This window comes from Brachybacterium nesterenkovii (genome assembly GCF_900163655.1).
In the GTDB taxonomy this organism is placed as follows: domain Bacteria; phylum Actinomycetota; class Actinomycetes; order Actinomycetales; family Dermabacteraceae; genus Brachybacterium; species Brachybacterium nesterenkovii.
The window spans coordinates 1-57,671 of sequence record NZ_FWFG01000099.1 but is presented as its reverse complement, the minus strand read 5'-3'; the positions used below and the strand labels follow the sequence as shown (position 1 = coordinate 57,671).

General features: G+C 72.5%; 47 protein-coding genes and 1 tRNA gene (1 of these 48 running past the window's edge). 12 read left to right on the top strand and 36 right to left on the bottom strand.

Annotation, left to right across the window (positions count from 1 at the left end):
- On the bottom strand, positions 1-424 hold the 5' end (the start) of the coding sequence (locus FM110_RS11305; protein WP_087104862.1) for a site-specific tyrosine recombinase XerD. It extends 539 nt beyond the left edge of the window; only the first 424 of its 963 coding nucleotides appear in the window; the start codon lies at positions 422-424; its stop codon lies beyond the left edge, outside the window.
- A 36-nt stretch (positions 425-460) separates the two neighbouring features.
- On the bottom strand, positions 461-1,420 hold the full coding sequence (locus FM110_RS11300) for a heme o synthase (protein WP_200810229.1): 960 nt from the start codon (positions 1,418-1,420) through the stop codon (positions 461-463).
- A 294-nt stretch (positions 1,421-1,714) separates the two neighbouring features.
- Between FM110_RS11300 and tkt the strand changes: the two genes are divergently transcribed.
- From tkt to pgl, 4 genes are all read left to right on the top strand, one after another.
- On the top strand, positions 1,715-3,811 hold the full coding sequence (gene tkt, locus FM110_RS11295; RefSeq protein ID WP_087104860.1) for a transketolase: 2,097 nt from the start codon (positions 1,715-1,717) through the stop codon (positions 3,809-3,811).
- Positions 3,812-3,920: 109 nt separating this feature from the next.
- Positions 3,921-5,033, top strand: coding sequence for a transaldolase (tal, locus tag FM110_RS11290; protein ID WP_087104859.1), 1,113 nt, complete (start codon positions 3,921-3,923; stop codon positions 5,031-5,033).
- A gap of 137 nt (positions 5,034-5,170) precedes the next feature.
- Entirely contained in the window at positions 5,171-6,775 is a 1,605-nt protein-coding gene (zwf, locus tag FM110_RS11285) for a glucose-6-phosphate dehydrogenase (protein ID WP_087104858.1), read from the top strand.
- Positions 6,772-8,466, top strand: a complete 1,695-nt coding sequence (pgl, locus tag FM110_RS11280) for a 6-phosphogluconolactonase (RefSeq protein ID WP_087104857.1) — start codon at positions 6,772-6,774, stop codon at positions 8,464-8,466. The genes zwf and pgl overlap by 4 nt, the downstream gene beginning before the upstream one ends.
- A 135-nt stretch (positions 8,467-8,601) precedes the next feature.
- Here pgl and secG read toward each other — a convergent pair whose 3' ends face one another.
- From secG to uvrA, 9 genes are all read right to left on the bottom strand, one after another.
- On the bottom strand, positions 8,602-8,862 hold the full coding sequence (gene secG / locus FM110_RS11275) for a preprotein translocase subunit SecG (protein WP_087104856.1): 261 nt from the start codon (positions 8,860-8,862) through the stop codon (positions 8,602-8,604).
- A gap of 119 nt (positions 8,863-8,981) precedes the next feature.
- The gene (gene tpiA, locus FM110_RS11270; protein ID WP_087104855.1) at positions 8,982-9,758 is read right to left on the bottom strand and encodes a triose-phosphate isomerase; all 777 of its coding nucleotides are present in this window, start codon (positions 9,756-9,758) and stop codon (positions 8,982-8,984) included.
- On the bottom strand, positions 9,755-10,954 hold the full coding sequence (locus FM110_RS11265) for a phosphoglycerate kinase (protein WP_159458072.1): 1,200 nt from the start codon (positions 10,952-10,954) through the stop codon (positions 9,755-9,757). Before FM110_RS11265 ends, tpiA begins: the two co-directional genes overlap by 4 nt.
- 129 nt (positions 10,955-11,083) lie before the next feature.
- The gene (gene gap / locus FM110_RS11260; protein ID WP_087104853.1) at positions 11,084-12,088 is read right to left on the bottom strand and encodes a type I glyceraldehyde-3-phosphate dehydrogenase; all 1,005 of its coding nucleotides are present in this window, start codon (positions 12,086-12,088) and stop codon (positions 11,084-11,086) included.
- Positions 12,089-12,383: 295 nt separating this feature from the next.
- Entirely contained in the window at positions 12,384-13,358 is a 975-nt protein-coding gene (gene whiA / locus FM110_RS11255; RefSeq protein ID WP_087104852.1) for a DNA-binding protein WhiA, read from the bottom strand.
- Positions 13,342-14,484 carry a gluconeogenesis factor YvcK family protein gene (locus FM110_RS11250; RefSeq protein WP_087104851.1) on the bottom strand — a complete coding sequence of 381 codons (1,143 nt, stop codon included), beginning with the start codon at positions 14,482-14,484 and terminating at the stop codon, positions 13,342-13,344. Before FM110_RS11250 ends, whiA begins: the two co-directional genes overlap by 17 nt.
- A complete protein-coding gene (rapZ, locus tag FM110_RS11245; protein WP_087104850.1) occupies positions 14,481-15,365 on the bottom strand; it encodes an RNase adapter RapZ in 885 nt (294 codons plus the stop codon). Before rapZ ends, FM110_RS11250 begins: the two co-directional genes overlap by 4 nt.
- A gap of 45 nt (positions 15,366-15,410) precedes the next feature.
- Positions 15,411-17,339, bottom strand: coding sequence for an excinuclease ABC subunit UvrC (gene uvrC / locus FM110_RS11240; protein ID WP_087104849.1), 1,929 nt, complete (start codon positions 17,337-17,339; stop codon positions 15,411-15,413).
- A 2-nt stretch (positions 17,340-17,341) separates the two neighbouring features.
- On the bottom strand, positions 17,342-20,281 hold the full coding sequence (uvrA, locus tag FM110_RS11235) for an excinuclease ABC subunit UvrA (RefSeq protein ID WP_087104848.1): 2,940 nt from the start codon (positions 20,279-20,281) through the stop codon (positions 17,342-17,344).
- Between the two features lie 102 nt (positions 20,282-20,383).
- Here uvrA and FM110_RS11230 point away from each other — a divergent pair, with 102 nt between their 5' ends.
- The 4 genes from FM110_RS11230 (at position 20,384) to FM110_RS11215 (ending at position 24,332) form a co-directional block, all read left to right on the top strand.
- Positions 20,384-21,079, top strand: coding sequence for an MBL fold metallo-hydrolase (locus tag FM110_RS11230; RefSeq protein ID WP_087104847.1), 696 nt, complete (start codon positions 20,384-20,386; stop codon positions 21,077-21,079).
- Positions 21,080-21,125: 46 nt separating this feature from the next.
- A complete protein-coding gene (locus tag FM110_RS11225; protein ID WP_234992332.1) occupies positions 21,126-21,737 on the top strand; it encodes a hypothetical protein in 612 nt (203 codons plus the stop codon).
- Between the two features lie 119 nt (positions 21,738-21,856).
- On the top strand, positions 21,857-22,585 hold the full coding sequence (locus FM110_RS11220; protein ID WP_234992385.1) for a nucleotidyl transferase AbiEii/AbiGii toxin family protein: 729 nt from the start codon (positions 21,857-21,859) through the stop codon (positions 22,583-22,585).
- A gap of 1 nt (position 22,586) precedes the next feature.
- Positions 22,587-24,332: a bifunctional 3'-5' exonuclease/DNA polymerase gene (locus FM110_RS11215; RefSeq protein WP_087104844.1), complete on the top strand. Its 1,746-nt coding sequence runs from the start codon at positions 22,587-22,589 to the stop codon at positions 24,330-24,332.
- 45 nt (positions 24,333-24,377) lie between these two features.
- Here FM110_RS11215 and uvrB read toward each other — a convergent pair whose 3' ends face one another.
- Together uvrB and coaE are read right to left on the bottom strand one after the other, a co-directional pair.
- Entirely contained in the window at positions 24,378-26,483 is a 2,106-nt protein-coding gene (gene uvrB / locus FM110_RS11210; RefSeq protein ID WP_087104843.1) for an excinuclease ABC subunit UvrB, read from the bottom strand.
- A 10-nt stretch (positions 26,484-26,493) separates the two neighbouring features.
- A complete protein-coding gene (gene coaE / locus FM110_RS11205) occupies positions 26,494-27,219 on the bottom strand; it encodes a dephospho-CoA kinase (protein WP_234992330.1) in 726 nt (241 codons plus the stop codon).
- A gap of 210 nt (positions 27,220-27,429) precedes the next feature.
- Here coaE and FM110_RS14900 point away from each other — a divergent pair, with 210 nt between their 5' ends.
- Complete coding sequence (locus FM110_RS14900; protein ID WP_327230786.1) at positions 27,430-27,894, top strand: C40 family peptidase; 465 nt, start codon at positions 27,430-27,432, stop codon at positions 27,892-27,894.
- An 81-nt stretch (positions 27,895-27,975) separates the two neighbouring features.
- The gene (locus tag FM110_RS11195; RefSeq protein ID WP_087104841.1) at positions 27,976-28,893 is read left to right on the top strand and encodes a trimeric intracellular cation channel family protein; all 918 of its coding nucleotides are present in this window, start codon (positions 27,976-27,978) and stop codon (positions 28,891-28,893) included.
- Between the two features lie 63 nt (positions 28,894-28,956).
- Here the strand turns inward: FM110_RS11195 and aroD are convergent, their stop codons facing one another.
- The 7 genes from aroD to polA form a co-directional block, all read right to left on the bottom strand.
- Entirely contained in the window at positions 28,957-29,766 is an 810-nt protein-coding gene (gene aroD / locus FM110_RS11190) for a type I 3-dehydroquinate dehydratase (RefSeq protein WP_087104840.1), read from the bottom strand.
- The gene (gene aroB, locus FM110_RS11185) at positions 29,759-30,853 is read right to left on the bottom strand and encodes a 3-dehydroquinate synthase (RefSeq protein ID WP_087104839.1); all 1,095 of its coding nucleotides are present in this window, start codon (positions 30,851-30,853) and stop codon (positions 29,759-29,761) included. The genes aroD and aroB overlap by 8 nt, the downstream gene beginning before the upstream one ends.
- Entirely contained in the window at positions 30,850-31,425 is a 576-nt protein-coding gene (locus FM110_RS11180; protein WP_087104838.1) for a shikimate kinase, read from the bottom strand. Before FM110_RS11180 ends, aroB begins: the two co-directional genes overlap by 4 nt.
- Entirely contained in the window at positions 31,422-32,636 is a 1,215-nt protein-coding gene (aroC, locus tag FM110_RS11175; RefSeq protein ID WP_087104837.1) for a chorismate synthase, read from the bottom strand. The genes FM110_RS11180 and aroC overlap by 4 nt, the downstream gene beginning before the upstream one ends.
- 54 nt (positions 32,637-32,690) lie before the next feature.
- Positions 32,691-33,524 (bottom strand): HAD-IIA family hydrolase, encoded by an 834-nt coding sequence (locus tag FM110_RS11170; RefSeq protein ID WP_087104836.1) that lies wholly within the window; start codon positions 33,522-33,524, stop codon positions 32,691-32,693.
- A 123-nt stretch (positions 33,525-33,647) separates the two neighbouring features.
- Entirely contained in the window at positions 33,648-35,132 is a 1,485-nt protein-coding gene (gene rpsA, locus FM110_RS11165) for a 30S ribosomal protein S1 (RefSeq protein ID WP_159458066.1), read from the bottom strand.
- A gap of 167 nt (positions 35,133-35,299) precedes the next feature.
- A complete protein-coding gene (gene polA, locus FM110_RS11160) occupies positions 35,300-38,023 on the bottom strand; it encodes a DNA polymerase I (RefSeq protein ID WP_234992323.1) in 2,724 nt (907 codons plus the stop codon).
- A 105-nt stretch (positions 38,024-38,128) separates the two neighbouring features.
- Here polA and FM110_RS11155 point away from each other — a divergent pair, with 105 nt between their 5' ends.
- Positions 38,129-38,602, top strand: a complete 474-nt coding sequence (locus FM110_RS11155; RefSeq protein ID WP_087104835.1) for a PaaI family thioesterase — start codon at positions 38,129-38,131, stop codon at positions 38,600-38,602.
- A gap of 86 nt (positions 38,603-38,688) precedes the next feature.
- Here FM110_RS11155 and FM110_RS11150 read toward each other — a convergent pair whose 3' ends face one another.
- Both FM110_RS11150 and FM110_RS11145 read right to left on the bottom strand, forming a co-directional pair.
- Entirely contained in the window at positions 38,689-40,002 is a 1,314-nt protein-coding gene (locus tag FM110_RS11150) for an ABC transporter substrate-binding protein (RefSeq protein ID WP_087104834.1), read from the bottom strand.
- A gap of 32 nt (positions 40,003-40,034) precedes the next feature.
- Entirely contained in the window at positions 40,035-40,673 is a 639-nt protein-coding gene (locus FM110_RS11145; RefSeq protein ID WP_234992383.1) for an ANTAR domain-containing response regulator, read from the bottom strand.
- Between the two features lie 120 nt (positions 40,674-40,793).
- Here FM110_RS11145 and FM110_RS11140 point away from each other — a divergent pair.
- Positions 40,794-40,875: transfer RNA gene (locus tag FM110_RS11140), tRNA-Leu, on the top strand.
- A 130-nt stretch (positions 40,876-41,005) separates the two neighbouring features.
- Here the strand turns inward: FM110_RS11140 and pyk are convergent.
- The 14 genes from pyk to rpoZ form a co-directional block, all read right to left on the bottom strand.
- The gene (gene pyk, locus FM110_RS11135) at positions 41,006-42,475 is read right to left on the bottom strand and encodes a pyruvate kinase (protein WP_087104903.1); all 1,470 of its coding nucleotides are present in this window, start codon (positions 42,473-42,475) and stop codon (positions 41,006-41,008) included.
- A 126-nt stretch (positions 42,476-42,601) separates the two neighbouring features.
- Positions 42,602-44,080: a glutamate synthase subunit beta gene (locus tag FM110_RS11130; RefSeq protein ID WP_087104832.1), complete on the bottom strand. Its 1,479-nt coding sequence runs from the start codon at positions 44,078-44,080 to the stop codon at positions 42,602-42,604.
- Positions 44,073-48,632 carry a glutamate synthase large subunit gene (gene gltB / locus FM110_RS11125; RefSeq protein WP_087104831.1) on the bottom strand — a complete coding sequence of 1,520 codons (4,560 nt, stop codon included), beginning with the start codon at positions 48,630-48,632 and terminating at the stop codon, positions 44,073-44,075. The genes FM110_RS11130 and gltB overlap by 8 nt, the downstream gene beginning before the upstream one ends.
- 176 nt (positions 48,633-48,808) lie before the next feature.
- Positions 48,809-49,687 (bottom strand): prolipoprotein diacylglyceryl transferase, encoded by an 879-nt coding sequence (gene lgt / locus FM110_RS11120; protein ID WP_087104830.1) that lies wholly within the window; start codon positions 49,685-49,687, stop codon positions 48,809-48,811.
- Positions 49,684-50,505: a tryptophan synthase subunit alpha gene (gene trpA / locus FM110_RS11115; RefSeq protein WP_087104829.1), complete on the bottom strand. Its 822-nt coding sequence runs from the start codon at positions 50,503-50,505 to the stop codon at positions 49,684-49,686. Before trpA ends, lgt begins: the two co-directional genes overlap by 4 nt.
- Complete coding sequence (gene trpB / locus FM110_RS11110) at positions 50,502-51,887, bottom strand: tryptophan synthase subunit beta (RefSeq protein ID WP_087104828.1); 1,386 nt, start codon at positions 51,885-51,887, stop codon at positions 50,502-50,504. Before trpB ends, trpA begins: the two co-directional genes overlap by 4 nt.
- Entirely contained in the window at positions 51,884-52,720 is an 837-nt protein-coding gene (trpC, locus tag FM110_RS11105; RefSeq protein ID WP_087104827.1) for an indole-3-glycerol phosphate synthase TrpC, read from the bottom strand. The genes trpB and trpC overlap by 4 nt, the downstream gene beginning before the upstream one ends.
- Positions 52,721-52,776: 56 nt before the next feature.
- Positions 52,777-53,253: a DUF2752 domain-containing protein gene (locus FM110_RS14660; protein ID WP_159458064.1), complete on the bottom strand. Its 477-nt coding sequence runs from the start codon at positions 53,251-53,253 to the stop codon at positions 52,777-52,779.
- Entirely contained in the window at positions 53,250-53,495 is a 246-nt protein-coding gene (locus FM110_RS14155) for an HGxxPAAW family protein (RefSeq protein ID WP_159458063.1), read from the bottom strand. The genes FM110_RS14660 and FM110_RS14155 overlap by 4 nt, the downstream gene beginning before the upstream one ends.
- A gap of 61 nt (positions 53,496-53,556) precedes the next feature.
- On the bottom strand, positions 53,557-54,270 hold the full coding sequence (locus FM110_RS11095) for a Trp biosynthesis-associated membrane protein (protein WP_159458062.1): 714 nt from the start codon (positions 54,268-54,270) through the stop codon (positions 53,557-53,559).
- Positions 54,267-54,677: a phosphoribosyl-AMP cyclohydrolase gene (hisI, locus tag FM110_RS11090; RefSeq protein WP_087104824.1), complete on the bottom strand. Its 411-nt coding sequence runs from the start codon at positions 54,675-54,677 to the stop codon at positions 54,267-54,269. Before hisI ends, FM110_RS11095 begins: the two co-directional genes overlap by 4 nt.
- A complete protein-coding gene (metK, locus tag FM110_RS11085) occupies positions 54,674-55,900 on the bottom strand; it encodes a methionine adenosyltransferase (protein ID WP_087104823.1) in 1,227 nt (408 codons plus the stop codon). The genes hisI and metK overlap by 4 nt, the downstream gene beginning before the upstream one ends.
- Positions 55,897-57,189 (bottom strand): bifunctional phosphopantothenoylcysteine decarboxylase/phosphopantothenate--cysteine ligase CoaBC, encoded by a 1,293-nt coding sequence (gene coaBC / locus FM110_RS11080; RefSeq protein ID WP_087104822.1) that lies wholly within the window; start codon positions 57,187-57,189, stop codon positions 55,897-55,899. Before coaBC ends, metK begins: the two co-directional genes overlap by 4 nt.
- Positions 57,190-57,214: 25 nt before the next feature.
- Positions 57,215-57,580 carry a DNA-directed RNA polymerase subunit omega gene (gene rpoZ / locus FM110_RS11075; protein ID WP_087104821.1) on the bottom strand — a complete coding sequence of 122 codons (366 nt, stop codon included), beginning with the start codon at positions 57,578-57,580 and terminating at the stop codon, positions 57,215-57,217.
- Positions 57,581-57,671: the final 91 nt, after the last annotated feature.

The following is a 57,671-nucleotide window of genomic DNA, read 5'->3' as shown; positions in this document are numbered from 1 at the left end:
TGCGCGGTCGCGCGGCGGCGTCCAGCAGAGCCTCGACCTGGTCCAGCGAGATCGGGTGGGGCAGGCGCTGGGAGCGGGAGGGAGCGGGCAGCGCGGTGGTCGGGTCCCCGGCCGGGGTCTCGCCCTCCCCCTCGAGGAAGGCGTGGAGCCCGCGGACCGCGGCCAGAGCCCGGCTCGCGGAGCTGGCGGCCAGGGCGGTCCCACCGTCCTCGCCGGTGCGCACCGCCCGCATCCACGCCGTCACATCGGCCGGGGACGCAGCGGCCAGCTCGACCTGCTGGGACGCGAGGTGGTCGAGGTAGCGCGTCAGGTCGCGGCGGTAGGCGGCGACGGTGTTGGCCGCCAGACCGCGCTCGACGCGCAGGTGCGCGAGGTACTGCTCGAGGGTGCGGGCATCGCCGCGCCGCGCCGGGTGATCGGTCATCGGGCAGTCACGTCGGGCGCACCGTGCACGGGTGCGTCAGAACCGGACGAACGGGTCGATGGCGAGCGCGACGAACAGGAGCGTCAGGTACGTGATCGAGGCGTGGAACACGACCATCGGACCGAGGGCCTTGCCCGTGAGCCCGCGGTGGACGCGCACGGCGTAGCGCAGCACGAGCCAGAGGAACCAGGCGCCGGTGGCCACGGACGCGACGAGGTACACGGGTCCGGTGCCGCCCAGCTGCACGATCGCCAGCGAGCAGGCGATCATCGCGACGGTGTGGCCGATCATCTGGTACGAGACGGTGCGGCGCGAGGCGACCACCGGGAGCATGGGGACGCCCGCGGTCTCGTAGTCCTTGGTGAACTTCTCCGCGAGCGGCCAGTAGTGCGGCGGGGTCCAGAAGAAGATGACGAGGAACAGCATCACGGCGGTCCACGAGACGGTCCCGGTCACCGCGGACCAGCCGATGAGGACCGGCATGCAGCCCGCGACGCCGCCCCAGACGATGTTCTGGCTCGTGCGGCGCTTGAGGATCATCGTGTAGAAGACGACGTACAGCAGGATCGCCGCGACGGCGAGGGCCGCGGACATCGGGTTGACCAGCAGACCGAGCCAGACGGCGGAGATGATCGAGAGCACGATGCCGAAGACGAGGGCGGCGCGCGGGCTCACCTCGCCCGTCACGATCGGGCGGTTGCGCGTGCGGCGCATCTGCGCGTCGATGTCGCGGTCGAGGTACATGTTCAGCGCGTTCGCGCCGCCCGCCGCGAGGTAGCCGCCGACGAGCGTCCACACGATGAGCAGCGGACGGGGGAAGCCGCCGGCCGCGAGGAACATCGTCGGGATGGTCGTGATGAGCAGGAGCTCGATGATCCGCGGCTTGGTCAGCGCGACGTAGGCGCGCAGGGTGCGCCCGAGCCAGCGGCGCTCGGGACCATCCAACCGCGTCGTCCTCGACGCCGTCGTCGTCCCGGTCGATTCCGTGGCGGTCACCGGCCACCGTCCTTCCGCGCGTGGGGTCCGGACCGCTGGGGGCGGCGGAACCGGATCGGCTGCGTCGGGGGCGACGGCAGCTCTTCCATGCTAGACGACGGCGTGCGCGGAGCACAGGGTCACCGCCCGCCCCGGCGCGTCCCGCGCGCCTCACCGACCTCGCACGCCTGCCGCGCCGGCGACGGGCGGCAACGGACGGACGCCTCAGGAGCCGTCGAGGCGCCCGCGACTACGATGGAGGCATCGGCCCGCGGCACCCGCGGGTCCCGCGCCACGAATGAAGGAGCTGCACGCGTGACTGACAACTTCAAGGCCCCCGAGGGCTGGTCCGACCTCGACAAGAGCGCGATCGACACCGCGCGCGCCCTCGCGGCGGACGCCGTCGAGAAGGTCGGCAACGGCCACCCGGGCACCGCGATCAGCCTGGCCCCCGCGGCGTACCTGCTCTACCAGGACATCATGCGCCATGACCCCTCGGACACCGCGTGGCTCGGCCGCGACCGCTTCGTGCTCTCCGCGGGCCACTCGAGCCTGACCCAGTACGTGCAGCTGTTCCTCGGCGGTTTCGGCCTGGAGCTCGAGGACATCGAGGCGCTGCGCACGTGGGGCTCTAAGACCCCCGGCCACCCCGAGTGGGGCCACACGAAGGGCGTCGAGACGACCACGGGCCCGCTCGGCCAGGGCCTCGCGACCGCGGTCGGCATGGCGATGGCGCAGCGCCGCGAGCGCGGCCTCCTCGATCCGGACGCCCCCGAGGGCACCAGCCCGTTCGACCGCTTCACCTACGTGATCGCCTCGGACGGCGACATGCAGGAGGGCATCACCAACGAGGCCTCCTCGATCGCGGGCACCCAGCAGCTCGGCAGCCTCATCGTCCTGTGGGACGACAACGACATCACGATCGAGGGCCACACCGACATCGCCTTCACCGAGGACACCGCCGCCCGCTACGAGGCGCTGGACTGGCACGTCCAGACGGTCGACTGGCGCGGCGGCTCCGAGTACGTCGAGGACCTCGCCGCGCTCAAGGACGCGATCCTCGCCGCCCAGAAGGTCACCGACAAGCCGTCGTTCATCCGCCTGCGCACGATCATCGCGTGGCCGGCCCCCTCCGCCCAGGGCACGGCCGGCTCCCACGGCTCGGCCCTCGGCGCCGAGGAGGTCGCCGCGCTCAAGACCGCCATGGGCTTCGACCCCGAGGCGTCCTTCGCGGTCGCCGAGGACGTGCTCGCGCACACCCGCGGCCTCGTCGAGCGCGGCCGCGAGGCCCACGCCGCCTGGGACGAGCAGCTCGCCGCCTGGAAGCAGGGCAACCCCGAGGGCGCTGAGCTCCTCGAGCGCCTCAGCGCCGGCCGCCTGCCCGAGGGCCTCGCCGACGCCCTCCCCGCCTTCGAGGCCTCCGCCAAGGGCGTCGCCACGCGCGCCGCCTCCGGGCAGGTCCTCGCCGCGCTGGCTCCCGTCATGCCCGAGCTGTGGGGCGGCTCCGCCGACCTCGCCGGCTCGAACAACACCACGATGAAGGGCGAGCCGTCCTTCATCCCCGAGGAGCGCTCGACCCCCGAGTTCCAGGGCACCCCCTACGGCCGCACCCTGCACTTCGGCATCCGCGAGCACGCGATGGGCTCGATCCTCACGGGCATCAACGCGGGCGGCCTGACCCGCGCCTACGGCGGCACGTTCCTGCAGTTCGCCGACTACATGCGCGGCGCCGTGCGCCTCGCTGCCCTCATGGGCGTCGACGACATCTTCGTGTGGACGCACGACTCGATCGGCCTGGGCGAGGACGGCCCCACCCACCAGCCGATCGAGCACCTCGCCGCGCTGCGCGCCATCCCGAACCTCTCGGTCGTGCGCCCCGCGGACGCCAACGAGACCGCGGCCGCGTGGAAGGCGACGCTCGAGCACCGCGACGGGCCCGTCGGCCTCATCCTCACGCGCCAGGCGGTGCCGACGCTCGACCGCAGCGAGCTCGCGCCCGCCTCCGAGCTGGCCCGCGGCGGCTACGTCCTCAAGGACGCCGCCTCCGGCGAGGCGGAGGTCGTCCTCATCGCGACCGGCTCCGAGGTGCAGCTGGCGCTGCAGGCCCAGGAGTCCCTCGCCGCCGACGGCATCGCCGCCCGCGTCGTCTCGATGCCCTGCGTCGAGTGGTTCGACGCCCAGGACGAGGCGTACCGCGAGAGCGTCATCCCCAGCGCGGTGCGCGCCCGCGTGACCGTCGAGGCGGGCATCGCCATGCCGTGGCACCGCTTCCTCGGCGACGCCGGCCGCGCCGTGTCCATCGAGGAGTACGGCGCCTCGGCCGATGCCGGGACGCTCTTCGAGAAGTACGGCATCACCTCCCAGGCCGTGGCCGACGCGGCCCGGGAGTCCCTCGCGGCCGTCCGCGGCTGACACGGGGCGCGGGGCGGGACGACCAGCATCGTCCCGCCCCGCACCCCTCACCTCCCCCTCTCGCGCGGGAGCCCCTCTCCCGCCCCGGATCCCAGGAATAGCGCAGACCATGACCCAGAACACCCGCACCCAGGCCCTGACCGACGCCGGCGTCTCCATCTGGCTCGACGACCTCTCCCGTGAGCGCCTCGCCTCCGGCGACCTGCAGCGACTCATCGACACCGTGAACGTCGCGGGCGTCACCACCAACCCCTCGATCTTCCAGGCCGCCATCGCCGGGACGTCCGCCTACGACGAGGACATCGCGCGCCTGGCCGCGGAGGGCCGCGACGCCGAGGGGATCGTCGAGGTCCTCACCACCGACGACGTGCGCGCCGCCTGCGACCTGTTCTCCGATCTCCACGCCGCGACCGACGGGACCGACGGCCGCGTCTCCATCGAGGTCGACCCGCGCCTGGCCCGCGACACCGCGGCGACGATCGAGCAGGCCGTGCGCCTGCACGAGCTGGTCGGCCGCGAGAACGTGATGATCAAGATCCCGGCCACGGCCGAGGGGCTGCCCGCGATCACCGAGGTGATCGGGCGGGGCATCAGCGTGAACGTCACGCTCATCTTCTCGGTCGAGCGCTACCGGGCGGTCATCGACGCGTACCTGGCGGGTCTCGAGCGCGCCCGCGACGCCGGCATCGATCTCGCGGGCATCCGCTCTGTCGCCTCGTTCTTCGTCTCGCGCGTGGACACCGAGGTCGACTCCCGGCTCGCGGCGATCGGCGGCCCGGCCGCGCAGCTCGTCGGCCAGGCGGCCGTCGCCAACGCCCGCGTCGCCTTCGGGGAGTTCCTCGACGCGTTCGCCACCGAGCGCTTCCACGAGCTGGAGGCCGCGGGCGCGGCCCCGCAGCGTCCGCTGTGGGCCTCCACCGGCGTGAAGAACCCGGACTACTCCGACACCCTGTACGTCGACAGCCTCGTGGCGCGGCCCTCGGTCAACACCATGCCGGAGAAGACCCTCCGGGCCGTCGCCGACCATGGGCGGCCCGGTGCGCCGCTCGACGCCGCGACGGCCCAGCAGGCCGCCGCGGTCCTCGAGCGGATCGCCGGTGCGGGCGTGGATCTCGCCGAGGTCTGCGAGGAGCTCGAGCGCGACGGCGTCGCGAAGTTCGAGAAGGCCTGGACGGAGCTCCTGGAGACCGTCGGCGCGGCCGCCCGCGACGCGCGCCCCTGAGCCGCCTGGGCCTCAGCCGCCTGGGCCTTCGCCAGCGGGTCCTGGGTCACCAGGTCCGCATCTCTGCTCCGAGGACCGGCCGCGCCGCACGTCGGCCGGTCCTCGGCCCTGCCATCCCCCGTGTCGGAAGGACACCTATGACCCCCACGCCCATCGGCTCGGAGACCGAGCCCCGCGACAGCGATAGCGTCGGCCAGCGCCTGGCCGACACCTCGGCCGTCGGCGCCGACAACCCCCTGCGCGACCCGCGCGACCGGCGCCTGCCGCTCATCGCCGGCCCCTGCTCGATGGTCATGTTCGGTGTCACGGGCGACCTCGCCAAGAAGAAGCTGCTCCCGGCGATCTACGACCTCGCCAACCGCGGCCTGCTGCCCCCGGCCTTCGGCCTCGTCGGCTTCGGCCGCCGCGAATGGAGCGATGACGACTTCGCCGACTACGTCGAGGAGAGCGTCCGTGCCGGTGCCCGCACGCCCTTCGTCGAGGACGTGTTCGCGCAGCTGCGCGCGGGCCTGCGTTTCGTCACCGGCGCGTTCGACGACGCCTCCGCCTTCGAGCGCCTCACCGAGGTCGTCGGCGAGCTCGACCGCACCCGCGGCACCGGCGGCAACCACGCCTTCTACCTGTCGATCCCGCCGAGCGCCTTCCCCGACGTCTGCGAGCAGCTCGCGAACTCCGGGCTCAACACGCCGCGCGACGGCTCCTGGCGCCGCGTCGTCATCGAGAAGCCCTTCGGCCACGACCTCGCGTCGGCCCGCGAGCTCAACGACGTGGTCGAGAAGGTGTTCCGCCCCGAGGACGTCTTCCGCATCGACCACTACCTCGGCAAGGAGACCGTCCAGAACATCCTGGCGTTCCGCTTCGCCAATCAGCTGTTCGAGCCCGTGTGGAACGCCAACTACGTCGACCACGTGCAGATCACGATGGCCGAGGACATCGGCATCGGCTCCCGCGCCGGCTACTACGACGGCATCGGGACGGCGCGCGACGTCATCCAGAACCATCTGCTGCAGCTGCTCGCCCTGACCGCGATGGAGGAGCCCGTCTCCTTCGACGCCGCGGACCTGCGCACCGAGAAGGAGAAGGTGTTCAAGGCGATCGAGCTGCCCGCCGACCTCGCCCAGCACACCGCCCGCGGGCAGTACGTGGGCGGCTGGCAGGGCGGCGAGCTCGTCAAGGGCTACCTCGAGGAGGAGGGCATCCCCGCCGACTCCACCACCGAGACCTTTGCCGCGATCCGCCTCGACCTCGCGACCCGCCGCTGGGCCGGCGTCCCGTTCTACCTGCGCGCCGGCAAGCGCCTGGGCCGACGGGTCACCGAGATCGCCGTCGTGTTCCGCCGCGCCCCGTTCCTGCCCTTCCGCGACACCGACACCGCGGACCTGGGGCAGAACGCGATCGTGATCCGCGTTCAGCCCGATGAGGGCGTCACCATCCGCTTCGGCTCCAAGGTGCCGGGCACCCAGATGGAGGTCCGCGACGTTACGATGGACTTCGCCTACGGCTCCTCCTTCACCGAGGAGTCCCCCGAGGCCTACGAGCGGCTGATCCTCGACATGCTCCTGGGCGATCCGCCGCTGTTCCCGCGGCAGCAGGAGGTCGAGCTGTCCTGGCGGATCCTCGACCCCATCACCGAGTTCTGGGCCCAGCACATGCCCCCGGCGCCCTACCGCGCCGGCACCTGGGGCCCCGAGACCGCGTACGAGATGCTCGCCCGCGACGGGCGTACCTGGAGGCGACCGTGATCACCACCCTGACCGACACCACCGCATCGGCGGTCGACCGCCGCCTCATCGAGATGCGCGAGGAGTTCGCGGTTGCCGCGCAGGGCCGCGTGCTCACGCTCCTGATCGTCGCGGGCACCGAGGACCTCGCCGAGCCGCTCTCCGCGGCCGTGCAGGCCAGCCGCGAGCACCCCTGCCGCGTGCTCGTCCTGCAGACCGAGCCCGAGGCCGCGGCCGACGGCCTCGATGCCGAGATCCGTGTGGGCCGCGATGCGGGCGCCGGCGAGATCGTGCTGCTGAGCGTCCGCGGGCAGGTCGCGAGCTCCCTCGACACCCTCATCACCCCGCTGCTGCTCCCCGATGCGCCGATCGTCGCCTGGTGGCCGGGCGCCGCCCCGTCCTCCCCCGGGCAGGACGTGCTCGGATCCATGGCCCAGCGCCGCATCACCGATGCCCGCCAGTCCGACTCGCCCGAGTCGATGCTCAAGCGCCTGCGCCGCGGCTACCGCAGCGGGGACACGGACCTGTCCTGGTCGCGGATCACCCACTGGCGCGGGCTCATCGCCTCCGCCGTCGAGATCCCCCCTCTCGCCGCCCCGACCTCCGTGACCGTCGAGGGCACGGTCGACGACCCGTCGGTGCTGCTCATGGCCTCATGGCTCGAGAAGGAGCTCGGCGTCGAGGCGCAGATCGTCCCCGGGCCCGCCGAGGAGATCGGCCTGTCCGGCGTGACCCTGGTCCGCCCCGACGGAGAGATCGCGCTGCGCCGCGAGAGCGGCGACTCCATCGTCATGAACCTGCCGGGCGACGCCTCCGACCAGCACGTGACGATCCCGCGCCGCTCCCTGTTCGAATGCCTCTCCGAGGAGCTGCGCCGCCTCGATCCCGACGAGGTCTACGGGGACGCCCTCTGCCACGCCTTCACCGGCATCGACGACGCCTCGACCTTTGCCTCCGGCAAGCCCGAGCCCACCGACGTGGTCAGCGCGGACAAGGACGCCGTCTCCGACGCGGCAGCCGCCGCGGTGGCGGAGCACCTGCGCTCGGCGATCGCCGAGCGCGGCCTGGCGCATGTCGTCCTCACTGGCGGCACCGTGGGCATCCCCACCGCCGGGAAGCTCGCGCGCGAGCTCTCCGCCGCGGGCGTCGACCCCGAGCGCATCGAGGTCTGGTGGGGCGATGAGCGCTTCGTCGCCGCCGACTCCCCCGAGCGCAACGACCTCGCGGTGCGGGCGTCGTTCGTCGAGGCCCTCGGCATCCCCGCGCACCGGGTGCACCCGATGCCGTCCACGAGCTCGGGCATGGGCCTGGACGACGCCGCCGCCTGGTACGGCCAGCAGCTCGACATGGCGGGCGGCGACGTCCCGTTCCACACTCGCGGTCGGGCGTTCTTCGACGTCCTCCTGCTGGGCGTCGGACCGGACGGCCACATCGCCTCCCTGTTCCCGGAGCATCCGGACCAGAAGGAGACGACGCTGACGGCATCCGCGGTGCGCGACTCCCCCAAGCCGCCGCCGGAGCGCATCACGCTCACCTGGCCGGCCGTGAACTCGGCGCGCCACGTGGTGCTGCTGGCCGCGGGGGCGGAGAAGGCCGAGGCCGTCGCCCGGGCGCACGCCGGCATCGATCCCTGGGCCTGCCCGTCCTCCGCGGTGCGCGGTCTCGAGTCGACTACCTGGTACCTCGACGAGGACTCCGCGAGCGGGCTCTGAGAGCCGCGGCGGCGGGCGGTGACGGGGACGCTGAAGGGGTCCCTGTCGCTCGCCGCGCGCCTCCCCGGCGCAGGAACGAGGAAGCCCCGCACCATCGGTGCGGGGCTTCCTCGTGCGCTGGAGGTGCTGCGGGGCTCAGCCCGTGACGGCGATGATGCGGGCGATGATGCCCAGCCCGATCGCGCACAGCGCCCAGATGATCGCGACGCCCACCGTCAGCCGGTTCAGGTTGCGCTCGGCCACGCCGGAGGAGCCGGCACCGGCGGAGATGCCGCCGCCGAACATGTCCGACAGACCGCCGCCGCGGCCGCGGTGCAGCAGCACGAGGAGCACCAGCAGGAGGCCGGTGACCGCCAGCAGCACCTGCAGGATGGTCTTGACGAGCGAGAGGTCCACGAAGGGGCGCCTTTCTCAGGGGACGACGAGCCGGTCCAGGATACCGCGAGGGCCGGTTCCCGTGGAGGAACCGGCCCTGCGGCGTGAGGCATCGGGCAGACAGCCCGATGCCTGGCGAATCAGCCCTGGTAACCAGCGATCTTGGAGAACTCATCCGCCTTCAGCGACGCGCCGCCCACGAGGGCGCCGTCGACGTCCGGCTTCTCCATGAGCTCCGCGACGTTCGCGGACTTCACGCTGCCGCCGTACAGGACGCGCACGGTCTCGGCGACCGACTCGTCGTACAGCTCCGCGAGACGGGCGCGGATGGCCGCGCACACCTCCTGGGCGTCGTCCGGGGTCGCGACCTCGCCGGTGCCGATGGCCCAGACGGGCTCGTAGGCGATGACGACGTTCTTGACGTCATCGGCCGAGAGGCCCTCGAGGCCGCCGTCGACCTGCGCGAGCGTGTGCGCGACCTGCTCGCCGGCCTTGCGGACCTCGAGCGGCTCGCCCACGCACAGGATCGGGGACAGCCCGACCTCGAGCGCGGCCTTGACCTTGGCGTTGGTGACCTTCTCGTCCTCGCCGTGGTACTGGCGGCGCTCCGAGTGGCCCACGAGGGCGAAGGTGCAGCCCAGTGCGGTCAGCATGCTGCCCGCGATCTCACCCGTGTAGGCGCCGAACTCGACGTGCTCGGAGATGTCCTGCGCGCCGTAGGCGATCGGGTAGCGGTTGGCCTCGATCGCGGTCTGGACGGTGCGGATGTTCACTGCCGGGGGGAACACGGCGACCTGGACCTTGGACATGTCGAAGGCCTTGAGCGCATCGCCCAGGTCCTCGACCAGGGACAGGCCCTGCTTCCAGTCCAGGTTCATCTTCCAGTTGCCCGCCATGAGCGGGGTGCGGGTGGTCACTTGGTGCCCTCCTCGAGGACCGCGATACCGGGAAGCTCCTTGCCCTCGATCAGCTCGAGGCTCGCGCCGCCACCGGTGGAGATGTGCGAGTAGCGGCTCTCATCGAAGCCGAGGTTGCGGATGGCCGCGGCGCTGTCGCCGCCGCCGATCACGGTGAAGCCCTCGCACGAGGCCACGGCCTCGGCGACGGCGCGAGTGCCCTCCGCGAACTTCTCGAACTCGAACACGCCCATGGGGCCGTTCCAGAAGAGGGTCTTCGCGTCGGCGATCTTGGAGGCGAACAGCTCGGCCGTCTTCGGGCCGATGTCCAGGCCCTCCTTGTCGGCCGGGATCTGGGTCGACGGGACGACCTCGGACTCGGCATCCGCGGAGAACTCCGCCGCGACGACCGTGTCGACGGGCAGGACGAGCTCCACGCCGTTCTTCTCCGCGGTCTCCATGTAGCCCTTGACGGTGTCGACCTGCTCGGCGTCCAGGAGGGACTTGCCGATCTCGTGGCCCTGGGCCTTGAGGAAGGTGTACGCCATGCCGCCGCCGATGATGATGCGGTCGGCCTTGGTCAGCAGGTTCTCGATGACGCCGAGCTTGTCGGCGACCTTCGCGCCGCCAAGGATCACGACGAACGGGCGCTCCGGGTCGTCGGTCACCTTGCGCAGGGACTCGACCTCGTTGCGCACGAGCGAGCCCGCGGCGGCCGGCAGCAGCTGCGCCACGTCGTAGACGGAGGCCTGCTTGCGGTGCACGACGCCGAAGCCGTCGGAGACGTACGCGTCCGCGAGGGCGGCCAGCTGCTCGGCGAAGGCGCGGCGCTCGGCCTCGTCCTTCGAGGTCTCGCCCGCGTTGAAGCGGACGTTCTCGAGCAGGGCGATCTCGCCGTCGGCGAGCGAGGCGACGGTCTCCTGGGCGGACTCGCCTACGGTGTCGGTTGCGAACTTGACCTCAGTGCCCAGCAGCTCGGACAGGCGGGACACGACGGGGCGCAGGGAGTACTTCTCCTCCGGCGCGCCCTTCGGGCGACCGAGGTGGGCCACGACGATGACGCGGGCGCCGGCGTCGAGGAGGGCCTTGAGCGTGGGGACGGAGGCGCGGACGCGGCCGTCGTCGGTGATGCGGGTGCCGTCCAGCGGCACGTTGAGGTCACTGCGGACGAGAACGCGCTTGCCGCGCAGATCGCCGAGGGACTCGATGGTCTTCAGCACGTGGTGCTCCTTGGGAGAACGTTCGATGATGCGGATGATGCGACGGGAGCCCGCCCGGCATCGCGTCCCCGGAGGGCCGGTGCCGGACGGGCTCCCATGCGATCTGTCAGCGGATGCCGAGCAGGATCAGAGGCTCTTGCCGACCAGAGCGGTGAGGTCGACGAGGCGGTTGGAGTAGCCCCACTCGTTGTCGTACCAGGAGACGACCTTGACCTGGTTGCCGATCACCTTGGTGAGACCGGCGTCGAAGATCGACGAGTGCGGATCGGTCTCGATGTCCTTGGAGACGATCGGGTCCTCGGTGTAGGCCAGGACGCCCTTGAGCGGGCCCTCGGCGGCCTTCTTCACCGCGGCGTTGACCTCCTCGACCGTGACCTCGCGCGACGCCTCGAAGGTGAGGTCGGTGGCGGAGCCGGTCGGGGTGGGAACGCGGAGGGCGTAGCCGTCGAACTTGCCCTTGAGCTCCGGCAGGACCAGGGCCACGGCCGCGGCCGCACCGGTCTTGGTCGGGATGATGCTCAGGGCGGCGGCGCGGGCGCGACGCAGGTCGCTGTGCGGCGCGTCGAGCAGGCGCTGGTCGCCGGTGTACGCGTGGACGGTGGTCATGAGGCCCTTGACGATGCCGAACTCGTCGTTGAGGACCTTGGCCAGCGGCGCGAGGCAGTTGGTGGTGCAGGACGCGTTCGAGATGATGTCGTGCTTCTCGGGGTCGTAGTCGGCGTCGTTCACGCCGACGACGAAGGTCGCGTCCTCGTTCTTCGCCGGAGCGGAGATGATGACCTTCTTGACGGTCTCGCCCAGGTGGGCCTTCGCCTTGGTGGCGTCGGTGAAGAAGCCGGTGGACTCGATGACGATCTGAGCGCCGGTGGAGGCCCAGTCGATGTTGGCCGGATCCTTCTCAGAGAAGACCTTGACCTTGGTGCCGGCGATCGTGATCGACTCGTCGTCGAAGGTGACGTCGCCGTCGAAGCGGCCGAGGATCGAGTCGTACTTGACCAGGTGGGCGAGGGTCTTGTTGTCGGTGAGGTCGTTGACCGCAACGATCTCGAGGTCCGCGCCCTGCTCGACGGCGGCGCGAAGGAAGTTGCGGCCGATGCGACCGAACCCGTTGATTCCGACCTTGACAGTCACTGTTCCTCCTTGTGTCGCGGCGCGAGGCCGCGGGAACGCTGTGGCGCCGCGTGTCGCGGCACCGGGGTCACCCGGCGCGTGCGCGCCGGAATGTCTCGAGCGTACCAAGTCGAGGCCGCGGATCACGACCCTGCGGGTCCCGATCCGGACGGCTTTTCGAGCATCGGCGACCGCGTAGCACACGTGCCTGACCTCCGCCCGGGGACCGAGGTCCCTTCCCCCTATGACCTGTGCGTCCTGCCGCCGGGAGCGGCACCCGCCGACTGCGCGGTGCGCTGTCCGCGACCGCTGCGGATCAATCCTCGGCGTCGCTCTCGTCCGCTTCCGTGCCGGGCACGCCCAGCTCGGCCGCCCGCTTGTCCGCCATCGCGAGGAGGCGACGGATGCGCCCGGCGACGGCGTCCTTCGTCATCGGCGGATCGGCCAGGCGCCCGAGCTCCTCGAGGCTCGCCTGGCGATGCTCGATGCGCAGGCGCCCGGCGACGCGCAGGTGCTCCGGGACGTCCTCGCCGAGGATCTCGAGCGCGCGCTCGACCCGGGCCCCGGCCGCCACGGCGGCGCGGGCGCTGCGCCGCAGGTTCGCATCGTCGAAGTTCGCCAGCCGGTGGGCGGTGGCCCGCACTTCCCGGCGGGTGCGGCGGTCCTCCCACGTGGCCAGCGCACGGGAGGCCCCCATGGCGCCGAGCAGGCGCCCGATGGCCTCGCCGTCGCGCAGCACGACGCGGTCCGCGCCGCGCGCCTCCCGCGCCTTCGACGCCGCCCCGAGACGGCGGGCCGCACCGACCATCGCGAGCGCCACCTCCGGTCCCGGGCAGGTCAGCTCGAGCGCGGCGCTGCGGCCCGGCTCCGTGAGCGAGCCGCGGGCCAGGAAGGCTCCGCGCCAGGCGGCCGCCGCGTCGACCGCGGCGCCGCCGACGACCGCGGGCGGCATGCCGCGCACGGGTCGGCCACGGGCGTCCAGCAGACCGCTCTGGCGGGCGAGCGACGCGCCGTCCTCGACGACGCGCACGACGTAGCGGGCGCCGCGCCGGATGCCGCCGGGCGCCACCACCATCACCTCGCTGCGGTGGCCGTAGACCTCGGCGATCGCGGCCCGGAGACGGCGCGCGGCCGCCGGATGGTCCAGATCCGCCTCGATCATGACGCGTCCGGCCTGCAGGTGCAGGCCGCCGGCGAAGCGCAGCATCGCCGCGACCTCCGCCTTGCGGCACGACGGGCGAGCGATATCCAGGTGCGCCAGCTCCTCCTTGGCATCACCGGTCAGAGCCATCGTCCGCCCCCTTCTGTCCATCGGATCCTGCGGGAGCACGCGGCGGACGGGGCCCGGGCTCCGCTTCCGGGACATCGCCGAAGGCGCCGTCGAAGACGTCACGATACGCCGCCGCAAGACGGACCGGGTCGTGCTCGGGCCTGCCGCGGCCCACCGAGACCTGGCGCAGGAGCGTCGGGATGCCCCGGCGCGCGGCGTGCTCGGCCAGCTCGAAGCTGTCGCTCTGCAGGGTCGGGTCCGCGATGAGCGCATCAAAACGGGTGGTGCCGGCGTGCTCCAGCAGCACGTCCAGGAGCTCGCTCGAGCCCATGCCCTCGGTCTCCCCCACCCCCGCGGAGAGGTTCATCGTGATGCACCGCCGCGCGGGGCTGGTCCGGATCGCCTCGGCGAGCTCCGGCACTATAAGGTGCGGGATCACCGAGGTGTACCAGGAGCCGGGGCCGATGATGATCCAGTCCGCGCCGCCGATCGCCTCGAGGACCTCCTGCGGCACGCGCGGGCGGTCCGGCAGCAGGCGCAGCGAGGAGACGGTGCCGCGCTCGACGGCCACCTCCGCCTGACCGCGCACCGTGCGCTGGGTGCCGTCGGCGTCGCGCACGACGGCCTCGATGTCGAGGGGCTCGAGCGCCATCGGCAGGACCCGGCCACGGGCCCCGAGCAGCTCCCCCACCTTGTCCAGGCCTGCGATCGGGTCGCCGAGGATCTGCCAGAGGGAGACGATCAGCAGGTTGCCGAGCGCATGCCCGTCGAGGTCGCCGTCCGTGTGGAAGCGGTGCTGGACCACGTCGCGCCAGACGGCGCCCCAGTCCGAGTCCTCGCACAGCGCCGCGAGCGCCATGCGCAGGTCGCCGGGCGGGAGGACGGGCATCTCATCGCGGATGCGGCCGGAGGAGCCGCCGTTGTCCGCGACCGTCACCACGGCGGTGAGCTCGTCGGCCAGGTGCCTCAGGGCCCGCAGGTTCGCGGCGAGCCCATGCCCGCCGCCGAGCGCGACGACGGACAGGCCGCGCGCCGTGCCGAGCGCCGCATAGGGCGTGGACGGGCGCGGCCGCGGGTGCCCGCGCCGCGGCGGACCCCCCGTGCTCCCGCGGGCCGGTCGGCTCCCTGCGCTCCCGGCCGCGCTCATTCGCGCCCCAGGTCGCGATGGCGGATCCGCACGGGCGCGCCGGTGCGGCGCAGCTCCTCGCCGATGCGCTCGGCGACGGCCACGCTGCGGTGCTTGCCGCCCGTGCAGCCGATCGCCAGCGTCGTGAAGTGCTTGTTCTCCTGCCGGTAGCCGCGCAGCACGGGCAGGATCATCTCGACGTACCGGGCCACGAACTCCTGGGCGTTGGGGTCCCCGAGCACGGCCGAGGCCACGGCCTCGTCCGTGCCGCGGAGCGGGCGCAGCTCGGGCACCCAGTACGGATTGGGGATGAAGCGCACGTCGGAGACGTGATCGGCCTCGAGCGGGACGCCGTACTTGAAGCCGAAGGACATCACCGTGACCGAGAGCTCCTGCTCCTGCGCGGTCCCGAACAGCGTGCGCATCTTCATCGTCAGTTGGTGGACGTTCAGCGCGCTCGTGTCGATGACGACGTCGGCGAGACGCCGGTACGGCGCCATGAGCTCCCGCTCGCGCCGGATCCCCTCGAGGACGCCCTCGTCCCGCTGCAGCGGATGCGGGCGCCGCACCGAGTCGAAGCGCCGGACCAGCGTGGACTCGTCGGCGTCCAGGAGCACCAGACGAGGGCGCAGCTCGGCCTCGCGCAGCTCCTGGACCACATCGGAGAGCTCGGAGAACAGGGGGCCGGAGCGGGCGTCGACGACCACGGCGAATCGCGGGGTCGCGCCCTCGGCCTGCGCCTGCAGGTCGTACAGCGTCCGGATCAGCTGCGGGGCGATGTTGTAGACGACGTACCAGCCGAGGTCCTCGAGGGCATGCGCCGCGGTCTCGCGACCCGCTCCCGCGAGCCCCGTGATGATGATGATCTCGCCGGGTTCCGTCGAGGTCGCTGCTGCGCTCACCTGCGGGTCCTCCGTTCTCCGGGTGCGGCCGGGTCGCGCCCGATGTCAGTCCAGGATCTCGCCCGTGGCCATGTCGACCGCCGGTGCGGGCGCCTCGGATTGTAGTGCCGCGGCGATCTGCTGAGCGAGCGCGGGCCCGATGCCGGGCACCTCCTCCAGCTCGTCGATGCTCGCCTCCCGGATGGCCTTGACGGTCACGAAGCGGTCCAGGAGCGCGCGCCGCCGGGCGGGGCCGAGCCCCGGCACCGCGTCGAGGGCGCTCTCGTGCATCGCCCGACCGCGCTTGGAGCGGTGGTACGTGATGGCGAAGCGGTGCGCCTCGTCGCGCAGGCGCTGCACGAGGAACAGGGCCTCGCTCGTGCGCGGCAGGATCACGGGGTGCTCCTCCCCCGGAAGCCAGATCTCCTCGAGGCGCTTGGCGATGCCCGCCAGGGCCACGTCCGTGACCCCGAGCTCGTCCATCGCCCGCTGCGCCGCGGCCACCTGCGGCGGACCGCCGTCGACGAGGATCAGCGAGGGCGGGTAGGCGAAGCGGCGGGCGTCCTCGTCGGAGACCTCGGGCGGGTCGAGGTGCTTGGCCAGGCGCCGGGAGATGACGTCGTGCATCGACGCCGTGTCATCCCGGGCCGCCTCGCCGTGCACGGCGTAGCGCCGGTACTCGGACTTGCGCGGCAGCCCGTCCTCGAACACGACCTGGGAACCGACGACGTTCGTCCCCTGGGAATGGGAGATGTCGAAGCACTCGATCCGCAGCGGCGGCTCCGCCAGGCCGAGCGCCTCGCCGAGGTCCTCGAGCGCCTTCGAGCGCGCCGTGAGATCCCCGGCCCGTCGCAGCCGGTGCAGGCGCAGGGACTCCTCGGCGTTCTTGGCGACGGTCTCCAGCAGCTCCTTCTTCTCGCCGCGCTGCGGGACCCGCAGGTCCACGCCGGGGCCGAGGAGGGCGCGCACGTCCTCGACGTGCGAAGGCATCTGCGGGACCAGGACCTCGTGCGGGACCGCGGAGGCGCCGGGCTCGCCGCTGCCCGGGTCGATCGCGGCGGCATCGGCATAGAGCGTGGCGATCGCGCGCTCGATGAGGTCGGCGGGGCTGGACTCGTCGAGGATCTCGGCGGTCCAGCCGCGCTGGCCGCGGATGCGTCCGCCGCGGACGTGGAACACCTGCACGGCGGCCTCGAGGTCGTCCTGGGCCAGCGCGATGAGGTCCGCGTCGGTCGAGTCCGACAGGACGACGGAGTTGCGCTCCATCACCTTGGTGAGCGCCGCGAGGTCGTCCCGCAGCCGGGCCGCGGTCTCGAAGTCGAGGGCGGCGGAGGCCTCCCGCATCCGCCGCTCGATCTCCTTGGTGTACCGGGCCGTGTTACCGGCCATGAAGTCGCAGAAGCGCTCGGCCAGGACACGGTGGTCGGCCTCCGAGATCGCCCCGGTGCACGGCGCCGAGCACTTGTCGATGAAGCCGAGCAGGCAGGGGCGCCCGGACCGCTCCGCCCGTCGGAACACGCCCGCGCTGCAGGTCCGCACCGGGAACACCCGCAGCAGCAGGTCGAGGGTCTCGCGGATCGCCCACACGTGCGTGTACGGCCCGAAGTAGCGGTCGCCCTTGAGCTTGGCGCGGCGGGTGACGTGGATCCGCGGGTAGCGCTCGGCCATGGTCACCGCGAGGTACGGGTAGGACTTGTCGTCGCGGAACTTGACGTTGAACCGCGGGTCGAACTCCTTGATCCAGGTGTACTCGAGCGTGAGGGCCTCGACCTCGCTCGAGACGACCGTCCACTCCACGGAGCTCGCGCTCGTGACCATGCGGCGCGTGCGCGGGTGCAGGTTCGCGACGTCCTGGAAGTAGTTGGACAGCCGCGAGCGCAGGCTCTTGGCCTTTCCCACGTAGATCACGCGGCCGTCGGCGTCCCGGAAGCGGTAGACGCCCGGCGAGGCCGGGATCGTCCCGGGCGCGGGTCGGTAGGTCGCCGGATCCGCCATCGTCAGCCCTTGGCCGCGCGGCCCGCCCTCGCCGCACGGGACGAGGACGAGTGCGGCGATGTCGGGTCCGAGCCGCCCTGCCGCGCGCCGGGCGTCCGCGCCGTGCCCGCGAGCATCGGCGCTAGGAAGCGCCCCGTGTGGGACGCGGTGACCGCGGCGACCTCCTCCGGGGTGCCCGTCGCGACCACGGCGCCGCCGCCGTCGCCGCCCTCGGGGCCGAGGTCGATCACGTGGTCGGCGCTCTTGATGACGTCGAGGTTGTGCTCGATGACGATGACCGTGTTGCCCTTGTCGACGAGCCCCTGCAGGACGTCGAGCAGCTTGCGGACGTCCTCGAAGTGCAGGCCCGTGGTGGGCTCGTCGAGCACGTAGATGGTGCGTCCGGCCGAGCGCTTGTGCAGCTCGGAGGCGAGCTTGACGCGCTGGGCCTCGCCGCCGGAGAGCGTGGGGGCGCTCTGGCCCAGGCGCACATAGCCCAGGCCCACATCGCACAGGGTCCGCAGCTGGCGGTGGATCGCGGGGACGGCCTCGAAGAAGTCGACCGCCTCCTCGATCGGCATGTCGAGGACCTCAGCCACGTTCTTTCCCTTGAAGTGCACCTCGAGGGTCTCGCGGTTGTAGCGCGCCCCCTGGCACACCTCGCACTGGACGTACACGTCCGGCAGGAAGTTCATCTCGATCTTGATGGTGCCGTCGCCCGAGCACGCCTCGCAGCGCCCGCCCTTGACGTTGAAGGAGAAGCGCCCGGCCTTGTAGCCGCGGACCTTCGCCTCCGAGGTCTGCGCGAACAGGGTGCGGATCCGGTCCCAGACGCCGGTGTAGGTCGCGGGGTTGGACCGCGGGGTGCGGCCGATGGGCGACTGGTCGACGTGGACCACCTTGTCGAGGTGCTCGAGGCCGTCGACCCGCTTGTGCCGGCCGGGGACCACGCGCGCCCGGTTCAGGTCGCGGGCGAGCACCTTGTAGAGGATGTCGTTGACGAGCGTCGACTTCCCCGATCCTGACACGCCGGTGACGGCCGTGAGGGTCCCCAGCGGGAAGGAGACCTCCATCCCCTTGAGGTTGTTCTCCCGGGCCCCCAGCACCGTGAGCGCGCGCTCGGGGTCGATGGGGCGCCGCACGGGCGGCACCGGGATCGACAGGGCGCCGGAGAGGTAGCGGCCCGTGAGCGACTCCGGGTTCTCCTTCAGGCCCTCGACGCTGCCGGAGTGGACCACCTGCCCGCCGTGCTCGCCGGCCCGGGGACCGATGTCCACCACCCAGTCCGCGGCGTTGAGGGTGTCCTCGTCGTGCTCGACGACGATCAGGGTGTTGCCCAGGTCCCGCAGGCGCGTGAGCGTCCCGATGAGCCGCTCGTTGTCGCGCTGGTGCAGGCCGATCGAGGGCTCGTCGAGCACGTAGAGCACGCCCACGAGCCCGGAGCCGATCTGGGTGGCCAGGCGGATGCGCTGGGCCTCGCCGCCCGAGAGCGTCGCGGCCGCGCGCCCGAGGTTCAGGTAGTCCAGGCCGACGTCGAGCAGGAAGCCCAGGCGCGCCTGGATCTCCCGCAGCACCTCCGCGGCGATCTGGGCCTCGCGGACGCCGAGCTCGAGACCGCCCAGGTACTCCGCCGCGGCCGCCAGCGACATGTCGCACACCTCGGCGATGCTGCACCCGCCGACGGTGACCGCGAGGATCTCCGGCCGCAGACGAGTGCCGTGGCACGCGGGGCACGGGACCTCGCGCATGAACTGCTCGTAGCGCTCCTTGGCCCAGTCCGACTCGGTGTCCTCGTGGCGGCGCTGGAGGTAGTGCAGCACGCCCTCGAAGCCGGTGGAGTACGTGCGCTCGCGTCCGAAGCGGTTGCGGTAGCGGACGTGGACCTTGTGGTCCTTGCCGTTGAGCAGCGCCTCCTTGGCGCGCTCGGGCAGGGCCCGCCACGGCGTGTCCATCGAGAAGGCGAGGTCCTCGGCGAGGCCCTGCATCACCTGCTGGTGGTAGTCGGCATGGCCCATCGTCCACGGGGCGATCGCGCCCTCGGCGAGGGTGAGGTCCTCGTCGGGGATCACGAGCTCGGGATCGACCTCGAGCCGCATGCCGATGCCGGTGCACTCGGGGCAGGCGCCGTAGGGGGCGTTGAAGGAGAAGGAGCGCGGCTCGATGTCGTCGAGCGCGAGCGGGTGATCGTTCGGGCACGCGCGCTTCTCGGAGAAGCGGCGCTCGCGGTCCGGGGCGTCCTCGTCGCGGTCGACGAAGTCGATGATCAGCAGGCCGTCGGCCAGCCGCAGGCCCGTCTCGACGGAGTCGGTGAGGCGGCGCCGCGCATCGGGCTTGGCGGCCAGGCGGTCGATGACCACTTCGATCGTGTGCTTGAACTTCTTGTCGAGCGCGATCTCCTCGTCGAGGCGGCGCACCTGGCCGTCCACGCGGGCGCGGGCGTAGCCCTGCGAGCGGAGCGAGGAGAGGAGGTCGGCGTGCTCGCCCTTGCGGCCGCGGACCACGGGGGCGAGGACCTGGAAGCGGGTGCCCTCGTCGAGGCCCAGCAGCACGTCGACGATCTGCTGCGGGGACTGGCTCGCGACCACCTCGCCGCAGACCGGGCAGTGCTGGGTGCCGGTGCGGGAGAACAGCAGGCGCAGGTAGTCGTAGATCTCGGTGATCGTGCCGACGGTCGAGCGCGGATTGCGGTTGGTGGACTTCTGGTCGATGGAGACCGCGGGGCTCAGGCCCTCGATGAAGTCGACCGCGGGCTTGTCCATCTGCCCGAGGAACTGGCGCGCGTACGCGGACAGGGACTCGACGTACCGTCGCTGCCCCTCCGCGAAGATGGTGTCGAAGGCCAGGGACGACTTCCCCGAGCCGGAGAGGCCCGAGAACACGACCAGGCGGTCGCGCGGGATCTCGATGTCGACGTTCTTCAGATTGTGCTCGCGTGCTCCGCGGACGACCAGGGTTTCACTCACCGCGCCATCCTAAGAGGCCGGTCCGACGAACGACCGTGAGCGATGCGACGCCTCCGCGCTCGGCGAACATGAGCGCGCCCCCAGGCATGGCATCCTGACAGCATGAGCACCGATGAGTCCTCGTACACCGGGTCGGTCGCGGCGGGCGGTCCCGCCGCCGTACGGCCCCTGTCCACCCTCGTGATCCGCAAGGCGTCGGTGGGCCCGATGGACAACAACGCCTACCTCCTCACCTGCCGCGTCTCGGGCGCACAGCTGCTGATCGACGCGGCCGCGGACCCCGACCGCCTCATGCGGCTGGTCCGGGAGGGGTCGACCGAGAGCCGGCTCGACACGGTCGTGACGACGCACAGCCACCACGACCACATCGGCGCCCTCGGTGCGCTGCTGCGGACGACCGGAGCGCGCGCGGCGGCCGGCGCCGACGACATCGCGGCGATCGAGGAGCAGGTGCCCGTGGACATCGACACGGCCCTCCGCAACGGCGACGTGATCCGCGTCGGCGTCCACGACCTGGAGGTCATCGGCCTGCGCGGCCACACCCCCGGGTCCGTCGCCCTCCTGTTCCGCGGCGGCGAGGACGGCGACCACCTGTTCACCGGCGACTCCCTGTTCCCTGGCGGCGTCGGGGCCACGCGCGGCGACCGCGAGCGCTTCCGGCAGCTGCTGGACGATGTGGAGCAGCGGATCTTCGATCGTCTCGGCGACGCGTGCTGGGTCTACCCCGGGCACGGGGACGACACGACGCTCGGCGCGGAGCGGCCGCATCTGCAGGAGTGGCGCGAGCGCGGCTGGTGAGCGCAGCGCCCGACCTGCGGATCCTCGCGTCCGGGCGGAGCTGCGAATGTGCGAGGACCCCTCGGACCTGCCGGACGAGCCCTTCAACGTGGCGGAACACTACCCATATAGGTATTGTTTTGACATGACGTATCGAGATGAGCTGCGTGAGATCGCCATGGGCAATCACGGCTTCGTCACGACGCGGCAGGCCGTCGCCGCCGGCGTCCCGTCCGCCGAACTGCCCAAGCTGGCTCAGCACGCGGGTCTCGAATCCGTCTCCTACGGCCTGTACCGCTTCACCGATCTCCCCGCGGAGGAGAACGATCAAGCGGCCGAGGCCGTCCTCCGCGCCGGGCACGGCGCCTATCTCTACGGTGAATCGGTCCTCGCCCTTCACGGCGGGCTGGCCGATGTGAATCCCGACCGTGTGCTCGTCGCCGTGCACCGCCGGGTGCGCCGCGACCTCCCCTCATTCATGAGCATCGTCCAGGGATCCCCTGACGATGTGATCACGGTGTACGACGGCATCCCGTCCCAGGACGTCGCGGGCGCCCTCCTCGCGAGCCGGAACCGCATCGGGGATCAGCGCCTGCGAAGCGCCGCCGACCGGGCGCGAGCCGAGGGCCTCCTCACAGCGCGCGAGTTCGCGCGCCTCCGCGAAAGGCTGACGGAATGAGCTGGACCGATACCCCGCCGCATCGACGATCGCTCGAGCAGCGTCTCCGCAACACAGCGGGTGACGGCAGGGCATTCACCCGAGTGCGCACCACCATGGCCTTGGTCGTCGTGAGCCAGATGCTCCCGGACGGTGCGGTCAAGGGTGGCACCGCGATGGCATTCCGACTCGGCATGAGGGCCCGATTCACGCGCGATCTCGGCGCCGGCGGCATCATGTCGCTCGAGACGTTCACGGCGGACCTCGAGGATGCTCTCGCGAGCGGATGGGCCGGCTTCACAGGGCGTCTCATCGCCCTCGCCCCGCCCGCTCCACGAGGCGTCCCCGATGCCTATGTCATGCGGCCGTTCGATGTGAATCTCTCGTATCAGGGCCAGTCCTGGTGCACCATCCGCTTCGAGCTCGGACAGATCGAGATCCCCGATGCCGAGGCCACCACGGCCGTGATCGCTCCCGAGCTCGTCGCGCTCTTCACCGATGTCGGGCTTCCCGCGCCGAACGCAGTCCCGGTTCTCGCGGCAGAGCACCAGATCGCGCAGAAGCTCCACGCCGTCTCGTCACCCGGGAGCGACCGTGCTCGCGACCCCGTGGATCTGCAGCTCCTCGTGCGCTCTGACGGCCTCGACCCGGCACGAGCGGCAGAGATCTGTCGGCGGACCTTCGCGTTCCGACGGTCGCAGCCCTGGCCGCCCGCCATCGAGGCCCGGCCATCCTGGCGGGAGCTGTACGCCGCAGCCGCCGAGGGACTCCCCGTTCTGCCGACGGTCGAGGAGGCCGTCGTCTGGGTGAACGATCTCATCACCACGATCGACACCGCGTCGGCGGAGCGCCCTCGGAAGTCTTCCTAGAATGCGCTCCGTTCCCCACGACCTGCGGATCCTCGCGCGCGGACGCGACGGCCGCGCGGTCCTCGCGCTGCCGGGCGATGACGGCCGACCCGTCGGCATCGAGCACATGGACCTCGACGAGCTGCCCGGGCGCCTCGCCGCGGTCGAGCGCGCGGAGCACCCGCGCTGGGTCTGGTCCGACGCCCGCGACCACCTCCCCCGCCTGCTCGCTGCCGGGGTGACGGTCGAGCGGTGCCACGACCTGCGACTGGTCCACCAGATCCTCGTCCATGCGGCATCCGTGCCCTCCGACGACCGCGCCGCTCTCCTGGCCGCGGCCGCGTGGGCGGTGCCCATTGCCGAGGCGACGGCTCCCGAGCAGGAGGGCGCAGCCGCGCTGTTCGACCTCGAGGCGACCGGTCGGCCCGACCAGGTCCCCGCCGACCTCGACGAGACGTGCGCCGAGCTGTCCCGCCAGCTGCGCGCGATCGACGGCGCGCAGGATCCCTCGCGTCTGCGCCTCCTGGCGGCCGCCGAGTCGTCCGGAGCGATCATCGCGTGCGAGCTGCGTGCGGCGGGGATCCCCTGGGACGTCGCCGAGCACGAGCGCATCCTCGTCGAGCACCTCGGCCCGCGCCCCAGCCCCGGCGCGGCGCCCGCCCGCATGGCCGAGCTCGCCGCCGAGGTCCGCGAGGCACTGGGCGATCCGCTGCTCTCCCTCGATTCACCGCCGCGACTCCTGCGCGCCCTGCACCGCGCGGGTATTGACGTCTCCTCCACCTCGAAGTGGGAGCTGGAGGGGATTGACCATCCCGCGATCGCCCCGCTGCTCGCCTACAAGCGGCTCTCGCGCCTGCTCACCGCGAACGGCTGGGCATGGATCGGCGGATGGGTGCGCGACGGGCGCTACCGGCCCGTCTACGTGCCCGGCGGCGTCGTCACCGGGCGCTGGGCATCCTCCGGCGGCGGCGCGCTGCAGATCCCGCGCCTCCTGCGCCCGGCCCTGCGCGCCGATCCCGGATGGACCCTGGTCTCGGCCGACGTCTCGCAGCTCGAGCCCCGCGTCCTCGCCGCCATGTCCCGGGACGGGGAGATGGCCCGTGCCGGCCGCGGCACCGATCTGTACGCCGGGATCGTCGCGGCGGGCGTCGTGGCCACGCGCCAGGAGGCCAAGGTCGGCGTCCTCGGCGCCCTCTACGGCGGGACCAGCGGGGACAGCGGCCGGATCGTCCCGCGCCTGCGGGAGGTGTTCCCCGACGCCATGCGCCTGGTCGACCGGGCCGCGGAGATCGGGGAGGTCGGCGGCACGGTCTCGACCTGGCTGGGACGCTCGACTCCCCCGGCCGACGAGCGCTGGAGCGCCGCCCAGCGCGCCGCCCACCAGGTCGATGCAACGAGCACCGAGCAGGAGCGCGCCCGGCGCTCCGCCCGCGACCGCGGGCGCTTCACCCGCAACTTCATCGTCCAGGGCACCGCGGCCGAGTGGGCGCTGGCCTGGATGGCGCTGCTGCGCCAGGAGCTCGCCGCCTTCGAGCCCGTCGCGCCGGAACTGGCCGCCTCCGGGTCCGGGCCGCTGTTCTCCCGCCGCGCCCACCTCGCGTTCTTCCTCCACGACGAGGTGATCGTGCACGCGCCGCTGTCCCAGGCCGAGGCCGCCGCCGCGGCGATCCGGGACGCGGCCGATCAGGCCGGGCGCCTGCTCTTCCCCGGCACCGAGGTCGACTTCCCGCTGGACCTCGCGATCCGCGAACGGGCCGTCAAGGACTGAGGACGCACGAGGACTGCGTGCCCACGGGCTCGGAAGCGCCGGGGCTCAGGCCCCGCCCTGCACCTGCCGCAGCTCCTTCTTGAGCTCCCCGATCTCGTCGCGCAGCCGCGCGGCGACCTCGAACTGGAGGTTCTCGGCCGCCTGGTGCATCTGCGCGGTCATCTCGTCGATCATGCCGCTCAGGGCACCGACCGGGTCGTCCCCGAGGTCCACGGTGCGCGAGCCGACGTTGTCGAGCACCTGCGCGCGCGCCCGGTCGCGCGCCACGCGCTCCTTGCCGGAGCGGTAGTCGGTCGCCAGCAGGGTCTCGGTGTCGATGTCCTCGCGGGCGAGCATGTCGGTGACGTCCGCGATCTTCTTGCGCAGCGGCGTCGGGTCGATCCCGTGCTCGGTGTTGTAGGCGATCTGCTTCTCGCGGCGCCGGTTGGTCTCGTCGATCGCCTCGCGCATCGAGTCGGTGATCCGGTCGGCGTACATGTGCACCTGACCCGACACATTGCGGGCCGCGCGGCCGATCGTCTGGATGAGCGAGGTGCGCGAGCGCAGGAATCCCTCCTTGTCGGCGTCGAGGATCGCCACCAGCGATACCTCGGGCAGGTCGAGGCCCTCGCGCAGGAGGTTGATGCCCACCAGCACGTCGTATTCGCCCAGGCGCAGGGAGCGCAGCAGTTCCACGCGGCGCAGCGTGTCGACGTCGGAGTGCAGGTACTGCACGCGCACGCCGTTGTCGAGCAGGTAGTCCGTGAGGTCCTCCGCCATCCTCTTGGTCAGCGTGGTGACGAGCACCCGCTCGTCCTTGGCGACGCGATCCTCGATCTCCGCCCGCAGATCGTCGATCTGCCCCTTCACGGGCTTGACGATCACCTCCGGGTCCACGAGGCCGGTGGGACGGATGATCTGCTCGACCACGCCGTCGGAGCGCTCGAGCTCGTACTGCGCGGGCGTGGCCGAGAGGTACACGGTCTGGCCCACGCGCTCGGTGAACTCCGAGAAGGTCAGGGGCCGGTTGTCGAGCGCCGACGGCAGGCGGAAGCCGAAGTCCACCAGGGTGCGCTTGCGCGAGCGGTCCCCCTCGTACATCGCCCCGATCTGCGGGACCGTCACATGGGACTCGTCGAGGACCAGCAGGAAGTCCTCCGGGAAGTAGTCCAGGAGCGTGTTCGGCGGCGTCCCGGGGCCGCGGCCGTCGAGGTGGCGCGAGTAGTTCTCGACGCCGTTGGTGGTCCCCATCTGCCGCAGCATCTCGAGGTCGTGGGTGGTGCGCATCCGCAGGCGCTGGGCCTCCAGCAGCTTGTTCTGGCTCTCGAGCTCCGTGAGGCGCTCGCCGAGCTCCTTCTCGATCGAGTCGATCGCGCGGGCCAGGCGCTCGGGCCCGGCGACGTAGTGGGAGGCCGGGAAGATGTGGATCTGCTCCTCCTGACGGATCACCTCGCCCGTGACCGGATGCAGCGTGTACAGCGCGTCGATCTCGTCGCCGAAGAACTCGATGCGGATCGCGAGCTCCTCGTACATCGGGATGATCTCGACCGTGTCGCCGCGCACGCGGAACGTGCCGCGGACGAACGCGGTGTCGTTGCGGTCGTACTGCATGTCCACGAAGCGGCGCAGGAGATCATCGCGGTCCACCTGGTCGCCGACCTTCAGCAGCTCCATCCGGTCGACGTACTCCTGCGGCGTGCCGAGGCCGAAGATGCAGCTCACGGAGGCGACCACCACGGTGTCGCGCCGGGTCAGCAGCGAGTTCGTCGCGCTGTGGCGCAGGCGCTCGACCTCCGCGTTGATGGCCGAGTCCTTCTCGATGTACGTGTCCGACTGCGGGACGTACGCCTCCGGCTGGTAGTAGTCGTAGTAGGAGACGAAGTACTCGACGGCGTTGTGCGGCAGCAGCTCGCGGAACTCGCTCGCCAGCTGGGCCGCGAGCGTCTTGTTGTGCGCCATGACCAGCGTGGGCCGCTGCAGGCGCTCGATGAGCCACGCGGTGGTCGCGCTCTTGCCCGTGCCGGTCGCGCCGAGCAGCACCACGTCCTGCTCCCCCGCGTCGATCCGCCGCGCGAGCTCGTCGATCGCGGCGGGCTGGTCCCCGGAGGGCTGGTACTCGGAGACCACCTCGAAGGGGATCGACGTGCGGGGGATATCGGCGACCGGTCGCATGTCCCCGAGCCTACGGCCACCGTCCGACGGACGACGATGCAGGCGGGCGCGGCACCTCGGCAGCGGCGCGCTGGGACGCCAGCGCGCGCGCTCGCTCGAGCATCCGGAGCGCGCGCTGGGCGAGCACCTCGCGGCCGGTCGTGTTCAGGATCAGCAGGTCGCAGCGGCGGATCCGCTCGAGGTCAGTCACCTGCGCCGCGAGGATCGACTCGACGTACTCCCGGGTCCGCCCGCGGTCCCGGACCACCCGGTCGATGCGGTCCTCCCGGCGGGCCAGCACCCCCACCACGGCGCCGTACCGCTGCTCCTGCCCGGTCTCGAGCAGCAGCGGGCTGTCATGGACCACGAGCGGCTCCCCCGCCTTGAGCGCCGCGCGCTCCTGGTCGGCGACGGCCTCGTGCACGCGCGGGAGCACGATCTGCTCGAGATCGGCCCGCGCCCCCGGGTCCGCGAACACGATCCGGGCCATCCGCACCCGGTCGACGGTCCCGCCCGGCGTGCGCAGCTCCTCGCCGAAGCGGGCGATCGCCTCCTCGACCCCGTCGCCGGGGACGTCGAGCACCGCTCGCGAGCAGGCGTCCAGGTCGATGACGCGCACGCCCTCCCGGCGCCACAGCGCGGCCACGGTCGACTTCCCCGAGCCGATGCCGCCCGTCAGCCCGATCCGCAGGCACGGCGCCCCCGCCGGAGGAGGCGTCGGAGAGGGCGGAGGCGCGAAACAGGAGGCGTGGGTCACGAGAAGAGTCTAGAGAGCGCGCCCGGGGTAAAAAACGGACCAAGACCTCCCCAGGATCCTCACCATCGTCTGTCCGCGGGCGGAGTTCGACCGTAGGTTCATTCCCAGTCGATGACCGACTCGCCGCCCGGGCCCGCACCTTCGCTTCCGGACGGCGTCCGCCACCGTAGAGCGAAGGGATTCCTCGATCCCGGGCTGGAGACGATCCTCATGAGCATGTTCCCCACCACTGCTTCCGCTCCCGTCAATCGCCGTGCGCTGTTCGCCCTCGGCGGCGTGTCGCTGGCCGGCCTCGCCATCGGCGCGGCTCCCGAGGCCGACGCCGCCGTCACCGGCACCGTCAACCGCGGCGGCATCGTGTCGACCGCCCGCGGCGGCATCGGCGTCCGCTACCGCCGCGGCGGCACCTCCCGCAGCGGCTGGGACTGCTCCGGCTTCACCCGCTGGGTCTACAGCCAGCACGGCGTGAACCTCCCCCGCACCTCCTCGGCCCAGCGCCGCGCCGGCCGCGTCGTCTCGCGCTCGGCCGCTCAGCCCGGCGACCTCGTCTGCTGGTCCGGCCACGTCGGCATCTACGCCGGTGGCAACCACGTCATCGACGCGGGCAACCGCCGCACCAACACCTCGCAGCGCAAGATCTGGGGCCGTCCCCGCTTCGTGCGCATCGGCGGCTGATCTCCGCGGTCCTCGGCATCACGACCCGGTCCCCTGCGCAGGGGACCGGGTCGTCGCCGTCTGCGATGCTGACCTGCTCCCATGACACCTGACCAGCTCCTCGTCACCAACGACTTCCTGCGGGCCCTCGATCTCATCGGCGTGGTCGTGATGGGCATCACCGGGGGCGCCCTCGCGGGACGCCTCCGCTTCGATGCGGTCGGGTACGCCGTCATCGGCATCGTCTCCGGCCTCGGCGGCGGCATCCTCCGCGACCTGATCCTCGACCACGGGGTCCCGGCCGCCTTCTCCGGCCCCTGGTACCTCGTCTGCGCCCTCGCAGGCGCCGGCTTCTCCTACCTCGTGCGGGCGCAGGGCCGGACCTGGCACCGGGCGATGACCGGGATGGACTGCCTCGCCCTGGGGCTGTGGGCCGCCACCGGGACCGCGAAGTCGATCGACGCCGGCCTGGACACGCTGCCCGCGCTGCTGCTGGGCGTCCTGTCCGCCGTGGGCGGCGGCGCGCTCCGCGACCTGCTCGTGGGCCGCATCCCCGGGATCTTCGGCGGTAATCCCCTGTACGCCACGAGCGCGCTCGTGACCGCGATCGCGACCTGGCTCGTCCTGCTCCTCGACCTGCCGTCGTGGACGATCATCGGCGCTGTCGCCCTCGGCTCGGGCCTTGCGATCCTCGCGGTGTGGCGCAGCTGGGGACTCCCCCAGCACCAGGAGTGGCAGGTCACGCTGTCGGCCTCGCAGATGAAGGCCTTCGTGCGGCGCGTGCGCAGCTCCGAGCGTCACCGCATCCGGACCGAGACCGGCGCCATCCCGGTGGTCACCGGCTCCCATGCGCCCACCGAGGAGGAGATCGCCGCGGAGGAGCGGGACGATCTCGCCGACGACGCCGCCGGCACCGATGACTCCGCGGACGACTACCTGCAGGCGCCCGAGGGTTCGGGCCAGGGCGTCCTCGACCCCGGTATGGGGCGCGACAGCGCCGACCCCGCCGAGGAGCGCTGAGCGTCACTGGCGGCGGTCAGATCGCCGGAGAGGCGGACGCTGCGGAACGTTCCACGGGCTGGATCAGCGATCCCGCTCGATCGCGTCCAGCACGGCGAGGACATGTTCGAGGGCGATCTGTCCCGGTGCCGACGCACGTCCGAGCGCGGCGAACGTCGCACAGCTCCCGAACGAGCGGCCCGACAGGCGCGTCACCGCTCCGAGCGACCCCATCGCGATGGCGACGAGCGGGCCTGCGGAGCCGCCCGCCGCGACGGTGCTCGCACGCAGCAGGCGGATCACGTCCTCCGGCTCCTGCGGCATGACGGCGAGCTTGGCGACATCAGCTCCGGTCCCCCGCAGAGCCGCGATGATCGCGAGCATCTCCTCGCTGCCCGGTGTCCCTGCGAAGTCATGATGCGAGGCGATCACGCGGACGCCCCGACCCCGCGCCTCCGCGATGGCCTCCGAGGCGTCGAGACCCTCGCGGAGCGCCTCGATGTCGACCAGATCCGCACCGCGACAGGTGATCACCGAGCGCACCAGAGCCAGCGCGGCTGACGGATCGTGATCGCGCATCCCCCCTTGCTCGGCGCTGCGGCAGGTGACGAGCAGGGCGATGTCGCCGCCGTCCTGACGCGCGCCGCGCAGCCGGGCACGGACGCCGGGGAGGGCCGAGAGGATCGCGGCACGGTGCGCATCATCGGCCAGCTGCGGCGCATAGGCGTCGAGGCGCCATTCGAGGATGTCAATACGCTTCCCCGCCGCCTCCTGCAGCGCACTGGCGAGCTCGTCGTCGTCGGTGGCGACGATCGGGACGATCACCGCGGTGCGAGCGCCGCCCAGGACCACCGGACCGGCGGGGACGGAACGGGGCCCGATCGGCTCAGTCATCGTTCGTGATCGCCGCGTACGCCGCCAGCAGGAGCGCCGGGTCCGGACCTTCCAGCCGAGCCGGACGGCCTATCCGGTCGAGCACGACGAATCGGAGCAGGCCGGCCCGTGTCTTCTTGTCCCTCCGGATCGTGTCCTCGAGCTTGGGCCACTGCCGTCCCCGGTAGGTGACCGGGAGGCCGAGCGAGGTGAGGACCTGTCGGTGCCGGTCCACCTCCTGCTCGCTGAGCCGCCCGGCGAGGTGCGAGAGCTCGGCGGCGAACATCATGCCGACCGATACTGCGGCACCGTGCCGCCACCGGTAGCGCTCATTGCGCTCGATCGCGTGGGCAAGGGTGTGCCCGTAGTTCAAGAACTCCCGACGACCGCCATCAGATTCCCTTAGGTCCGCTGACACGACCTCCGCCTTGACGCGGACGGCCCGCTCGACGACCTCTCGGAATCCGCTGCTGCGGACATCCAGGACGCTGGCCGGGTCGGCCTCGACGATCTCGAGGATCCGCTCGTCGGCGATCAGGCCCGCCTTCACGGCCTCGGCGAGCCCCGCGGCGACATCGTGCCCCCCGAGCCCGCCGAGCACGCCCAGATCCGCGACCACGGCCACCGGGGGATGGAACGCGCCGACCAGGTTCTTTCCCTCGGAGGTGTTGATGCCGGTCTTCCCGCCGACGGCCGCGTCCACGATCGCGGCGACGGTGGTCGGGACCTGCAGGATGTCCACGCCGCGGAGCCAGGTCGCGGCCACGAATCCGGCCAGGTCGGTCGCGGCGCCACCGCCCAGCCCGATGACGAGATCGCGCCGCCCGATCCCGGCCTGTCCGCACACCTGCCACAGGAAGCCCGCGACCTGTGCGGTCTTCGCCTCCTCGCCGTCGGGAACCTCCGCGAGGAACGCCTCCCGACCGCCCTCCGCGATCACCTCGCGCAGGCGCTCGCCGACGTCGCGCAGAGGCGCCTGGTGGACGATCAGCACGCGGTGGGCGGACGCGGGGATGCGCGCCGTGATCTCTGCATCGAGTCCCCGACCGATGAGAACGGGGTATCCCCCCGTCGGTGTCGCGACGTCGATCACGGTGGGTTCAGTCATCGTTCTTGCTCCTGGGTCTGGGAGGGACAGCTGTCCGGATGCGCGAGGCTGCCATGGGCCAGCAACGCACGGATGCGCGCGGCGACCTCGGCAGCGGTCCCGTCACCTGCATCGACGGTGTGCCGAGCGAGCGCCCGGTACGCGGGCATTCTCGCAGCGCTGATGGAGGCCCATCGGGCGAGGGGGTCATCGCCCGCGATGAGAGGCCGTCCGGACCCGCCATGCAGTCGTCGACCGGCGATGGCCGGGTCGATCTCGAGGAGCACGACCGGGCGGCCAGAGAGAGCGGCGGCGCTGATCGGCACCAGAGGTGCACCGCCACCGAGGGAGAGGACTCCCGTGTGCTCGGACAGCAGCTCGGTCAGGACCTCGGCTTCGAGAGCCCGGAATCCGTCCTCACCGTCTGTGGCGAAGAGCTCCGGGATGCTCCGTCCACTGCGCGCGACGATCTCATGGTCGAGATCACGGAAGCCGACATCGCAGAGGCGGGCGAGCTCGCGCCCGACGCTCGTCTTGCCCGACGCCATAGGGCCGATGAGGATCGCGAGCGGCCCGTCGGACGCCCCCGTCATCGCCCCAGGTTCCGGCGTATCTCGGGGACGCTGTCGCCCCCGGACTTCTCGAGCAGCGCGTCCGCGAGCACGAGGGCGACGACGGCCTCGGCGATCACGGCGGCGGGAGCGACGGCGCACACGTCCGAGCGCTGGTGGTTGGCGGTCATGGCCTCGCCGCTGGCGACATCGACGGTGCGCAGGGCGCGCGGGACCGTCGAGATCGGCTTGAGGGCGCCGCGCACCCGCAGCACCTGGCCGTTGCTGATGCCGCCCTCGATGCCGCCGGCGCGGTTGCTGGCGCGGGTCGTGGGGACGGGACCGCCGGTGGCGCCGGGATCGCCCGCGCCGGCGGGGAGGATCTCGTCGTGGGCCGCGGAGCCGCGGGAGGCGGCCTGCGCGAAGCCGTCGCCGATCTCGACACCCTTCATGGCCTGGATGGACATGACCGCCTGGGCGAGCCGACCGTCGAGGCGGCGATCCCACTGCGTGTGGGAGCCGAGACCGACCGGGACCCCGTAGGCGAGGACCTCGACGACGCCGCCGAGCGTGTCGCCGTCCTTCTGGCAGGCGTCGACCTCGGCGACCATCGCGGCCGAGGTGGCGGGGTCGAAGCAGCGCAGGGGGTCGGCGTCGAGGGCCGCGACGTCCTCCGGGGTGGGCAGGGGCGTGCCGTCCGGGACGCGGACCGGGCCGACGGCGAGCGAGTGGGAGACCAGGCGGATGCCCGCGGTCTGCTCGAGGAGGGCGGCGGCGATCGCCCCGGCCACGACGCGCGCCGCGGTCTCGCGGGCGCTCGCGCGCTCGAGCACCGGGCGGGCCTCCTCGAGGCCGTACTTGATCATGCCGGCCAGGTCCGCGTGCCCGGGGCGGGGCCGCGTGAGCGGACGGTTGCGGGCGATCTCCCGCTCGTCGCCCGTCCCGGCGTCCACCAGCAGGTCCTCCCGGTCGACCGGATCGGCCGCCATGACCTTCTCCCACTTGGGCCATTCGCTGTTGGCGATCTCGACCGCGATCGGCGAGCCCATCGTGACGCCGTGGCGGACACCGGAGACGATGCGCACGACGTCCTGCTCGAACTTCTGGCGAGCGCCCCGTCCGTGGCCGAGGCGGCGCCGCGCCAGATGCGCGCGCAGATCCTCGGTGGTCAGGGCGATGCCGGCGGGCACGCCGTCGAGCAGGGCGATGAGGGAGGAGCCGTGGGATTCCCCGGCAGTGAGCCATCGGAGCATGCGCTCATCCTCCCATGGGCCCCCGGTCGGCCCCGGGGGCGTCTCACCGCGCCGTCAGTCCTCGTCGAGCTCCTCGGACTCGAGCGGCCGCAGGCGCTCGACGAGCTCGACGACGTCGGCGATCGAGTCGAGGGTGAGCGTCGGCCGGTAGGGGTAGCGCACGATGTCCTCGCGGCGGGTCGAGCCGGTCAGGACCAGGATCGACCGCAGCCCCGCCTCGAGTCCCGAGCGGACATCGGTGTCCATGCGGTCGCCGATCATGATGGTGGACTCCGAGTGCGCATCGATCCGGTTCAGCGCCGTGCGCATCATCAGCGGATTGGGCTTGCCCACGTAGTACGGGGAGATGCCGGTGGCGGCCGTGATCATGGCGGCGACCGCGCCCGTCGCGGGCAGCGGCCCCTGCTGGCTGGGTCCGGTGACGTCGGGATTGGTCGCGATGAACTTCGCGCCCCGGCCGATGAGGCGGATGGCCCGCGTGATCGCCTCGAACGAGTAGGTGCGCGTCTCCCCCAGGACGACGAACTCGACGTCGTCGTCGTCCGCCAGCACGAAGCCGGCCTCGTGCATGGCGCTGGTCAGCCCCGCCTCGCCGATCACGTAGGCGCTCGAGGCCGGCGACTGCTCGGCGAGGAACCGGGCCGTGGCCATCGCGCTCGTCCAGATCGCGCCCTCCGGCAGCTCGACGCCGCCGCGCGCCAGGCGCGCCCGCAGGTCGCGCGGCGTGAAGATCGAGTTGTTGGTGAGCACGAGGAAGCGCCGGCCGCAGCGCTCGAGGGCGGAGATAAACTCCGCGGCCCCCGGCAGGGCCTGCTGCTCGTGGACGAGGACGCCGTCCATGTCGGTCAGCCAGGTCTCGATGGGTCGCAGGTCGATGCTCGTGTCCATGCCCTCAGTGTGCCTCATCCCGAGCAGTGCGCCGCGGATCTCCCGCGCACGACGACGGGGCGCCGTCCACGGATGGACGACGCCCCGTCGCGGGGTGACCCCGGAGGGGTCGGGCCTGCAGGATCAGGCGTTGCCGGTGAGCTTCTCGCGCAGGGCGGCGAGAGCCTCGTCGGAGGCCAGCGTGCCCTCGTCCGAGGAGCTCGACTGGTACGAGGTCTGCGCCGGGGCGGAGCTCGAGGACGACGAGGACGCGCCGGTGGAGGCGGACTCCTCGTCGGCCTTGATGGCCTCGGCGACCTGCGCCTTGTGCTGGGTCCAGCGCTCGTAGGCCTTGGCGTACTCCGCCTCCCACTCCTCGCGCTGGGCCTCGTAGCCCTCGAGCCACTCGTTAGTCTCCGGGTCGAAGCCCTCGGGGTACTTGTACTCGCCCTTGGCGTCGTACTCCGCGGCCATGCCGTAGAGCGCCGGGTCGAACGTGGTGTCGTCGCCCTCGGGGTCGACGCCGTCGTTGGCCTGCTTGAGCGACAGCGAGATGCGGCGACGCTCGAGGTCGATGTCGATGACCTTGACGAAGACGTCCTGGTCGACGGTGACGACCTGCTCGGGCAGATCCACGTGGCGCTGCGCCAGCTCGGAGATGTGCACGAGGCCCTCGATGCCGTCCTCGACGCGGACGAACGCGCCGAACGGGACGAGCTTGGTGACCTTGCCGGGCACGACCTGGCCGATGGCGTGGGTCCGGGCGAACAGCTGCCACGGATCCTCCTGGGTCGCCTTCAGCGACAGGGAGACGCGCTCGCGGTCCATGTCGACGTCCAGGACCTCGACCTTGACGGGGAGACCGACCTCGACGACCTCGCTCGGGTGGTCGATGTGCTTCCACGACAGCTCGGACACGTGGACGAGGCCGTCCACGCCGCCGAGGTCGACGAACGCGCCGAAGTTGACGATCGAGGAGACGACGCCCTCGCGGACCTGGCCCTTCTGGAGGGTCTGGAGGAAGTCGGAGCGGACCGCCGACTGGGTCTCCTCGAGGTACGCACGGCGGGACAAAACCACGTTGTTGCGGTTCTTGTCGAGCTCGATGATCTTGGCCTCGATCTCCTGGCCCACGTAGGGCTGGAGGTCGCGGACGCGGCGCATCTCCACGAGGGAGGCCGGGAGGAAGCCGCGCAGGCCGATGTCGACGATGAGGCCGCCCTTGACGACCTCGATGACGGTGCCGGTGACGACGCCCTCGTTCTCCTTGATCTGCTCGATCGTGCCCCAGGCGCGCTCGTACTGGGCGCGCTTCTTGGACAGGATCAGGCGACCCTCCTTGTCCTCCTTCTGGAGGACGAGGGCCTCGACCTCGTCGCCGACGCCGACGATCTCGCCGGGGTCCACGTCGTGCTTGATGGACAGCTCGCGCGAGGGGATGACGCCCTCGGTCTTGTAGCCGATGTCGAGGAGGACCTCGTCTCGGTCGACCTTCACCACGGTGCCCTCGACGATGTCGCCATCGTTGAAGTACTTGATGGTCGAATCGATCGCGGCCATGAGGTCATCGGCGGAGCCGATGTCGTTGATGGCGATCTGGGGCGTCGAAGAGGGGGTCACGCTGGTCATGTAGGTAGGAACTCCGTCGGGACAGGTCTGAGTAGGGACAATGGTGCCGTCGACCGTGCCGTGGCCCCGGACGCGCGCGGGCCCTCAGGTCGAGGATCGCGGACGCGGGTGCACAGTCGCGCTCAAGCGTACCAGGCCCACGGAGGCGTGGCGAGGGGCGCGCGACCTCAGTGCGCGGCGTCGAGCCAGGTGCGGCCCGTCCCGACGCCCACCTCGAGCGGGACCGAGAGCTCGTAGGCCGAGCCCATCCCCTCGACGATGAGAGAGGTCACGGCCTCCCGCTCCCCCGGGGCGATCTCGACCACGAGCTCGTCGTGCACCTGCAGCAGCACCCGGGAGGCGAGAGAGGCCTCCCGCAGCGCGGCGTCGACGCGCAGCATCGCGAGCTTGATGATGTCCGCGGCGCTGCCCTGGATCGGGGAGTTCAGCGCCACGCGCTCGGCGTTCTCGCGGCGCTGCCGGTTGTCGCTCGTGAGGTCGGGCAGGTAGCGGCGCCGGCCGAGGATCGTCTCGGTGTACCCGGTCTCGCGGGCGGTCTCGACGCTCGCGCGCAGGTAGTCGCGCACTCCGCCGAAGCGCTCGAAATAGCCGTCCCGCAGCGCGGTGGCCTCCTTCTGGGAGATGTGGAGCTGGCGCGCCAGCCCGAAGGCGGACAGGCCGTAGGCGAGGCCGTAGCTCACGGCCTTGGTCTTGGAGCGCATCGCGGGGTCCACGTCCTCGGGGGCCACGTCGAACACGCGGGAGGCGACGTAGCGGTGCAGGTCCTCCCCCGAGCGGAAGGCCTCGATGAGGCCCTCGTCCCCGGAGAGATGGGCCATGATCCGCATCTCGATCTGCGAGTAGTCGGCCGTGAGCAGCGTCTCGAAGCCCGCGGAGGCGTGGAACGCGGAGCGGATGCGGCGCCCCTCCTCCGTCCGGGCCGGGATGTTCTGCAGGTTCGGGCCGATCGACGAGAGCCGTCCGGTCGCCGCCACGTTCTGCTGGAAGGAGGTGTGGATGCGCCCGGCGGGCGAGATCGAACGGCGCAGCGTCTCGATGATCTGGCGCATCTTCGTGACGTCCCGGTGGGCCAGGAGGTCCGCGAGGAACGGGTGCCCGGTCTGCGCGAAGAGGTCCTCGAGGGCCTCCGCGTTGGTCGTGTAGCCGGTCTTGGTGCGACGCGTCTTGGGCATCCCCAGGCGCTCGAAGAGCACCTCCTGGAGCTGCTTCGGGGAGCCGAGGTTGATCGGATCGCCGCCGATGTGCGAGAAGGCGGACTGCGCGACGGCCTCCTGCTGGCGCGCGTGCTGCTCGTCGAGGTCCGCCAGGACGCCGTCGTCCACGGCGACGCCGACGGCCTCCATGCGTCCCAGCACATCGGCCAGCGGCAGCTCGAGATCGTCCAGGAGCGGCTCGACCGCGTGGGAGACGAGGTCGGCCCGCAGCAGCGGCTCGAGGCGGCGCACGGCATCGGCGCGCCGGCCCAGCTGCTCGGCGCGGGCGTCGTCCTGGGTGCCCTCGAGGTCCAGGGACTGCTGCGCGGCGGCCGTCGAGGACGCGAGATCCTCCTGCAGGTGGCGCAGCGCCAGGCCGGGCAGGTCGGTGGGCCGCTGATCGGGGCGGCACAGGAACTCGGCGATCGCGAGGTCCATGGCCCAGCCGGCGACCTGCAGCCCCCTCGCACGCAGCCGATGCGCGCTCGCCTTCGTGTCGTAGGCCGTCTTGGGCACGGCGGGATCGGCGAGCCAGGCGGCCAGCGCCCGCTCCGCCGCATCGTCGAGCTCCGCGACGTCGACGACCGCGATGACGTCGGCGGTGGCCAGGGCGATCGCCGAGGCGTCGCCCTCGCCGAGCTCCCACGACCCCTCGACCTCGAGGGCGGCGCCGGCGGCGAGCTCATCGGACAGCAGCGTGGCCAGGCGCTCGGCGTCCGGGCGCACGAGCTCCGCCATGACCTCCGCGGCGCGCTCCTCGGCGGCGTCCTGTTGGGCCGCATCGTCGGCCAGGAGGAGATCGGGCACGTCGCGACGGATCGTCGGGCCGAAGGCGAGGTCGTCGAACACGCCCGCGAGGGCGGCGCGGTCCCCCCGGCCCAGCGCATAGCGCGACGGATCGGTCGGCAGGTCGAGATCGCGCACGGCCTCGTTCATCCGCCGGTTGCGCTCGACGTCCGCCACGTGATCGCGCAGGCTCTGCCCGGCCTTGCCCGTGATCTCGTCGGCATGCGCGAGGATGCCCGCGAGCCCGCCGTGGGCCGCGATCCACTTCGCGGCGGTCTTGGGCCCGACGCCCGGCACGCCCGGGAGGTTGTCGGCACTCTCGCCGACGAGAGCCGCGAGGTCCGGATACAGCTCCGGTGCCACCTGGTACTTCTCCTCGACCGCCGCCGGATCCATGCGTCGCAGCTCGGTGACCCCCTTGACGGGCTGCAGGAGGGTGACGGACTCCCCCACCAGCTGGATCGCGTCCCGGTCGCTCGAGACGATCAGCACCTCGCCCCCCGCGGCGGCCGTGCGGGTCGCCAGGGTCGCGATGATGTCGTCGGCCTCGTAGTCCTCGACGGTCAGCCACGTGATGCCCATCGCGTCCAGCACCTGCTGGATCAGGGCGATCTGCCCGTGGAACTGCTCGGGGGTCTCGTCGCGCCCCGCCTTGTACTGGTCGTAGATGCGGTCGCGGAAGGTGCCGCCGGGGAGGTCGAAGGCGACCGCCACGTGGGTGGGCCGCTCCGACTGCACCACGTTGATCATCATGCGGGCGAAGCCGTACACCGCGTTGGTGGACTGGCCGCGGCCGTCGGTGAAGGAGTCGGCCGGGAGGGCGAAGAAGGCGCGGAAGGCCATCGCGTGGCCGTCGACGAGGAGCAGGCGCATGTCCTGCCCGGGAACGCTGGGGGCGGCGGCGTCGGTCATGGCGACAGTGTCCCACGGGCATCCGACCGACGAGGAGCCGCGGACGGGCTCCGGCATCGGCGCGACGCGTCCGCTCCGCGCGCCAGGCTGTGCGACAGTGGGCCCATGACCTCGACGCCTGATCCCGAGACCCCCGCTGACAGCCCGGCGGAGGCATCGGCCCCGCCGCCGCACCCCTTCCAGGAGCTGCTGCGCGGGACGCTCTGCGAGCGGATGGGCATGCGCGTCCTCGAGCTCTCCGCCGCGGGCGGGGTCATGACGATGCCCGTCGAGGGCAACACCCAGCCCGCGGGGCTCCTCCACGGCGGCGCCTCAATCGCCCTGGCCGAGTCGATCGCGTCCTTCGCGGGCGTCGTGCACGCACGGGAGATCCACGGGGAGCGCGCCCAGGCCGTCGGCACGACCGTGTCGGCCGTCCACCACCGCTCGGCGCGCGCGGGCACCGTCACGGCGACGTGCGAGACGCTGCACCGGGGGCGGACCGTCGCCACCTACGCGGTGGCGGTCACCGACGACACCGGCGCCCTGCTGTGCAGCTCGACGGTCTCGACCATGCTGCTGCCGCCGCGGGACTCCTGACACCGAGGCACCGCACGGAGCGCGAGGACGCGGCGCCGCGACGGCCGACGTCCCTGTCCGGCCGGGTGATCGGCTCGCCCGTCCGCTCAGCTCGACAGATCGATCGTCGAATCGCTGGGTGCGCCCATCTGCCCGGCGTCGTCGTACGGGACGTCGGTGAGGTCGATCGTCACGGGATCCTGGTCGTCGCCCAGCTCGATGGGCCCGCTGCGCCCCACGTAGCGGATCTGCGCGCCCGCCGCGAGCTGACGCAGCCCCGTGGCGTGGTCGGCGACCTCCTCCCCGTCGGTCAGCAGCGAGGGCAGGGCGGCCGCGATCTGCGACCCTTCGGTGGAGCGCGCGGCCTGCGCCGCGAGCGCGATCAGCACCACGGCGTCATAGGCGGCACCGGCGAACTCGAAGCCCGAGGTCGCCAGCGAGGTGTCGACGTTGAGCATCGTGTTGACGAGCTCATCGGGGGCCGGGATGCCCGGGCGGCAGCCGGTGGCGTGCTTGAGCGACTCGGGGGGCACCTGCTCGCCCCAGGAGCGGGTGTTGTAGTAGGTGGTGCGCAGGGGGATGTCGAACATCGGGCGCCCGTCGGGGCCCAGGCTCTTCGTGGCGATCGCGGTGACGATCTGGGGCGTCTCGTCGCCCGCGTCGATCACGACGAGAGCGGGCGGCGCCGCCATGAGCGCGTCGACGGGAGCGCCGACGTCCGGGGCGCCCTCCGGGAAGAGTGTGCGGATGAGGTGACCGCCCTGGGGCTCGAGCCGCAGCCGCAGCTCCTCGGCCAGGCTCGCGCTGCCCATCGTGTCGCGCCCGAAGAACGCCAGCGTGCCCGCGGCCAGCGGCGGCTGCGCGTTCCAGGCCGCGTCCGAGAAGACCTTGGTGAGGCAGGCGTCGGTGGGCGAGATGCGCATGAGCATGCCCTCGGTCTCGACCTCGTCGGCGCGCAGGTCCCTCGCGGTCGAGTTCACCGACACCACGGCGATGCCGGCGTCGACGAAGGCCGGGACCGCGGCGATCAGGGAGTCGTCGCTGCAGCTCGTGATGATGGCCGTCGCGCCCTGGTCCCGCAGGGCGGCGATGGCGGGGGCGATGTCCGCGCCCGGGGCGTCGACCACCACGCGCTCCAGCAGGGTCACGTCGCGGCCGAACACGCCGCCGGCGATGTTCACGTCCGTGCGCGCCTCGCCGATCGCGAGCATGATGTGCTTCTCGAACGTCGAGAACAGTCCGCTGGAGACGCCGATCGAGCCGATGACCAGCGTCTCGTCGGGATCCTCCGGCGCCGGGGTCGTGGACGGCTCGGTCGGGTCGGTGCCGCGCCCGCGCCGTCCCGTCGTGCAGGAGGCGAGCGGGACGGCGGCGCCCAGCAGGGCCGCCGAGCGCAGGATCGAGCGCCGTGCGACCGTCATCTGCGTCCCCCTCCGCCCCCGCGAAGCGTCCGTCAGTCCTGGCCCGAGGAGCCGAGCTGCTCGACGACGGCGTCGGCGACCTCCCGCATGGTCAGGCGGCGGTCCATCGACGTCTTCTGGATCCAGCGGAACGCCTCCGGCTCCGTGAGCCCCATGTTCGACTGCAGCAGGCCCTTGGCGCGGTCCACGCGCTTGCGGGTCTCGAAGCGGTCGCCGAGGTCGGCGATCTTCTGCTCGAGCTGCGTGATCTGCGCGTGGCGCGACATCGCGATCTCCACCGCGGGGAGCAGGTCCGCGGGGGTGAAGGGCTTGACGACGTACGCCATCGCCCCGGCGTCGCGGGCGCGCTCGACGAGCTCGGTCTGGGAGAAGGCGGTCAGCATGACGACGGGCGCGAGGGACTCCTGGCCGATCTTCTCCGCCGCGGTGACGCCGTCCACCTGGGGCATCTTCACGTCGAGGATGACGACATCGGGGCGCAGCTCGCGGGTCTTCTCGATGGCGCTCTGCCCGTCGCCCACGGCGGCGAGCACCTCGAAGCCGGCATCCGTGAGGGTCTCGACGATATCCATCCGGATGAGGCTCTCGTCCTCGGCGACCACCGCCGTGCGGTGACGCCCCGGCGCGGCCGCCGGCGTCTGCTCGTCGGTCTCGGCGGCGGTATCGAACATCTCGTCAGTCATGGCACCTCGGAAGCCTGCGGGTGGGTGCGCTCCGGGCGTGCGGGAGCCCGTTCGCAATGGTCAGCACCCGCTATCCTAGTCCAGCCGTCCGGCATCGCGCCGGACAGGGCCGGGTTGGCGGAATGGCAGACGCGGCGCACTCAAAATGCGCTGTCCTCAGGGCGTGCGGGTTCGAGTCCCGCACCCGGCACCGGCAGGGCACGACGAGAGGGGCGCCCCCGCGGATGGATCCGCGGGGGCGCCCCTCTCGCATCGCGGTCGCGCCTCCGTAGCGGCGCGACCGCGAGCCGTCAGCTCGCGAGCCGTCAGTTCTCGAGCCGTCAGTTCTCCTGGGCCTGCGCGATCCGGTCGGCCTCGATGCGGGCCGACTCGGCGCCGTCGAGGTCGCCGATGCGGTGCACGCGCAGCGTATTGGTCGAGCCGTGGACCCCGGGGGGCGAGCCGGCCGCGATGACGACGAGGTCGCCGGGCTGCAGCCCCTTGTTCTCGCGCAGGAGCTCGTCGACGACGCGGACCATCTCGTCGGTGTCCTTCTGCATGGGCACGAGCAGCGACTCGATGCCCCAGGACAGCGCGAGCTGGTTGGCGACCTGGGCGTACGGCGTGATCGCGAGCAGGGGGATCGTCGGGCGCAGGCGCGAGAGGCGGCGCGCGGTGTCGCCGGACTCGGTGAACGTCACGAGGTACTGCGCCGAGAGCTGGTCGCCGATCTCCCAGGCCGCGCGGGTGATCGCCCCGCCGCGGGTGTGGGGGATGGTGCCGAGGCTCGCGATGCGGTCGGCGCCGTGCTCCTCGGTGGTGGAGATGATGCGCGCCATCGTGCGCACGGCCTCGAACGGGAACTTGCCCACGCTCGTCTCGCCCGAGAGCATCACCGCGTCGGCGCCGTCGAGGATCGCGTTGGCGCAGTCGGAGGCCTCGGCGCGGGTCGGGCGCGGGTTCTCGATCATCGACTCGAGCACCTGGGTGGCGACGATGACGGGCTTGGCGTTGCGGCGGGCCAGCTCGATCGCGCGCTTCTGGACGATCGGGACCTGCTCGAGGGGCAGCTCGACGCCCAGGTCGCCGCGGGCGACCATGATGCCGTCGAAGGCGCCGACGATCTGGCGCAGGGCGCGGACCGCCTGCGGCTTCTCGATCTTGGCGATGACGGGGAGGCGCACACCCTCCTCGTCCATGATCTTGAGCACGTCGTCCATGTCGTGCGCGTCGCGCACGAAGGAGAGGGCGATGAGATCCGCGCCCAGGCGCAGGCCCCAGCGCAAGTCGTCGATGTCCTTCTCGCTCATCGCGGGGACGGACACCGCGACGCCCGGGAGGTTGATGCCCTTGTGGTTGGAGACGGGACCGGGGACCTCCACGACGGTGGTCACGTCGGTGTCGCTGACCTCGGTCACGCGCACGGACACCTTGCCGTCGTCGATGAGGAGGACGTCGCCGGGGCGGCAGTCGCCCGGGAGGCCCTTGAAGGTCGTGGAGACGCGCTCGCGGGTCCCCTCGATGTCGTCGGTCGTGATGGTGAAGACGTCCCCGACCTCGAGCTTATAGGGGCCGTCGGCGAAGTTGCCCAAGCGGATCTTGGGGCCCTGCAGGTCGACCAGCACGCCCACGCTGCGGCCGAGGTCCTCGGCCGCCCGACGGATGTTGCTGTAGACCTCTTCGTGGTCGTCATGGGTGCCGTGGCTCAGGTTCATCCGGGCGACGTTCATCCCGGACTCGATGAGGGTCCGGATCTGCTCATAGGAGCTCGTGGCCGGGCCGAGGGTGCAGACGATCTTGGCTTTGCGCATGTCCATCCATCTATCGATATCGGTGTCTGACGCAAGCCTACCGCGATGGCAGGAGCGGTCCAGGGGTCCGCCGGTCCCGATCGACGGAGCCGATCGGGACCGCGCCCCGGGTGCGGGCTAAACGGTTCAGACGGTGATGGCCGAGGTCCCCGGGACCACCGGCGAGGGCAGGATCGTGGTGCCCGTCAGGTGCCGGTCCACCGCGGCGGCCGCCGCGCGCCCCTCGGCGATGGCCCACACGATGAGGGACTGGCCGCGGGCGCAGTCCCCGGCGACGAACACGCCGTCGATGTCCGTGGACCAGTCCGCGGCGTGGGCGATCGTGCCGCGCGCGTCCAGCGGCGCGGTCTCCTCGGCCCCCGCGAAGCCCATCGCGATGAGCACGAGCTGCGCGGGCAGCACCCGCTCGGTGCCGGGCTCCGGGACGCGCCGTCCGTCGACGAACTGCGTGCGGGCCACGCGGATGCCCGCCACGGCGCCGTCGGCATCGACCTCGAAGCCCGTGGTCGAGGCGAGGAACGAGCGCTCGCCCCCCTCCTCGTGGGAGCCGGCCACCTCCAGCAGGATCGGGTGCGTGGGCCACGGATGCGCCTCATCGCGCTCCTCGGGAGGCTGCACGCCGATCGCGAGCGTCGTGACGGAGCGGGCTCCCTGGCGCAGGGCGGTCCCGAGGCAGTCCGCGCCGGTGTCGCCGCCGCCGATGATGATGACGTCCAGGCCCTCGGCGCTGATGAGCTCCTCGGGCGGGATCTCGTCCCCCTCGACGCGGCGGTTGGCCTGGGCGAGGTAGCGCATCGCCGGATGGATGCCGGAGGCCTCGCGCCCGGGCACGGGCAGGTCGCGCGCGACGGGCGCCCCCGTCGCGAGCACCACGGCGTCGACGCGCCCGCGCAGCTCGGACAGGGTGATCTCCCCCGGCGCGCTCGGCGCGGTGCGGTCGGGCAGCACGCGCACGCCGGTGCGGAAGCGCGTGCCCTCGGCCTCCATCTGCTCCAGGCGCCGCTCCAGGTGGCGCTTCTCGAGCTTGAACTCGGGGATGCCGTAGCGCAGCAGCCCGCCGATGCGGTCGTCGCGCTCGAGCACCACGACCGTGTGCCCGGCGCGGGTGAGCTGCTGGGCGGCCGCGAGCCCGGCGGGTCCCGAGCCGACCACGGCGACGCTCGACCCGGTCTGGCGCTCGGGCACCTGGGGCGCGAGCCAGCCCTCGTCGAAGGCGCGCTCGACGATGGACACCTCGATGTTCTTGATCGTCACGGGCGGCTGGTTGATGCCCAGGACGCAGCTGGACTCGCAGGGGGCGGGGCACGCGCGCCCGGTGAACTCGGGGAAGTTGTTGGTCGCGTGCAGCCGCTCGGAGGCCTCTCGCCAGTCCTCGCGGTAGACGAGCTCGTTCCACTCCGGGATCAGGTTGCCCAGCGGGCAGCCCTGGTGGCAGAACGGGATGCCGCAGTCCATGCAGCGCCCGGCCTGGCGGGAGACGACGCCTAGCTTCCCCTTCTCGCGCACCTCGTAGACCTCGCGCCAGTCCAGGAGGCGGACGGGGACGGGGCGGCGGGGCGGGAGCTCGCGCTCGCGATGCTTCAGGAATCCGCGCGGATCAGCCATGGGTGCCCTCCAGGATCGTGTTCCACACCTCGTGGGAATCGGGGTCAATGCCGCGCGCGAGCGCGTCCTCGCGGATCGCCATCACCCGCAGGAACATCCGCGGGGCGATCTCGGTGATGCGGGCGACGAGGTCCTCCTCGTCCGCGAGCAGCTCGCGGGCGCTGTCCGAGCCGGTGCGCCGCGCGTGCTCCCGCACCGCCTCGAGCACGAAGTCGCGGTGCTCGGCGGTCAGCGGCGAGATCTCGAAGGTCTCCGCATCGGCCGGGTTCAGGCGCTCGCGGTCCAGGTCGAGGACGAACAGCGTGCCCCCGCTCATGCCGGCGCCGAGGTTGCGCCCGGTCGGGCCCAGCACGATCACGGCGCCGCCGGTCATGTACTCGGCGCCGTGGTCCCCGATGCCCTCGACCACGAGGGTCGCACCGGAGTTGCGGACGCCGAAGCGCTCCCCCGCGCGCCCGGCCAGCAGGAGCCGCCCGCTCGTGGCGCCGTAGCCGCAGGTGTTGCCCGCGATGGTCGCCGAGTCGCGGGAAGCGGCGGTGCCGCTGCCGTGGCCGACCGCGATGATCCCGCCGGACAGGCCCTTGCCCACGTAGTCGTTGGCATCGCCCACGAGCTCGATCGTGACGCCCGCGGGGAGGAAGGCGCCGAGCGACTGTCCCGCCACACCGGTGAGCTCGAGGCGGATCGTGTCCTCGGCCAGCCCCTCGCCGCGATGGCGGCGGGTGACCTCGTGGCCCAGCAGCGTCCCGACGGTCCGCTGCACGTTGCGGATGCGGTCGCGGATCACGACGCTCTCGCCGCGCTCGAGGGCCATCTCCACCTGCGGGATCCAGGCCTGGTCCGCGGCCTGCTCGAGGCCGTGGTCCTGCGCGCGGGACATGCGCGGGTGGTCGCCGGCCATGATCTCCGGCTGGGCGAGGATCGGCTCGAGGTCGAGGCCCTCCTGCTTCCATCGCCTGCGCGCCTCGTCGACGTCGAGCAGGTCGACCCGGCCGACGGCCTCGTCGAGGGAGCGCAGGCCCAGGGCGGCGAGGTGCTCGCGGACCTGCTCGGCGATGAACTCGAAGAAGGTGACGACGAACTCGGGGGTGCCGGTGTAGCGCTCGCGCAGCTCGGGATTCTGGGTCGCCACGCCCACGGGGCACGTGTCGAGGTGGCACACGCGCATCATGATGCAACCGGAGACCACGAGCGGCGCGGTCGCGAAGCCGAACTCCTCGGCCCCCAGGAGCGCCGCGATGACGACGTCGCGCCCGGTCTTCAGCTGCCCGTCGACCTGGACCCGGATGCGGTCGCGCAGGCCGTTGAGCAGCAGGGTCTGCTGGGTCTCGGCGAGCCCGAGCTCCCAGGGGATGCCCGCGTGCTTGAGGGAGTTCAGCGGGCTCGCGCCCGTGCCCCCGTCATGGCCCGAGACGAGCACGACATCGGCATGCGCCTTCGACACGCCCGCGGCCACCGTCCCCACGCCGAAGCGGGAGACGAGCTTGACGTGGATGCGCGCGGCGGGGTTGGCGCACTTGGCGTCGTGGATCAGCTGGGCCAGATCCTCGATCGAGTAGATGTCATGGTGGGGCGGCGGAGAGATGAGGCCGATGCCGGGCGTCGAGTGCCGGGTGCGCGCGACCCAGGGGTAGACCTTTTGCCCCGGGAGCTGGCCGCCCTCCCCGGGCTTGGCGCCCTGGGCCATCTTGATCTGGATGTCCCGGGCGAAAGCGAGGTACTCCGCCGTCACGCCGAAGCGGCCCGAGGCGATCTGCTTGATCGCGCTGGAGCGCTCGGGGTCGTGCAGGCGCTCGGGGTCCTCGCCGCCCTCGCCGCTGTTGGACATGCCGCCCAGGCGGTTCATCGCGATCGCGAGCGTCTCGTGGGCCTCGCGGGAGATCGAGCCGTAGCTCATCGCGCCGGTCATGAAGCGCGTGACGATGCTGGAGACGGGCTCGACCTCGTCGATCGGCACCGCCGGCTGCTCCCCCGTGCGCAGCCGCAGCAGGCCGCGCAGGGTGCACAGGCGCTCGGACTGCTCGTCGACGCGGTCGGTGTAGCGGCGGAATTCGTCGAACTGCCGGCTGCGGGTGGAGTGCTGGAGGCGGAAGACGGTTTCGGGATCGAACAGGTGGGGCTCGCCCTCCCGGCGCCACTGGTACTCGCCGCCCACCGCGAGCCGCCGATGCGGGTTGGCGCGCCCGTCGACCGGGTAGGCGGCCGCGTGGCGGTCCGCGTTCTCCCGGGCGATCACCTCGAGGTCTACGCCCTCGATCTGGCTCGTCGTGCCGGGGAAGAACTCGTCGATGAGGGCGCGGGAGAGCCCCACCGCCTCGAAGAGCTGCGAGCCGCGGTAGGAGGACACGGTGGACACGCCCATCTTGGACATGATCTTCAGGACGCCCTTGCCCAGGCTCACGAGCAGGTTCTCCACGGCGGTGGCCGCGTCGACGCCGCCGACCACGCCGCGCTCCACGAGCTCCTCCGCGGTCTCCATCGCCAGGTAGGGGTTGACGGCGCTCGCGCCGTAGCCGATGAGGAGGGCCACGTGGTGGACCTCGCGGACGTCTCCGGCCTCCACCAGCAGGGCCGCCCGGGTGCGCCGTCCCGTGCGGATCAGGTGGTGCTGGACGGCGCTCGTGAGCAGCAGCGAGGGGATCGGGGCGAGGGTCGGGTTCGAGTCGCGGTCGGAGAGCACCAGGAACGTCGCGCCGTCGTCGATCGCGGCGACGGCCTCGTCGCAGATCTCCGCGAGGCGGGTGCGGAGGGCGTCCGCACCCCCGGCCACCGGATACAGGCCGCGCAGGCGCACCGTGTGCAGATCCGCGGTCCGCGGGTTCGCGGCGACGTTGGCGATGCGGGCGAGCTGGTCGTTGTCGATCACGGGGAACGGGATCCGCAGCTGCCGGGCGTGCTCGGGGGTCGCATCCAGCACGTTCAGGGACTGGCCGATGGACAGCGACAGGCTCGTGACCATCGCCTCGCGGATCGAGTCCAGGGGCGGATTGGTGACCTGCGCGAACATCTGGGTGAAGTAGTCGAACAGCAGGCGCGGACGGTCAGAGAGGACGGCCACCGGGGTGTCGGTGCCCATCGCGCCGATCGGCTCGGCGCCCTTGGCTGCCATGGGGGCGATGAGGATGCGCAGCTCCTCCTCGGTGTACCCGAAGGTCTGCTGGCGCCGCACCACCGAGGCGCGGGAGTGGGCGATGTGCTCGCGCTCGGGCAGGTCGGCGAGGTCGACCGTCTGCTCGGCGATCCAGCGCCGCCAGGGGCGCAGCGTCTTCAGCTCGTCCTTGATCTCGGCGTCCTCGACGATGCGGCCCGCGGCCGTGTCGACGAGGAAGATGTCGCCGGGAGCGACGCGGCCCTTGCGCACGATGCGCTCGGGGGCGATCGGCAGCAGGCCCGCCTCGGATCCGAGCACGACGAGGCCCTCGTCGTCGATCCAGTAGCGCAGGGGGCGCAGCCCGTTGCGGTCGAGCGCGGCGCCGACCTGGGTGCCGTCGGAGAACACGAGGGCGGCCGGGCCGTCCCACGGCTCCTGGAGCATCGCGTGGTACTGGTAGAAGGCCCGCAGGTCCTCGTCCATCGCGGGATCGTTCTCCCACGGCTCGGGCACGAGCATGCGGATCGCGTGCGGGAGCGAGCGGCCCGCCAGGTGCAGCAGCTCGAGCACCTCGTCGAGGCTCGCCGAGTCGGAGGCGCCGGGCGTGTTCACGGGCAGCAGGCGCGCGAGGTCGTCGCCGAAGGCGTCGCTCGCCAGGCGCGCCTCGGCGGCGCGCATGCGGTTGACGTTGCCGATCACCGTGTTGATCTCGCCGTTGTGGGCGAGGGTGCGGAAGGGATGGGCGAGAGGCCACGCCGGGAAGGTGTTGGTGGAGAAGCGGGAGTGGACGACCGCGAGCGCCGACGCGAAGCGCTCGTCGCGCAGATCGGGGAAGAACGTCCCGAGCTGGGAGGTCGTGAGCATCCCCTTGTAGACCATCGTGCGCGTGGACAGCGACGGGAAGTACGCGCCGGTCTGGTGCTCGGCGCGGCGGCGCAGCGCGAACGCGGCGCGCTCGAGCTCCAGCCCGGTGCGCTCGGCCGCGGCGTCGGCGACGAACAGCTGGGAGAAGAACGGCTGCGTGGCGTGGGCCGAGGGCCCGACCAGGCCGTCGACGACGGGCACCTCGCGCCAGCCGAGCACCGCGAGGCCCTCGGCACTCGCGATCGTCTCGATCGCGGCGACGGCCGCGATCCGCTCGGCCTCCTCGCGCGGGAGGAACGCGATGCCCGCGGCGTACGCCCCGACGACCGGCAGCTCGGCCGGCGCGACGGCGCGGAGGAAGGCATCGGGCAGCTGGGTCAGGATCCCGGCGCCGTCACCGGTCGACTCCTCCGCGCCGACGGCGCCGCGGTGGTCCAGGTTCTCGAGCGCCGTGAGGGCCGCCTCGACGATGTCGTGGCCGGCGCGCCCGCGCATGGTCGCGACCATGGCCACGCCGCAGGCGTCCTTCTCGTGCTCGGGGCGGTAGAGGCCGGACGCGGCGGGGATCGCGGAGAACCGCGAGGACAGCGGGATCATGGGCACCCTCTTGAAGACCGGACGACGTGGTGGGCGCACGCCGCCGGTCCACCGCGGGACACCGTGTCGGATCGAGGGTGAGGTGCAGGGCGTGGCACCGAGGTGCACAGTACGCCCGACGTCCGCTCATCAGGATATTGGCGTCCACGATGAGAGACGTTGCAGGTCAGCGCGATTCAGTCTCCTGAGACGGACAGCTCAGTGCCGACGCCGCCGTCGGCGAGGTCGGCCCGATGGGCCTCCCCTCCCCGCCGGGCGCGCCGCCTGCTGAGGATCACGAGCATGACGATCGCGAGCAGGAAGCTCACGAGCGCGACCCAGAAGTGCACGCGCATCCCCAGCACGATCTCGGCGGGCTCGGTGCGCATCGTCTCCATGAGCATGCGACCCGGGGTGTACAGCGCCACGTACAGCCAGAACACCCGGCCGCCGCCGAGGCGGAAGCGGCGCTCGAGCGCGAGCAGCACGAGGCACCCCGTCAGGTTCCACAGGCCCTCGTAGAGGAAGGTCGGCTGGTAGACGCCGGGCACGCAGCCGGAGATCTCGACGCCGTTGGTGACGCACGGGATGTGCAGGCCCCAGGGCAGGTCGGTGGGCCCGCCGTAGAGCTCCTGGTTGAACCAGTTGCCCAGGCGGCCGATCGCCTGGGCGACCATGAGCGTCGGCGCGATGGTGTCCGCGAGGACGGCGAACGGGATCCCGCGACGCCGCGCGACGATCCAGGCGCCGAGCGCGCCGCCGATCACGCCGCCCCAGATGCCGAGCCCGCCCTCCCAGATGTACAGCGCGGAGATCGGGCTGCCGCCGGGTCCCCAGTAGGCGTCCGGATTGGCGGTGACGTGGTAGATGCGGGCGCCGATGATCCCGAGGATCACCGCCAGGAACACGACGTCGAAGATGTCGTCCCCGTTCCCTCCGCGCCGGACCCAGCGCCGGGTGGCCCAGGCCGTCGCGATCCCAATGCCCGTGAGGATGCAGATCGCGTAGAAGTGGATCGTCAGCGGCCCCAGGTGGAGCGCGGAGACGGGCGGGCTCGGGATGACGGCGGAGATCACGGGCGCGGGCTCCTGTCGCTGTCGATGCCGCCGCGCAGCTCCTGGGCCACGGCCGCGAGCGCCCCGCGCGCCGCGGCCGGGTCCTCCGCGCCGGCCAGCGCCCGCACGAAGGCGGAGCCCACGATGACGCCGTCCGCATAGCCGGCGACCTCGGCGGCCTGCGCGCCGGTGGAGACGCCGAGGCCGACGCAGACGTACGGGGCCCCGGCCTCGCGGGTCCGAGCCACGAGGCCCTCGGCCGCGGAGCTCACCGAGGTGCGGGTGCCGGTGACGCCCATCGTGCTGGCGGCGTAGACGAAGCCCGTGCTCGCGGCGGCCACGTGCTCGAGGCGATCGCGCGGCGAGCTCGGCGCCACGAGGAAGATGCGGTCCACGCCGTGCTCGTCCGAGGCCGCGATCCAGTCCGCGGCCTCGTCGGGCACGAGATCCGGCGTGATGAGCCCGGCACCGCCCGCGGCGGCGAGGTCGCGGGCGAACGCGTCCGTGCCGTAGGCGAGGATCGGGTTCCAGTACGACATGACGAGGATCGCGGCGCCGCGACCGGCCAGGCGCTCGACCGCGGTGATCACGTCGCGGTTGCGGGTGCCGCCGGCCAGGGCCGCCGTCGCGGAGGCCTGGATCACGGGGCCGTCCATGACGGGGTCCGAGTAGGGCAGGCCCAGCTCGATCATGTCGGCGCCGTGGTCGATGAGGGTCTCGGCGGCCGCGATCGAGCCCTCGAGCGTCGGGAACCCGACGGGGAGGTAGCCGATGAGGGCGGCGCGCCCCTGGGCGCGGCAGTCCTCCAGGACGTCGGCGGCTCGTCGTCGCGCGCTCATGCTGTCTCCTCCGTCGTGGCGGTCGCCCGGTCCTCGAGCGTCGTGCGGGCCAGGGCGCGCAGCGCCGCGAGGTCGCCGCGCGCCGCGCCCTCCCCCGTCTCGGCACCGTCCTCCCCGAGCAGTCCGAACCAGTCGGAGGCAGTGTGCACGTCCTTGTCCCCGCGCCCGGAGAGGCACACGACGATCACGGCGCCCTCGCCGAGCTCCCGGCCGAGGGCGAGGGCCCCGGCCAGGGCGTGGGAGGACTCGATCGCGGGCGTGATGCCCTCGGTCATCGACAGCAGCGCGAAGGCGTCCATCGCCTCGGTGTCGGAGATGCCGCGGTACTCGGCGCGGCCGATGCTCGCGAGCCACGAGTGCTCGGGGCCGACGCCCGGGTAGTCGAGGCCGGCGGAGATCGAATGGGACTCGATCGTCTGCCCGTCGGCGTCCTGCAGCAGGTAGCTGCGGGCCCCGTGCAGCACCCCGGGCGTGCCCTTCGAGATCGTCGCGGCGTGGCGCTCGGTGTCCATGCCGTCGCCGGCGGCCTCGCAGCCGAGGATCCGCACGTCCGGGTCGTCGAGGAAGGCGTGGAACATGCCGATCGCGTTGGACCCGCCGCCGACGCAGGCGACGACGGCGTCGGGCAGGCGGCCGATGCGCTCGAGGGTCTGGGCGCGGGCCTCCTCCCCGATGACGGCCTGGAAGTCGCGCACGAGGGTGGGGAACGGGTGGGGTCCGGCGGCGGTGCCGAAGATGTAGTTGGAGGTCTCGACGTTGGTGACCCAGTCGCGGAACGCCTCGTTGATGGCGTCCTTGAGGGTCCGCGAGCCATGGGTGACGGGGACGACCTCGGCGCCCAGCAGGCGCATGCGGGCGACGTTGAGGGCCTGGCGGCGCGTGTCCTCCTCCCCCATGTAGATCGTGCAGTCCAGGCCCAGCAGCGCGGCGGCGGTGGCGGTCGCCACGCCGTGCTGACCGGCGCCCGTCTCGGCGATCACGCGCTTCTTGCCCATCCGGACCGTCAGCAGCGCCTGGCCCAGCACGTTGTTGATCTTGTGGCTTCCGGTGTGGTTCAGGTCCTCGCGCTTGAGCAGGATCCGGGCGCCGCCGGCGAGGCGGGAGAAGCGCGGGACCTCGGACAGCAGGGACGGGCGGCCGGAGTACTCGCGGGCCAGGCGCTCGATCTCCTCGGTGAACTCGGGGTCCACGGCGGCCTTCGCGTAGATCTCGGAGACCTCTTGCAGGGCGGGGATCAGCGCCTCGGGGAGGAACTGCCCGCCGAACTCCCCGAAGTAGGGTCCGCTCGCGTCGCGCAGGCGCGCGGAGCTGGGCTGGCCGCCGGGGCTCGACGGCCGCTCGGGGCTCGCCCCGGCGGGGATCGTGGATCCGGGATCGCTCATCGGGTCTCTCCTGTCGCGGGGGCGGGCCGGCCGCGGCGCGGGACGGCGGTGAAGGCGGCGACGGAGGCCGCGGGGTCGGCGCCGGTCACGAGGGCCTCGCCGACCAGCACGGCATCGGCCCCCGCCGCGGCGTAGCGGCGGACGTCCTCGACGGAGGCGACCGCGGACTCCGCGACGGCGAGCCGGTCGAAGGGGATCCGCGGCAGCAGGGCCGCGGCGCGCTCGAGATCGACGTCGAGGGTGCGCAGGTCGCGCGCGTTGACGCCGATGATCCCAGCGTCCAGCGCCAGCGCCCGCTCGATCTCCTCGGCGGCGTGGGTCTCGACGAGGGCCTGCATGCCGAGGCCGACGACGGCATCGTGCAGGTCGCGCAGCTGCGCGTCGTCGAGCGCGGCGACGATGAGCAGGACGAGGTCGGCGCCGTGGGCCCGGGCCTCGAGCACCTGGTGCTCCTCGACCACGAAGTCCTTGCGCAGCACGGGGACGTCCACGCGGGCGCGCACGGCGTCGAGATCGGCCAGGGAGCCGTGGAAGCGGCGCCGCTCGGTCAGGACGCTGATCGCGCCGGCCCCGGCATCGGCGTAGACGGCGGCCAAGGCGGCGGGGTCGGGGATCTCCCCCAGGCGGCCCTTCGAGGGGCTCGCGCGCTTGACCTCGGCGATGAGGCCGATGCGCGTCCCGTCGCCCCGCAGCGAGGCGCGGGCGTCGAGGGCGGGAGGCGCCGCGGCGGCGGCGCGCGCGACCTCGGCGTCGGCGATGGTGCGGCGGCGCTCGGCGAGGTCCTCCCGGACCCCGGCGATGATGTCGTCGAGGACGGTGCCGGTGGGCGTCACAGTGCTTCTCCTGAGGGGGTGATGGGTCGGCGGCGGGCCCGGGACGGCCCGGGTGCTCAGACGACCGGCGGCGGGGCCAGGAACCAGAGCGCGGGGAGGTTGCGCAGGATCCCGAACAGCACGACGAGGCCGACGCACAGCGCCAGGACGAGCGGGCTGGGCAGCCAGTTGCGCTCGTCGGCGCGGGGCACGGCGCGCCATCGCCGCGCGAACCAGCGGCCCCACGCGAGCGCCGCGAAGGGCACCAGGGCGACGAGCAGCACGTTGCAGCGCAGGGCCAGGGCGACGTCCCCGGCCAGGAGCGCGTGGACGGCGCGGGTCATCCCGCAGCCGGGGCACTGCAGGCCGGTGAGGGCGTGCAGCAGGCACAGCGGCACGTTATCGGTGAAGGGGTCGAACACCAGCTGGGCGACGCCGACGCCCGTGATCGCGAGCGCGGCGAGCCCCGCCGGCGCGGCGATCCGGCGCAGGCGCCCGGTCTCCGCGCGGACGGGAGCCGGGGAGACGACGGGGGCGGCGACCGGAGGGGTCACTGCGCGACGGCCTCCCGGTCGCGACGCTTCTGCCCCATGCCGAGCGCGCGCAGGACGACGCTGAGCAGGATGGTCGCGACGATGGCGGCACCGCCCACGATCATCAGCATCGTGTGCATGAGGACGAGACCGATCGCCGCGACGATCGAGCCGATGACCACGCCGACGGTCATCACCCAGGCGGCGACGGTCTGGCCGTGGTTGCTCGGCGGGGCGGGCGGAACGGTGTACGTCTTGGGCATCGGGACTCTCCGGGGGCGGGACGAGGAAGAACGGTGCCATTGTGCCACGTGGGCGCGGCGCTCAGCGGCGAGGACCGGCGGTCGGATCCTCTCCGCGCGACAGCGCGTCCCACAGGGCCGCGGGGTCCTCGGACGCCGGCGGCACGGGCGCCGTCGCCACGGCTCCCTCGTCCGCGACGGAGCCCTGCACGGCGGACGCACCGCCCGCGGGCGCCGTCCCCTCCCGCGCGTAGCGGGTGCTCCCGACCCAGGTGCGTCCGGCGACCAGCACCATCGCACCGAGCAGCGCCAGCCCCGCGCAGGGCAGCAGCGCGAGCAGCGGCCACAGCGTCCCGCTCAGCTCGGCCTCGGCGCCCGAGACCCCGGTGGCCTCGGCGATCGCGCTGCGGGCATGGCCCTCGGGATCCGTCCGCACCGCGAGCGCACCGAGCGCCGCGGCGATCCCGGCCGCCACCAGCAGCGGGCCGCTGACGAAGCGCACGGCCCGCGAGGAGATCGCGACGACCGCGGAGGCCGCGAGCGCCACGAGCGCCGCGGCGACGACCAGGGGGGCGGCCTCGGCTCCGCTGACGTCGACGGCCGTCGTCCCGCCCACGAGGTCGGAGACCCGGGCGTGCATCCACGGCGCCCGTGTGAGGAGCAGCAGGGCACCCGCGAGCACGAGACCGGCGAGCACGGCGGAGCGCCGGGTGAGGCGGGGCCGGGACCGAGCGCCGCGCTCCCCCGGTCCTCTCGCCGCGTCCTCCCCCGGCGCGGCGTCGACGGCGCCGCTCACGGGCGCGGCTCCTCCGGGATCCCGGTCGCGGTCGGGAGCTCGCCGCCGTCGAAGCAGGTGCGGGTGCCGCGGTGGCAGGCGGCGCCGATCTGCTCCACGCGCACCAGCAGGGCGTCCCCGTCGCAGTCGAGCGCGACCGAGCGCACGTGCTGGACGTGCCCGCTCGTGTCCCCCTTGCGCCACAGCTCGGAGCGCGACCGGGACCAGAAGGTCACGCGGCCGGTGGTGAGGGTGCGGCGCAGCGCTTCGTCGTCCATCCAGCCGAGCATCAGCACGGCGTCGGTCTCGTCGTCCTGGATGATCGCGGCGACGAGGCCCTGCGCGTCGTGCTTGAGGCGCGCGGCGATCACGGGGTCGAGGGCGGTCGTGCCCGCCGTGCCCGCTCCGGGCGCCCCCGCTCCGGTCACAGCGCCCGCCCGAGCTCGTCGGCGCGGTCGGTGCGCTCCCAGGTGAAGTCGGGTAGCTCGCGTCCGAAGTGGCCGTGCACGGCGGTCTGCCCGTAGATCGGCCGCAGCAGGTCGAGCTGGTCGATGATCGCGGCGGGCCGCAGGTCGAACACCTTCGTGATGGCCGCGATCAGCTCGTGATCGGGCCGGGTGCCGGTGCCGAAGGTCTCGACGTACAGGCCCACGGGCTCGGCGCGCCCGATCGCGTAGGCCACCTGCACCTCGCAGCGCTCGGCGAGCCCGGCGGCCACGACGTTCTTGGCGACCCAGCGCATCGCGTAAGCGCCCGAGCGGTCCACCTTGGACGGATCCTTGCCGCTGAAGGCGCCGCCTCCGTGGCGGGCCATGCCGCCGTAGGTGTCGACGATGATCTTGCGCCCGGTCAGCCCGGCGTCCCCCTTGGGGCCGCCGATCACGAAGCGCCCCGTGGGGTTCACGTGGACGGTCACATCGGAGACGTCGAGCCCCATCGCGCCCAGGTCCTCGAGGACGGGGGCGACGACGACCTGCTCGATCCCGGGGGTGAGCTGGGCGGCGATATCGACCTCCTCGGCGTGCTGGGAGGAGACGACGATCGTGTCGACGCTGCGGGCCACGCCGTCGTCGTCGTAGCCGATGGTCACCTGGGTCTTGCCGTCGGGACGCAGGTAGGGCAGGACGCCGTCGCGCCGCGCGCGCGAGAGGTGCGCCGAGAGGCGGTGCGCGGCGTGGATGGGCAGGGGCATCAGCTCGGGGGTGTCCGTGCACGCGTAGCCGAACATGAGCCCCTGGTCGCCGGCGCCGAGCCGGTCGTACAGCGCGTCGGTCCCGGAGCGACCGGTCCCCGCGGCGCGGTGCTCGGACGAGGAGTCGACGCCCAGGGCGATGTCGGCGCTCTGGCTGCCGATCGACACCTCGATGCCGCACGAGTCCGCGTCGAAGCCCTTGGCGGAGGAGTCGTAGCCGATCTCGCGGATGGTGTCGCGCACGATCCGCGCGACGTCGCTGTAGCCGGAGGTCCGCACCTCCCCCGCGACGTGGACGAGCCCGGTGGTCACCATCGTCTCGACGGCCACGCGCGCGCCGGGGTCCTGGCGCAGCATGTCGTCGAGGATCGCGTCCGAGATCTGATCGCAGATCTTGTCGGGGTGCCCTTCGGTGACGGACTCCGAGGTAAACAGGCGCAGCGCGGCAGAAGAGCTCATGCGTCCCAGGGTACGGGGGCGAGCCTGCGCACGACCTCATCGAGCACCGTGTGGGAGACCACGGTCTTGTCCCCCGCGGCCTCGGCGACGATCTCCCCCGCCGCGTCGAGGATCCGCACGGCGTTGTCGGCGGCGCCGAACACCCCGGTGCTCACGTCGTTGAGCACGAGCAGGTCGGCGCCCTTGGAGCGCGCTTTGGCGCGGGCGTGCTCGAGGGGGCTCGTGGAGGCGTCGCCCGTCTCGGCGGCGAAGCCCACGATCAGGCCCGTCCCGGCGCCCGGGTCCGCGTCGCGCAGGGCGGTGCGGTCGGAGACGAGGGTCCGCAGGATGTCCTGCGTGCGGACGAGCTCGAGCGCGGGCGCGCCGTCGTCGCCGCTCTTCTTGATCTTGGCCTCGGCGCGCGAGGCGGGCGTGAAGTCGGCGACCGCGGCGGCCATGATCAGCAGGTCGGGGGCCGCGGCGGCGGCCTCGTGCACGGCGGCGGCGAGCTGGGCGGCCGACTCGACGTCGATGCGGCGGGCCCCGGGCGGCGTCTCGAGGTCCACGTTCGCCGCGATCAGCGTGACGTCCGCACCGCGCGCGGCGGCCGCATGCGCGAGGGCGACCCCCTGGCGTCCGGAGGAGCGGTTGGCGAGGAAGCGCACGGGGTCGATCGCCTCGCGCGTGCCGCCGGCGGTGACGACGACGCGACGGCCGACGAGGTCGCGCAGCACAGCGCCGTCCTCGACGCGGGGGGCGGTGAGCGCCGCCCGGGCGGCGTCGAGGATCGCCGCGGGCTCGGGCAGGCGGCCGGGTCCGGAATCGGGTCCGGTGAGGCGGCCGCTCGCGGGCTCCAGGACGGTGATCCCGCGGTCGCGCAGCGCGGCGACGTTCTCGACGGTGGCGGGGTGCTGCCACATCTCGGTGTGCATCGCCGGGGCGATGACCACCGGGCAGCGTGCCATGAGCGCGCTCGCCGTCAGCATGTCGTCGGCGCGGCCCATGCGGAGGCGGGCCAGGAGATCGGCGGTGGCGGGGACGATGACGAGGAGATCGGCCTCCTGGCCGTGCCGCACGTGGGCGACCTCGTCGACGTCCTCGAACACGCTGGTGAGGACCCGGTGGTGGCTCAGCGCCTCCCAGGTGGCCCGCCCGACGAACTCGAGGGAGGCTGGAGTCGGCACCACGCGCACCTCGGCCCCGGACGCGACGAGGCCGCGCACGATGTGCGCGGCCTTGTACGCGGCGATGCCGCCGCCGATGCCGACGAGGACTCGAGCTCCCTGCAGGGGCGCCGCGGCGTCGCTCATGACGGTGTCGGAGAGCCCGGAGGCCTCAGAAGGTGAAGTCCGTCAGCGGGACGTCCACCGCGGGGGCGTCGTCACCGAGCTGGAGCGGCGCGGGGCCGGTCTCCTCGGCGGGGGCGGCGGCCTCCTCCTCGGTGATCTCGCGGGCCTCGAGCAGGCGGGCGTCGATCTCGCGCAGCGCGATCGACAGGGCCTTCTCCTGGTTGTCGACGTCCACGAGGGGGCCGATGTGCTCGAGCAGGCCGTCGCCCTGGAGCTGGGCGTAGTAGGCGTTGATCTGACGCGCGCGCTTGGCCGCGTACAGGACGAGGGCGTACTTCGAGTCGACGGTCTCGAGGAGATCGTCGATCGGCGGGTTCGTGATGCCCTCGGGCTGGGCGACGGTTCCGGACACGGGTGTCCCTTCCGGTAGACGGTGGCGTGCGACTGTTCAGGATACGCCCCGCGGGCGCGGGGCACGAGGGGCGTATCCTGAACAGTCGCAC

What these genes read in the sequence shown, in the direction of transcription:
- tal (WP_087104859.1), top strand. Translation starts at nt 3,921, where the DNA reads ATGACCCAGAACACCCGCACCCAGGCCCTGACCGACGCCGGCGTCTCC.
- zwf (WP_087104858.1), top strand. Translation starts at nt 5,171, where the DNA reads ATGACCCCCACGCCCATCGGCTCGGAGACCGAGCCCCGCGACAGCGAT.
- whiA (WP_087104852.1), bottom strand. Translation starts at nt 13,358, where the DNA reads ATGGCTCTGACCGGTGATGCCAAGGAGGAGCTGGCGCACCTGGATATC.
- FM110_RS11250 (WP_087104851.1), bottom strand. Translation starts at nt 14,484, where the DNA reads ATGAGCGCGGCCGGGAGCGCAGGGAGCCGACCGGCCCGCGGGAGCACG.
- uvrC (WP_087104849.1), bottom strand. Translation starts at nt 17,339, where the DNA reads ATGGCGGATCCGGCGACCTACCGACCCGCGCCCGGGACGATCCCGGCC.
- FM110_RS11230 (WP_087104847.1), top strand. Translation starts at nt 20,384, where the DNA reads ATGAGCACCGATGAGTCCTCGTACACCGGGTCGGTCGCGGCGGGCGGT.
- FM110_RS11225 (WP_234992332.1), top strand. Translation starts at nt 21,126, where the DNA reads ATGTGCGAGGACCCCTCGGACCTGCCGGACGAGCCCTTCAACGTGGCG.
- FM110_RS11220 (WP_234992385.1), top strand. Translation starts at nt 21,857, where the DNA reads ATGCTCCCGGACGGTGCGGTCAAGGGTGGCACCGCGATGGCATTCCGA.
- FM110_RS11215 (WP_087104844.1), top strand. Translation starts at nt 22,587, where the DNA reads ATGCGCTCCGTTCCCCACGACCTGCGGATCCTCGCGCGCGGACGCGAC.
- uvrB (WP_087104843.1), bottom strand. Translation starts at nt 26,483, where the DNA reads ATGCGACCGGTCGCCGATATCCCCCGCACGTCGATCCCCTTCGAGGTG.
- FM110_RS14900 (WP_327230786.1), top strand. Translation starts at nt 27,430, where the DNA reads ATGAGCATGTTCCCCACCACTGCTTCCGCTCCCGTCAATCGCCGTGCG.
- FM110_RS11195 (WP_087104841.1), top strand. Translation starts at nt 27,976, where the DNA reads ATGACACCTGACCAGCTCCTCGTCACCAACGACTTCCTGCGGGCCCTC.
- aroD (WP_087104840.1), bottom strand. Translation starts at nt 29,766, where the DNA reads ATGACTGAGCCGATCGGGCCCCGTTCCGTCCCCGCCGGTCCGGTGGTC.
- aroB (WP_087104839.1), bottom strand. Translation starts at nt 30,853, where the DNA reads ATGACTGAACCCACCGTGATCGACGTCGCGACACCGACGGGGGGATAC.
- FM110_RS11180 (WP_087104838.1), bottom strand. Translation starts at nt 31,425, where the DNA reads ATGACGGGGGCGTCCGACGGGCCGCTCGCGATCCTCATCGGCCCTATG.
- aroC (WP_087104837.1), bottom strand. Translation starts at nt 32,636, where the DNA reads ATGCTCCGATGGCTCACTGCCGGGGAATCCCACGGCTCCTCCCTCATC.
- FM110_RS11170 (WP_087104836.1), bottom strand. Translation starts at nt 33,524, where the DNA reads ATGGACACGAGCATCGACCTGCGACCCATCGAGACCTGGCTGACCGAC.
- rpsA (WP_159458066.1), bottom strand. Translation starts at nt 35,132, where the DNA reads ATGACCAGCGTGACCCCCTCTTCGACGCCCCAGATCGCCATCAACGAC.
- polA (WP_234992323.1), bottom strand. Translation starts at nt 38,023, where the DNA reads ATGACCGACGCCGCCGCCCCCAGCGTTCCCGGGCAGGACATGCGCCTG.
- FM110_RS11155 (WP_087104835.1), top strand. Translation starts at nt 38,129, where the DNA reads ATGACCTCGACGCCTGATCCCGAGACCCCCGCTGACAGCCCGGCGGAG.
- FM110_RS11150 (WP_087104834.1), bottom strand. Translation starts at nt 40,002, where the DNA reads ATGACGGTCGCACGGCGCTCGATCCTGCGCTCGGCGGCCCTGCTGGGC.
- FM110_RS11145 (WP_234992383.1), bottom strand. Translation starts at nt 40,673, where the DNA reads ATGTTCGATACCGCCGCCGAGACCGACGAGCAGACGCCGGCGGCCGCG.
- pyk (WP_087104903.1), bottom strand. Translation starts at nt 42,475, where the DNA reads ATGCGCAAAGCCAAGATCGTCTGCACCCTCGGCCCGGCCACGAGCTCC.
- FM110_RS11130 (WP_087104832.1), bottom strand. Translation starts at nt 44,080, where the DNA reads ATGGCTGATCCGCGCGGATTCCTGAAGCATCGCGAGCGCGAGCTCCCG.
- gltB (WP_087104831.1), bottom strand. Translation starts at nt 48,632, where the DNA reads ATGATCCCGCTGTCCTCGCGGTTCTCCGCGATCCCCGCCGCGTCCGGC.
- trpA (WP_087104829.1), bottom strand. Translation starts at nt 50,505, where the DNA reads ATGAGCGCGCGACGACGAGCCGCCGACGTCCTGGAGGACTGCCGCGCC.
- trpB (WP_087104828.1), bottom strand. Translation starts at nt 51,887, where the DNA reads ATGAGCGATCCCGGATCCACGATCCCCGCCGGGGCGAGCCCCGAGCGG.
- FM110_RS14155 (WP_159458063.1), bottom strand. Translation starts at nt 53,495, where the DNA reads ATGCCCAAGACGTACACCGTTCCGCCCGCCCCGCCGAGCAACCACGGC.
- metK (WP_087104823.1), bottom strand. Translation starts at nt 55,900, where the DNA reads ATGAGCTCTTCTGCCGCGCTGCGCCTGTTTACCTCGGAGTCCGTCACC.
- coaBC (WP_087104822.1), bottom strand. Translation starts at nt 57,189, where the DNA reads ATGAGCGACGCCGCGGCGCCCCTGCAGGGAGCTCGAGTCCTCGTCGGC.